We start from the raw sequence: 57,671 nt of genomic DNA, 5'->3' as shown, positions 1-57,671 counted from the left end.
CCGGAAATCTTCGAGTACGCCGACCCGTTCGCCGGGCTGGTGATCAACGTGATGCCGGACGGCACCGAGCAGCCCTGGCACTTCGATACCAACGAATTCATCGTCAGCATGATGACCCAGAAGCCCGAGGCCGGCGGCCTGTTCGAGTACGCGCCGATGATTCGCTCGCGCACCCAGGAGAACCTCGGCGCTGTCGGCAAGGTGGTGCGTGGCGAGGACCGTTCGCGGGTGCAGGAACTGGAGCTGAATCCCGGCGATTTGCAGATATTCAAAGGGCGTTTTTCGGTGCACCGGGTGACCCGCGTGGAAGGCGCCACCGAGCGCAACACGGCGATCTTCGCCTACTCCGAAAAGCCCGGAATCATTGGCCGTGCCCAGCGCACCAAGCAGCTTTACGGACGCCTGTCCGAAGCCCATCTGCAAGCCGAACGCAACCTGGTCCGCAGCGACCAGTTGCTCGACTGATTCATACCTAAAAAACCTTGAAACCGTATTTGCCCTGCGAGGAACACCCTATGAGTCTGTCCGGCCCCAACCGCAACCCCGCTGACTGCGAACCTACCCATGACGAGATCCAGCAGATCCAGTTGGACCGTCTGCAACGGGTACGCAACGAGCTGAAAAAACGCGACTACGCCGCCTGCGTACTGTTCGACCCTACCCACATGCGCTACGCCACCGGCTCACGCAACATGCAGGTGTACTCGGCGCGCAACCCGGCCCGCTATGCGTTTATCCCGGCAGAAGGCCCGGTGGTGGTGTTCGAGTTCGGCGGCTGCCTGCACCTGGCCGAAACCCTCAACACCGTCGATGAAGTGCGCCCGGCCAAAGCCATCTCCTATTACTTCTGCGAAAGTTTCCTGGGCAATGTCACCGCCGACTGGGCCGCGGAAATCGATGAGCTGGTGCGCAAATGCGGCGGCGGCAAACGCATCGCCATTGAAAGCGCCACCTCCGCTGCGGCCTTCGAACTGCAAAAGCTCGGCTATCAGATATTTGATGCCCAGGAACCGCTGGAACGTGCGCGCTGCATCAAGGTGCCGAACGAACTCAAGATGATCCGCGCCAGCCTGCGTGCCACTGAAGCCGGGGTGCGCCTGATGGAAAGCAAACTCACCCCCGGCATCAGCGAGAACGAGCTGTGGTCGCACCTGCACCAGCACGTGATCGCCACCGACGGTGATTACGTCGAGACCCGCCTGCTGTCCTCCGGCCCACGCACCAACCCGTGGTTCCAGGAGTGCAGCACCCGGCCCATCGAAGCCGGCGACCTGGTAGCGCTGGACACTGACGTGGTCGGGCGTTTCGGCTACTACGCCGACTTCTCGCGGACCTTCCTGTGCGGGGAACAAGCCGCCACCGCCAAGCAGCAGGAGCTGTACAAACTGGCCTACGAGCAAGTGCAGACCAACATGGAAATGCTCAAGGCCGGGCGCAGTTTCAAGGAGTACGCGGAACTGGCCTGGAAGATTCCCGAGCATTACAAAAACAACCGTTACTTCGCCCTGGTGCACGGGGTTGGCATGACCGGTGAATACCCCTACGTGGTGCACCGCGAAGACATTGATGCCCTGGGCTACGACGGCGTGTTCGAAGCCGGCATGACCATCTGCGTGGAAAGCTACATCGGCCACGACGACGGCGGCGAAGGGGTCAAGCTCGAAGAGCAGATCTACATCCACGAACACGGCATCGAGTTGCTCTCCGACTACCCGTTCGACCCGCGCTTGTTGAGGTACTGATCGTTCCCACGCTCTGCGTGGGAATGCATCCCGTGACGCTCTGCGTCACCGTTTCGCAGAGGGGACGCGGAACGTCCGGGGCGGCATTCCCACGCAGAGCGTGGGAACGATCGGTCGGTGGGGAGCGACATGTAACATGCGTTTATAGAACGTTCCAACGCAGAATTTGTCGTTTGTCGATCTTTGCGCAAATGACAAAACTGCGGGCATCTCTAATAAAAACAACATGAGAGCTGCCCTATGTCCTGTCCGATTGCCACCCTCCCGACTTCGTTGCGCCTTGTTCTTCTGCCGGCTTCACAGCGGTCACGGTCACGCCTTCGCGGCGCTTGCCATTGACCCTTGCGGTTCAACAAAAAAACGCATATTCGCAAGTACCGGAGAGGCTTATGAAAGAGTTGACTACCCTGGACGGCGCCGCGCCGCATCCAGCCGTAAATGATCTGTGTGCCCAAGTGCAAAGCGGCGAAATCAACCGTCGCCAATTCCTGCGCACAGCCGCGCTGCTGGGCATCACCGTCGCCAGTGCCAGCACCTTTCTCGGTTCCGCACTGCTGGGCAATGACGCCCAGGCCGCCGAGCCACGCCAGGGCGGCAGCCTGCGGTTTGCCTGCGCGATCCAGGAAATCCAGGACCCGATGCTGATCACCTGGATCGAAGCCTCGAACCTGCTGCGCAACTCGGTGGAATACCTGACCTGGGTCGACGCCGACAACATCACCCACCCTTACCTCGCCGAGAGCTGGAGCCCGTCGGAAGACCTCGCCACGTGGACCTTCAACCTGCGCCAGAACGTGAAGTGGAGCAACGGCGACACCTTCAACGTCGACGACGTGCAGCACAATATCGAACGCTGGATCGCCGCCGATTCCAAGTCGGTGAACCGCACCGCGTTCCAGGACATCAAGGCCTTCGAAAAAGTCAGCGAGTTCCAGTTCCGCCTGGTGCTCAAGCGGCCGATCCTGGCGATCCCGGAGATGCTCAACGCCTTCACCTGCGCCATCGTGCACCGCAGCTTCAAGGCCGGTGACGACTGGGCGAAAAACCCGCTGGGCACCGGGCCGTTCAAGCTGGTTTCATTCGCCGTGAACAAGCAGGCGACCTTCGCCAAGCGCGCCGATTACTGGGGCAAACCAGCCAACCTTGACGAGTTGCGCTACATCGACATGGGCACCGACGTGTCCACCCACCTCGCCGCCCTGCAAGCCGGGCAAGTCGACGTGCTGTACCGCGTGACGGTGGCTGAACTGGACCTGGCCAAGCGCTTGCCCGGGGCCCAGTTGCTGACCTGCAAGTCGGCGCAAACCGTGGTGATGCGCATGGCCTGCGACCAGAAGCCGTTCACCGACCTGCGCATCCGCAAGGCGGTGGTGCTGTGCGCCGATAATGCGCAAATGCTGAAGATCGCCTATCGCGGCATGGGCACCCTCGGCGAAGACCATCATGTGGCGCCTTCCCACCCCGAATATTTCCCGCTGCCCAAGCGCAACCGCGACGTGGCGGCGGCCAAGAAGCTGCTGGCCGAAGCCGGCTTCCCCAACGGCATCGACATTGACCTGATCGTCGGCAACACCCAGGGCCGCTATGAACAGGACTGCGCGCAGATACTGCAACAGAACTGCCTGGAAGCCGGGATCCGCATCAACCTCAAAGTGATCCCTGCTGCACAGTACTGGCCGATCTGGGACAAGGCCGCCTTCAGCCTGACCTACTGGGCCCACCGCCCGCTGGGCGTAATGTCCCTGGAACTGGCCTACCGTGGCGGTGGTGCCTGGAACGAAAGCCATTACAGCGACCCGGCGTTCGATGCCGCGCTGGACAAGGCCATGGGCATCATCGACCCGAAACAGCGCGCCGTGGCGATGGAAAATGTCGAACGCATCCTGCAGGACGCCTGCGTGATCGTGCAGCCGTTCTGGGGCGACAAGTTCACCGCCGTGAGCAAAAAGGTCCAGGGCTTCCAGGTGCACCCTTCCGACTTCTACCCGATGGACAGTGTGTGGATGAGCGCTTGATTTAGCGCACGCCCTCCTCCCTGCCCGCACACGGGCAGGCATCCCTTGAACAGTCGGAGCATGCACCCATGGCTCATTTTCTGATGCGCAAGTTATTGGCGCTGGTGGCGACCCTGCTGTCGGTGTCATTGATCGTGTTCCTGGCCCTGGAACTGAATATAGAAGACGTGGCGATCAACGTCCTCGGCCCCTACTCCGCGGCCGACCAGCGCGCCGCGTGGCTGGTGGAACATGGCTATAACCAACCCTTTGTGTGGCGCTACCTGGTGTGGCTCAAGGACTTTGTCAGCGGCGACTGGGGCACCTCGGTGTACTTTCGCGAATCAGTGATCAAGCTGCTGCTGCCGAACCTTGCGCAAACCCTGACCCTGGCCGGCCTGGCCTTGCTGGTGATGGTGCCGGTGGCGTTGACCCTCGGCATTCTGGCCGGGATTCGCCAGGGCTCGGCGCTAGACCGCCTGGTGTCGTTCCTGTCGATCGTCACCACCTCGATTCCCGACTTCGCCAGCGCGGTGTTCGTCTCCGCGATCTTTGTGTTCTGGCTTAACTGGCTGCCCGGTGTGAGCAGCATGAGCGAGGGCTTCAGCGTCGTGCAATTGGTGCTGCCACTGATGGTGCTGTGCCTGTTCGGCATCGGTTACCTGGCGCGCATCACCCGGGCCTCGATGGTGGAAGTGATGCAGGCGCCGTACATCCGCACGGCGCGACTCAAGGGCGCATCGACCTCACGCATTGTGCTGCGGCATGCCCTGCGCAATGTGCTGATCGCGCCGGTCACGGTGATCATGCTGTACATCCCGTGGCTGCTGTCGAACGTGATCGTGGTGGAGGTGTTCTTCGCCTACAAGGGCTTCGGCTCGCTGCTGTACACCGCCTCGCTGAACCATGACGTGTACCTGATCGAAGCCTGCGCGATGGTCAGTGCCGTGGTGGTGGGCATCACCAAGATTTTCTCGGACCTGGCCTACACCTGGCTCAACCCGCGCATCACCCTGCGCAGCCTCGGCGGAGGTGCCCAATGAACCTGCTGCACTCGTTCAAACATCCCTTGGCATTGCTCGGCCTGCTGCTGGTGGGCGGCTGGGTGGTGATCGCGCTGTTCGCACCGTGGATCGCGCCCCATGATCCGCTGGAAAGCTTCACGCCCTTGCTCACGCCAATGACCGTCGGCGACAACGGCCAGAGCTTCCTGCTGGGCACCGATATGATTGGCCGCGACATTCTCTCGCGGCTGATCTGGGGCACCCGTACCGTGCTGTTCTGGTCGATCCTCGCCACGCTCACCGCGTTTGCCGTGGGCATCGCCATGGGCCTGTGCGCCGGCTACTTCAACGGCTGGGTCGACAGCGTGCTGTCGTATGTGGCCGACACGGTGCTGTCGTTCCCGGTGCTGGTGTTGTACATCGTGATCATCATCGCCCTCGGTGCTTCGGCGCTGAATATCCTGATTGCGGTGACCTTCACCAGCGCACCGGCGATCTTCCGGATCATGCGCGCCCTGACCATCGATATTCGCTCGCGAGACTACGTGCTCAGTGCCATCACCCAGGGCGAAGGCTCGCTGCGGATCATGCTGGTGGAAATCCTGCCCAACTGCGGCGGGCCGCTGATTGTCGATTTCTGCCTGCGCATCGGCTACACCGCGATCATGATCGGCGCCCTCGGCTTCCTGGGCCTCGGGCTGCCGCCGCCCACACCGGACTGGGGCGGCATGATCAATGACGGCCGCGCCATGGCCATCGCCTTCCCGCACCTGGTGATCTTCCCGTGCATCGCCATCTCCACCCTGATGCTGGGCCTGAGCCTGTTGGCGGACGGCCTGGATGAACACGCCCAGAAAGGCGCAAGGAGTTGAGCATGAACCACACGCAAGTACTGCGGGTGCAGAACCTGTCCATCGAATTGCCCGCCGGCGCCGACCGCAGCCACGCGGTGCAAGGCATCAGCCTGGAGGTGCGCAAGGGCGAAATCCTCTGCGTGATCGGCGAGTCCGGCTCCGGCAAGTCCGTGCTGTCGGCGGCGATCATGGGCGACTACGCCAAGGGTTTGCGGCATACCGAAGGCGTGATCGACTTCCTCGGCGATGACATTTGCACCCTCGACGAGGAGCGTTTGCGCCAGCTGCGGGGCAACCGTATCGCGATGATTTTCCAGGAGCCCATGGCGGCGCTGAACCCGGCGATTCGCATTGGCAAGCAAGTGGAAGAGATCTTCGATATTCACGCACCGCAGATGCCTGGCGCTGAACGCCGCGAGCGCATGCTGGCGCTGCTGGAGTCGACGCAACTGCCGGACCCGCCACGCATCGCCAACAGCTTTCCCCATCAACTGTCTGGCGGGCAATGCCAGCGAGTGGTGATTGCCATGGCGCTGGCGATGAACCCGGACCTGCTGATCGCCGACGAGCCCACTACGGCGCTGGACGTGACCACCCAGGCGCAGGTGCTGAAGCTGGTGCGCGAACTGCGCGGCCGCGGGCAACACGGCATTCTGTTTATCACCCATGACTTCGGCGTGGTGGCGCAGATTGCCGACCGTATCGCGGTGATGGAAGGCGGCCGGCTGGTGGAAATCGGCGAGCGCGACCAGGTGCTGAATGCCCCGGCCCACGCCTACACCCGCAAGCTGATTGCGGCCGTGCCGGCGCTGCACCCGGAGCTGCACAAGCCGAGTGCCGACGGCGAGCTGGCATTGCGCATCGAGCACCTGACCAAGACCTACACCGTCGGCGGCAGCTCGGTGGCGGCCTTGCGCAATGTCTCGCTGCAACTGCCACGGGGCAAGACCCTGGCGATTGTCGGCGAGTCCGGTTCGGGCAAAAGCACGTTGGTGAAAGCCGCGATCCGCCTGGTGGACAGCGACAGCGGCCACGTATGGGTCGGTGACACCGACTTCCTGGCCCTGCGCGGCTCGGCGCTGGCGGCGAATCGTCGGCGCATCCAGATGATTTTCCAGGACCCGTATGGCTCGCTCAATCCTCGGCACCGGGTGGGCGACATCATCGCCCGCGCCGCGCAATTGCGCGGGTTGTCGGCCAAGGATGCGTGGGCTGAAGCCGGAGATTTGCTGGAACAGGTGGGCCTCAAGCGCGACGCCCTCAAGCGCAAGCCCCGGCAGTTCTCCGGCGGCCAGCGCCAGCGCATCGGCATCGCCCGCGCCCTGGCGATGCGCCCGGAAGTGTTGATCGCCGATGAGAGCGTGTCAGCCCTGGATGTCTCGGTGCAGAAACAGGTGCTGGAACTGCTGGCCGAACTGCAGCAGCGCCTGAACCTGAGCATCCTGTTCATCACCCACGACCTGCGGGTGGCGGCGCAGATCAGCGACTACATCGCGGTGATGCGCCAGGGCGAAGTCGTCGAGTACGGCACTGCCGAGCAAGTGTTGCTGCACCCCCAGAACACCTACACCCAGACCTTGCTGGCCGCCGCCCCCGGCGCCTCGGAGCTGCCCGCCGCCGGCCCGCCGTTGCGGCTGATTCGCCCGCAAGCGCACTGAGTCAACCCTTTACCCCGCGTCGCAGCGTTCGTTGCGGCAAGGGGCTGCTGTTGCCAAAAAATAACTAATAACGAGAGTAAAACCATGCGACCAACCTTCCGTTACATCGCTCTGGTCCCTGTGCTTGGCGCCCTTGCGGCACCGGCCATGGCCATTCAAGTCACCGACAACCTCGACCTCGGCGGCGCCGTGCGCGCCCGTTGGGACTACGACCCGGATCGCGACATCCAGAAGTTCGGCCTCGACACCGCGTACCTCAGCGCCAAGTACAACTCCGACACCTGGATCGGCGAAGCGCAGTACCGGTTCTACGGGCGCTCCTACCCGTACCAGTACACCAAGAACTACGGCGATATCCAGTTCGCCAAGTTCGCCTGGGTGGGCTACAAGTTCAACCCCGACCAGCAGGTGCAAGTGGGCCTGAACACCGTGCCGTTTGGCTTGCAGCCGTACTTCGGCAGCACCTTCTACGAAACCCTGGGCAACGTGATCGGCCTGGAAGATGTGCAGCAGGTGGGCGCCAAGTACATCCAGCAAAGCGGCGACTGGAACATCCAGGCCGGTTACTACCTGCGCCCGGCGTGGCAAGGCAAAGGCACGAGCAAGGGCGTGACCTACTCCAGCGTGATCTCCGAGGCCGACAGCTACGTGGGCGACGGCAGCAACAACCAGGAACGCAACACCGTGGTGGTGCGGGTAGCCAAGGCCATGGACCTGGGCGGGTGGAAATCGGAAGTCGGGCTGTCCGGCCTGACCTCCACCCTGGAGAACAAGGACACCAATGACGATGGCCGACGCAACGCGGTGGCGATCCACTACCTGGGCAAGAACGGCCCGTGGGGCGTGCAATTGCAGGCGGCACGCCAGCAGATGTCGCCGCGCAACCCGGGCACCGACAGCGTGGTGACCCTGGGCGGGTATGACGGCACGTTCAACGTGGCCAGCCGCGGCAATCTGTATGTGGCGGATTTGAGCTACGACGTGGGTGGCAAGTACCTGTTTGACCAGGTCAGCGGTGTGAAGCTGTATGCCAACTACAGCGCGTTTGACAAGTCCGAGGATCAGTTCAAGACCTCGCAGCGGGTGATCCTGGGCACGTCGTTTTCGGTGAGTAAACTGTGGGTGGCCACGGAGTGGTTGATCGGCAAGAACGATCCGTATATTGGTGGGAGCAGCTATACCGAGAGCTTGGGAGCTGGGGGGAGTAACCAGTGGGAGAATCAGTTGTATATGAACATTGGCTACTACTTCTAAAATAGGCGGCGTCTTCACTGACGCCTTCGCGAGCAAGCCCGCTCCCACATTTTGACCGCGGCGCCGATCAAATGTGGGAGCGGGCTTGCTCGCGAAGAGGCCGCCAAAAACACCCATAAAAACAACAGGTGTGGAATCCATTTCATGCGCCAACTGCCCTCCCTCAACATGCTCCGTGTCTTCGAAGAAGTCGCCCGCCACCGCAGCTTCAGCCAGGCCGCCGTGGGCCTCAACGTCACCCAGGGCGCCGTCAGCCGCCAGATCAAACAACTGGAAGACTACCTCGGCGTCGCCCTCTTCATCCGTACGCCCCAGGGCCTGTCCCTGACCGAAGCCGGCTTCGCCCTCTCCCCGCACCTGAGCGACGCCTTCGACCATATCGAGCGCGCCCTGCACGCCGTGCGCGTGCCCAACCTGCGCCAGCGCCTGCGCATCGTCGCGCCACCCACTTGGGCCACCCGCTGGCTGTCCGCCCACCTGCGCCGGTTTTGCGAGCGTTACCCGGACATCAACCTCAGCGTCACCCACCAGAACACCCACGCGAGCCTGGCGGAAATCGACTGCCAGGTCCGCTTCGGCCTGGAAGCGGCCACGCAGTGCAGCAGTGAACTGCTGGTGATGGAACGCCACATCGCCGTCGCCAGCCCGGAACTGTTCAGCGACGGTCAGCCGCCCGACCTGCGGCGTTTTCCGCTGCTGCACATCCTGCACGATGGTAAGCGCTTGCAGGTCTGGGAGAACTGGCTGGCGGCCATGGGCCGGGAAGATATCGATGCAGGCCAGGGCCTGGAATTCAGCACCCTGGACCAGGTGATCCACACCGCCCTGGCCGGCGGTGGGCTGGCGGTGATCGACCGGCAGATGATCGAGCGTGAACTGGCGAATGGCAGCCTGCTGCCGATCACCCCGGTGGAGGTGATCGGCCCGTATGGCTATTGGCTGGATGTGGCAAGTGACAAGCAGGGTTTATCCAAGGTTCGGTTGTTTACGCAGTGGTTGAACCGGGTGAGCAATCCCTGACACCGCAGGCTCGGCCTTGCACGCCTGGCTCAAGGTCAACGCCTTGGTTTCCGGCGCCCAGGCCCAGGAGATGATCGCGCCCAGCACCAGGATAGCGGCGAGGATGCCCATGGTCGGGCTCAGGCCGATCCCCGCTACGCTCACCGGCAACAGGAAGGTACTCACCGCCGAACCCAGGCGGCTGACGGCTGTGGCAAGGCCGATGCCGCTGGCCCGCACTTCGGTCGGGAAGCTCTCCGCCGGGAATACGCCCACCAGGTTGCTCACCGCCGACAGCACCAGGGTGAAGACGCCGAACGTCAGCACCATCAACCACGCCATGCTGCCCGGCAATACCGCCAGCAGGAACAGCGCCGCCGCCAGGATGATGAACGAGTTGATCAGGAAGCCCCGCCGGGAGAATTTCACGGTGCACCAGATGCCGATCAAGGCGCCGATGATCAGCAGCAGGTTGAGCATCAGCTCGGTGCCAAAACCTTCGGCCAGGCCCATCTTCTGCAGGATCGACGGCAGGAAGGTGTAGATGGCGAAGTACGGCATCACGATGCACACGAAGAACAGGCAGTTGAACGCGGTGCGCTTGCGGTATTCACGGCTGAACAGCACGCCGTAGCCAGAACGGGTTTGCGTCGACGGTTCTTCATCGAGGACCACGTGTTCGCCGAGGTGTTTCTTGACGATGGCTCGGGCCTCGGCAATCCGGCCCTGGTTGATCAGCCAGCGCGGCGATTCGGGCGTGCCGATGCGCGCGATCAGGATCAGCCCGGCAGGAATTGCCGACGATGCGAGCATCCAGCGCCAGGCATCATCGCCGAGGCTGAGCATGGCGGTGCCGACAAAGGTCGCGGCCACGTAACCAACCGTCCACACCACGCTGAAGGAGCCCAGCAGTACCCCGCGATGTTTCCTGGGCGAGAACTCGGCAAGCATCGCGTGGCCGACGCTGAAGTCGCCGCCCAGGCCGATACCGATCAACACCCGACAGAGGAACAGCGCCATGGCGGTTTCGGCGTAAAACTGCATCACCGAGGCAACGGTGATCAGGACGAAGCTGACCAGGAAGATTTTCTGCCGGCCGAGGGTGTCGGAGATCCAGCCAAAGAACAGGCTGCCCATAAACAGGCCGATCAGGGCCGAGGCGCCGATCAGGCCTTGCCAGAAGGCGTCCAGTTGCATCTGTGGGCTGAGCAAGGTGAAGGCAATGCCGATCAGGCCGAGGATGTAGCCGTCGGTGAAGTGGGCGCCGAAGGTCAGGCCGGCGATTTTAAGGTGGAAGCGACCGATGGGCAGGTCGTCGATTTTGATGGGTTGAGTGGACATGGTGTTCTCCATATTTTTGTTTTTGACGGAGTAACAGCGGGCAAGCCCATTTCCCTGTGGGAGCGGGCTTGCTCGCGAAGGCGGTGTGTCAGTCAATGCATGTGGTGGCAGGCCCACCGCTTTCGCGAGCAAGCCCGCTCCCACATTGGATCGGTGTTGTTTGGGTAAATGGGGTCAGAGACCGCCCATCAACAGGTATTTGATCTCCAGGTAATCCTCCAGGCCGTACCTGGAACCTTCACGGCCCAGGCCCGACTCCTTGATCCCGCCAAACGGTGCGACTTCGGTGGAGATGATCCCTTCGTTGATCCCGACCATGCCCGCTTCCAGGCCTTCGGCCATGCGCCATACGCGGCCGATGTCGCGGCTGTAGAAGTAGGCCGACAAGCCAAACGGCGTGTCATTCGCCCGTTGCAGCACTTCGGCTTCGTCCTTGAAGCGGAAACAGGCTGCCACCGGGCCGAAGGTTTCTTCCTGGGCAATCAGCATCTCGCCGTGGGCTTCGGTGAGGATGGTCGGCTCGAAGAACGTCCCGCCCAAGGCATGGCGACGGCCGCCGCACAGCAGCTTGGCGCCTTTCTCCAGGGCGTCGCCGACATGGGCTTCAACCTTGGCCAACGCGGCCGCATTGATCAGCGGGCCTTGTTCGGTTTCGCCGTCCAGGGCGCTGCCGACGCGCATCGCAGAGACCGCTTCGGCCAGCTTGCGGGTGAACGCATCGTACACACCGTCCTGGATGAAGAAGCGGTTGACGCAGACGCAGGTCTGCCCGGTATTGCGAAACTTGGAAGCCATGGCGCCTTTGACGGCAGCGTCCAGGTCGGCATCGTCAAACACGATAAAGGGTGCGTTGCCGCCCAGTTCCAGGGAGACCTTTTTCAGGGTGTCGGCGGCCTGGCGCATCAGCAGCTTGCCGGTGCGGGTGGAGCCGGTGAAGGACAGCTTGCGCACAATGCTGGAGGCTTGCAGTGCGCCACCGATGGCCACGGCATCGCCGGACACGATGTTGAACACGCCCGCCGGAATCCCGGCCTGTTCTGCCAACACCGCCAGGGCGAAGGCCGACAGCGGGGTTTCTTCCGACGGTTTGAGAATCATCGTGCACCCCGCCGCCAGCGCCGGGCCAACCTTGCGGGTGACCATGGCCAGAGGGAAATTCCATGGGGTGATCGCTGCGACCACGCCGATGGCTTCCTTGGTCACGATGATGCGGGCGTCGGCCTTGTGGCTCGGGATCACGTCGCCATAGGCACGCTTGGCTTCTTCGGCAAACCATTCGAGGAAGCTCGCCGCGTAGACCACTTCGCCCATGGCTTCGGCCAGCGGCTTGCCCTGTTCCAGGCTGAGCAGGTGGGCCAGGTCCTTCTGGTTGCTCAGCATCAACTCGCTCCAGCGCTTGAGGCGCTGGCTGCGTTCCTTGGCGGTGAGCTTGCGCCAGGCTGGCAACGCGCGGTTGGCGGCGGCAATGGCCAGGTCGGTTTCTTCAGCCCCGGCGCGTTGTACTTCGGCGATCTGCGCACCATTGGCCGGGTTGAGCACCGGGTAGACCGGCCCACCTCTGGACCATTGGCCATCAATGAAATTGCCTGTGCGAATCAGCGGGTTCATGCCACGGCCTCTATCAGGTTAAAGCGGTCCAGGCCCGGACGGGCGCTGCGCAAGATGCGTTTGCCGGCGGTGTAGTCGTTGATCACATCGCACGGCGTGTAGTTGCGCTCCAGCTCGTGCAGTTCTTCCGCATCCAGTTGGGTGTCGAGGGCTGCAAGCGCACTATCAAATTGTGCGGTGGTGTCGGCGCCCACCAGCATCACGTCCACACCCGGATGATTGGCCACCCAGGCCTGGGCAATCTGTGCGTTGGACACGCCACGGGCACGGGCCACACGTTGCACCGAGTGGGCGATGTCGAACGACGCCTGGTCGCTGTACATCTGCTGGGTGAAGAAGTCGGTCTGGTTGCGGGTCGACTGCACTTCGCCGGTGAGCAAGCCACGGGCCAGCGGGCTGAACACCGACACGCCCAGGCCCTGGTCGCGGCAGAACGGGATCATCTCGCGCTCTTCCTCGCGGTAGGCGCAGTTCAGTTGCAGCTGCATGTTGATCGGCTTGACCCAGCCGTTGCGCTCGCAGGCCATGAGGATTTTTGCCAGTTGCCCGGTGAGCATGGTCGACACGCCGATGTAGCGCGCCTTGCCGGAACGCACGATGTCGTTGAGGGCGCCCATGGTTTCTTCCACCGGGGTGTTCACGTCGAAGTAATGCAGCATGAACACGTCGACGTAATCCATGCCAAGGCGGCTCAGGGAGGCGTCGATGCTGTCCATGATGTGCTTGCGCGAATGGCCGCTGGCATTGATGCCGCTGCGGGTGCCGTAGCCGACCTTGGTGGTGACCACGATGTCTTCACGGCGCGCAACGCGCTTGAGGATGCGCCCGACCACTTCCTCGCCGACGCCTGCGGAGTAGAAGTCCGCCAGGTCGATGAAGTTGACACCGTTGGCCAGGGCATGGGCAACGATGGGTTCGCTTTGTTTCTCGTCGAAAATCCACGGCTTCCAGTCCGGGGTGCCCATGTTCATGGTGCCCAGGCACAGGCGCGAGACTTGCAGGCCGGAGTTGCCCAAACGGATGTATTGCATGGGAATGTCCTCAGGCTTTTGGCGTGTAGAAAGGGTTGCTGATGTGGTTGACCACATCCGCCAGTTGCGCGGTGTGCGGCAAGCCTGTGAGGGCGGCGCGGATCGCAGTGCGGCAGGCGTTGTAGTTGTTGAGGTAGACCGCATCCAGGTCGTCGCAGGCCGGGTTGACCCAGTTGGCGGTGACAATCGCCCACTCGTCCTCGGCTTCCGGCGGCAGGGTGCCGTCGAGCAGGGCTTCGAGCACCGCCTTGGCGATCCCGGCCTGGGACGCGCCCCAGGTGGCATTGCCGTGCAGGTCGCTGCCGATGGCGGCCTTGTTGACGTAGAGGGTCATGGGTTTGACCGGGATGTTCGGCTGGGCAATCACCATGAACGGGCAATGGCCCTGGCTTGGCGACGCCAAACTGTTGGCAAACGCCTGGCCGGCCGGACCGTTGCGCGGGCCGATGAGGATGTTGATGTGGGCAGCATTGACGCCTGGGCCTTCGAAGCCTTCGCCGATGTACAGATCAAGTGCTTTCATTTCGCAAACGCTCTTTTTTGTTATGGGGAGCTGGTTGGCGAATTTTTAGCACTGGCCCGGGTAGCGGCCGTAACCATTAAAAGTCATGGGGCTGTGAGTTTTAGTCATGGCCCTGCGACCATCGGCCAGGTCTTGTGCGTTGACCATCGTTGCTACACCCCATATAGTGTGCCCACAAACACAGATAACCACTACATAGTGTGCAAGAACGCTGAACATCGACCACACTATGCGCCGTATTTCAATGCCTTGAAGCCTGCAAAACGCACATTTTTGAACACGCTGGGTGAATCGAAGCCCACGCCGTCAGACGGACCACGAAGGAGCAATTCAATGCTGAGTTGGGATGAAGCAGATCAACCAGACACCGGTGACGTAGTCATCCGGGGCGCCAACGCCGGCCACGCCACCGAAGCCAACATGGACCGCCTCGACGGTGCCGGCGCTGCCGCCGCCCTTGAAGCCCGCAACGTGACCGCCAGCGACTCCGCCGCGATCATCCGCGCCAAGGCCGCCCTCGACAAACTCGACGTCGCCGAAGGCCTCGCCGAACTCGAAGGCTCCGCCGCCCGCGTCGCCGTTGACGAAAAGCGCATGATCAACTGCCGCGCCGACCTCAACCAACTCGTACCCTTCAAGTACGACTGGGCCTGGCAGAAGTACCTCGACGGCTGCGCCAACCACTGGATGCCGCAGGAGGTCAACATGACCGCCGACATAGCCCTGTGGAAAAACCCCGAAGGCCTGACCGACGACGAACGTCGCATCGTCATGCGCAACCTCGGCTTCTTCTCCACTGCGGATTCGTTGGTCGCCAACAACCTGGTATTGGCCGTGTACCGCCTGATCACCAACCCGGAGTGCCGCCAGTACATCCTGCGCCAGGCCTTCGAAGAAGCGATCCACACCCACGCCTACCAGTACTGCATCGAATCGTTGGCCATGGATGAAGGCGAGATCTTCAACATGTACCACGAGATTCCATCGGTCGCCAAAAAGGCTGCCTGGGGCTTGAAGTACACCCGTTCGATCTCCGATCCGAAGTTCGAAACCGGCACCGTTGAGACTGATAAAGAGCTGCTGCGCAACCTGGTGGCGTACTACTGCGTACTGGAAGGTATCTTCTTCTACTGCGGCTTCACCCAGATCCTGTCCATGGGCCGTCGCAACAAAATGACCGGCGTGGCGGAACAGTTCCAGTACATCCTGCGGGATGAGTCGATGCACCTGAACTTCGGCATCGATGTGATCAACCAGATCAAAATCGAAAACCCGCACTTGTGGGATGCCGAGATGAAGGAAGAAGCGACCCAGATGATCCTGCAAGGGACTCAGCTGGAGATTGAATATGCGCGTGACACCATGCCGCGTGGGGTGCTGGGGATGAATGCGGCGATGATGGAGGATTACCTCAAGTTCATCGCTAACCGTCGTCTGTCGCAGATTGGGTTGAAGGAAGAGTATCCAGGGACGACTAACCCGTTCCCTTGGATGAGCGAAATCATGGACTTGAAGAAAGAGAAGAACTTCTTCGAGACCCGTGTGATCGAGTACCAGACTGGCGGCGCGCTGAGCTGGGATTGATTTAAAGCGGCCCCTTCGGGGGCCGTGTTGTTTCACCTGTCGATGTTTTTTTATGCCCAATCAAACCATCAAGACACCCTGCGTCGGCCTGTGCTCCACCGTTTACGGAGACCTGGTATGCCGGGGCTGCAAGCGCTATCACCATGAGGTGATTCAGTGGAACGGCTACAACGCCGAGGAGAAACAGGCGGTGTGGCTGCGCCTGGAACAACTGCTGGTGCAGGTGATGACCAGCAAGCTGCAGGTGCTGGACCCGCAGCGCCTGCGCCAGCAACTGGAAGACCGCAAGATTCGCTTTGTGCCACACCAGTCGCCGTATTGCTGGGCGTACCAGTTGATTGCCCGGGGCGCGCGGGTGATTTCGAAGTTGGATGCGTATGGGTTGGCGCTGTTGCCGGAGTTTCGCGAGCGCAATCTGGCAGATTTGCGGGATGCGATTGACCGGGAGTTTTTCCTGTTGTCCGAGGCGCATTACGAGCGGTATATCGCGCCGGGGTTTCTGCGGGAATCGTTTGGGGCGCCGTTGATAGCCAGTATTTAGACAAACACACAGAACCAGTGTGGGAGCGGGCTTGCTCGCGAAAGCGGTGTATCAGTTGCCGGATATATTGACTGACACACCGCATTCGCGAGCAAGCCCGCTCCCACATTTAGATCTTTGTCGCTCAGGAGGTCCAGGACGGCTCGCGATCGGTCTGCACCCCATAACGCTCTATCGCCTGCTGGCAAACCTGCCTGTCCAGACTCCCCTGCTCCACCAACGCCGTCAGCGCCGCCAGCACAATGTGATACCGGTCCACCTCAAAGAAATCCCGCAACGCCGCCCGGGTATCGCTGCGACCAAAGCCATCCGTCCCCAGCACGGTGTAAGCCGAATCCACGTATGACCCAATCATCTGCGGCACCGCCCTTACATAGTCAGATACGGCCACCACCGGCGCGCCCTTGGGCAAACACTCCGCCAGGTGGCTGCGCCACGCCGGCTGTTGCGGATGCAGGCGGTTCCAGCGCTCCACGTCACGGGCGTCCCGGGCCAGTTCGCTGAAGCTGGTGACACTGAACACTTCAGCGTCAACCTGCCAATCCTCCGCCAACAATTGCGCCGCTGCCTGGGCTTCGCGCACCAGCGTGCCGGAGCCGAGCAACCGGACCTTGCCGCCAGGCTGCCCGCTCAGCCGGTACATGCCGTTGATGATCGCCGCTTCGACGCCTTCCGGCAGGCTCGGCTGCGGGTAGTTTTCGTTCATCAGCGTCACGTAGTAGAACTCGTCCACATCGTGCTCCAGCATCTGGCGCATGCCATGGTCGAGGATCACCGCAAACTCGCCGGCAAACGCCGGGTCGTAGGCACGGCAATTGGGCACGGTGGCGGCCATCAGGTGGCTGCTGCCGTCCTGGTGCTGCAAGCCTTCGCCACCCAGGGTGGTGCGCCCGGCAGTGGCGCCCAGCAGGAAACCTCGGGCACGCTGGTCGGCGGCGGCCCAGATGAGGTCACCCACGCGCTGGAAACCGAACATCGAGTAGTAGATGTAAAACGGCAGCATCCGCAGGCCATGCACCGAATAACTGGTGGCCGCCGCGACCCAGGAACTGATGGCGCTGGCTTCGCTGATGCCTTCTTCAAGGATCTGCCCGTCGGTGGCTTCGCGGTAGCTGAGGATCGAGCCGATGTCTTCGGGCTCGTAGCGCTGGCCGACGCTGGAATAGATGCCGATCTGCTTGAATAGGTTGGCCATGCCGAAGGTGCGCGCCTCATCGGCGACGATGGGCACGATGCGCGGGCCGAGGGCCTTGTCCTTGAGCAGATTGGTGAGCATGCGCACAAAGGCCATGGTGGTGGACATTTCCTTGCCCTCCGCCTGGGTGGCAAACGCGCCGTAGCCCGACACCGGCGGGACACTCACGGTGGGCGCCTGCTGGCCACGGCTCGGCACATACCCGCCGAGGGTGGCGCGGCGCTGGTGCAAGTAGCGCATTTCGAGGCTGTCTTCAGCCGGTTTGTAGAAGCTCAGGGATTCGGCCTGTTCATCCGACAGCGGCAACTGGAAGCGATTGCGGAAGGCGATCAAGGCCTCGCGGTCGAGCTTCTTCTGCTGGTGGGTGGTCATCTTGCCCTGCCCGGCCTCGCCCATGCCAAAGCCCTTTTTGGTCTGGGCCAGGATCACCGTGGGTTTGCCGGCGACCCGGCGCGCCGCGTGATAGGCCGCGTGGATCTTGACCATGTCATGGCCGCCACGCTTGAGCCGGTCGATCTGCTCGTCGCTCAGGCCCTCGACCAGTTTGGACAGCGCCTCGCTCTGGCCGAAGAAATGTTCGCGGTTGTAGGCGCCGTCCTTGGCGGCGAAAGTCTGGAATTGCCCGTCCACCGTCTGCGACAGGGTGCGCGCCAGCTCGCCGTCGGTGTCCTTGGCCAGCAAGGCGTCCCAGTCCGAGCCCCAGACCAGCTTGATCACGTTCCAGCCGGCACCGGCGAACAACGCCTCCATCTCGTCGATAATTCGCCCGTTGCCACGCACCGGGCCGTCGAGCCGTTGCAGGTTGCAGTTGACCACCCAGGTCAGGTTGTCCAGGCCTTCACGGGCGGCCAGGGTGAGGGCCGACATGCTTTCCGGTTCGTCCATCTCGCCGTCGCCGAATACGCCCCATACGTGGCGGTCGGTGGTGTCCTGCAAGCCGCGGTGTTGCAGGTAGCGCATGAACCGCGCCTGGAAAATCGAGCTGATGGGGCCAATGCCCATGGACCCGGTGGGAAATTGCCAGAAGTCCGGCATCAACCACGGATGGGGATAGCTGGACAAACCTCGGGCACCCGCCTTGCCTGCACCGATTTCCTGGCGATAGTGGGCCAGGTCGGCCTCGGTCAGGCGCCCTTCAAGGAAGGCGCGAGCATAGATGCCGGGGGCGGAATGCGGCTGGTAGAACACCAGGTCGCCGCCAAAACTGTCGCTTCGGGCCCGGAAAAAGTGGTTGAAGCCCACCTCGAACAAATCCGCCGCGCTGGCGTAGCTGGCGATATGCCCGCCCAGTTCGCCATAGGCCTGGTTGGCGCGCACTACCATGGCCAGGGCGTTCCAGCGCACCACTGAGGCCAGGCGTTCTTCAGTGGCCAGGTCGCCGGGAAACGGCGGTTGCTGCTCCACGGCGATGCTATTGATGTAGGGCGTGCCATGCCGGGGTTTCCAGGCGATGTGCGGCGCGCCGCCGGCATCCGCCAGCATGTCGAGGATCTCCCGTGCGCGCGCCGCGCCGGCGTTGGCCACCAGGGAGGCCAGGGCATCGCGCCATTCGGCCAGTTCTTCCTGGTCCATCGCTGTCTGACTCACTGCACTCGCGAAACCGTTCATGGGCACCTCCGGGCTTTTTTTCCAGTTTATGTCGGTGCCAAGGGATTTTTTGACTGTTGTGCGCCGCCTCTCGGGGACTTTTGAGCATAAATCACTGCCAATCAGCAAATTCAAAGCACGTTGTGCTTCAACTCCCGAACACACCGCAATTGTGTTTAAAATGCCGCCCGCTCAATGACCGACGTTGCCCGATGAACCCAGACGCACTCGCCACCCTGCACACCCATTTGCTGACCGCCCTGCAAACCGTCCCCGCCGAGACCCGGCGCCTGTTTCACGGGCGTGGCCGCTGCTGGCCGGGCCTGGAGCAACTGACGGTGGACTGGCTGCAAGGCGTGGTGCTGGTCTCGCTGTTCAAGGAGTCTGAAGCCGCGGAGCTTGAGGCCTTGAAGCAGATGCTGGTGCAGATCGACTGGCGGTCATTCGGCGCCCATACCGTGGCGCTGCAACACCGCTACCTGCCGCAAAGCACCACCGAATGGCTGCTGGGCGAGGTGGTCGACGAACTGACCATCACCGAAGGCGGCCTGCGCTACCTGATCGACCTGGGCAAAAAGCAGAACAGTGGGCTGTTCCTCGACATGCGTTACGGCCGCAACTGGGTACGCGAACAGGCTCATGGCCTGCGGGTGCTGAACCTGTTCGCCTACACCTGTGGTTTCTCCGTGGCGGCCATCGAAGGCGGCGCCGAGCATGTGGTGAACCTGGACATGGCCCGTGGCGCCCTGAGCCGGGGTCGCGACAATCACCGCCTGAACGGCCACGACCTGAGCAAGGTGACGTTCCTCGGCCACGACCTGTTCAAGTCGTGGGCCAAGGTCACCAACAGCGGCCCGTACGACCTGGTGATCATCGACCCGCCCTCGTTCCAGAAAGGCAGTTTCCTTTTGACCAAGGACTACCAGCGGGTGCTGCGTCGCCTGCCGGACTTGCTCACGGCCCAGGGTACGGTGCTGGCGTGCATGAACGACCCGGCGTTCGGCGAAGACTTCCTGATCGACGGCGTAACCCGCGAAGCGCCTGGCCTGCGCTTTGACCAGCGGCTGGAAAACCCGCCGGAATTCCCCGATATCGACCCGCAAAGCGGATTAAAGGCACTGGTGTTTCGCCAAGGCTGATGCCGAAACGTCCTGCGCTTGCTACGCTTAACCTACGCCGGGTGGTGAACCTTATCCCACCCTTCCCGGTCGATACCTGCACACTCTGGCCAGATTCGACGGTGCTACCCCGTCGGCTGCCCTGTTTCACCTTTTGGAGAACGCCCCTGTGATATCGACCCTGCATGTAGCCCGTCTCAAGGCCTGGGGCGCCCATGGTTTTACCGCCACCGGCGTGGTGCTGGCCTTCCTGGCCACCCTGGCACTGCTCGACAACCAGCCCAAGGCTTGCCTGCTGTGGCTGGGCCTGGCCTTGATCGTCGATGGGGTCGACGGCTCTCTCGCGCGACGGGTGAATGTGCAAACAGTGCTGCCAAGCTTCGATGGCTCGGTATTGGACCTGGTGATTGATTACCTGACGTACGTGTTTATTCCGGCGCTGTTTATCTATCGCTATATCGCCCTGCCGGACTTCACCCCGTTGTTTACGGTGTCGGTGATTCTGGTGTCGTCGCTGTTCTGCTTCTGCAACGTCAACATGAAGAGCAAGGACAACTACTTCGTCGGCTTCCCCGCCGCATGGAACGTGGTGGCGCTGTGCGTCTATATCATCCAGCCGGAAGCCTGGGTCACCTTGCTCACCGTGATCGGCCTGGCGTTGCTGACCGTGACGCCGATGAAGTTCCTGCACCCGTTCCGGGTCAAGCGCTTCATGCCGATCAATATTGCCGTGACCACCATCTGGTTGCTGTGCAGCCTGCTGCTGGTGATCGACTTCCCGTACACCAATCGCCTGACCCTGGGCCTGTGGTTGCTGATGTCGGCGTACTTCCTGGGGATCTGCATCTGGCGGACCGCACTGGAGTGGGTCGAAACACATAAATAGCCAAGCGGGCAAGGTTGAAATGTGGGAGCGGGTTTGCTCGCGAATGCGGTGGATCAGCCACTCTATCCGGTGACTGACACTGCGCATTCGCGAGCAAGCCCGCTCCCACATTTGGATCGCCTCGACCCAGGGTTATGGGTAAGATACCGGCCTTTCGCGCAGCCCTTGCTGCGCCCTGCCGACTAAGTCTTGCCCATGCCTTTCGAACTCAGCGTTGACCTCACCACCCTGGCGATCCTCGCCGTGGTTGCCTTTATCGCCGGTTTCATCGACGCCATCGCCGGCGGTGGCGGCCTGCTCACCACGCCCGCCCTGCTGACCGCCGGCATGCAGCCCCACCTGGTGCTGGGCACCAACAAACTCAGTTCCACCTTCGGCTCGGCCACTGCCAGCTTTACCTTCTACCGGCGCAAGCTGTTTCATCCGCGCCAGTGGGTGCATGCCATCGTCGGCACCCTGGTCGGTGCACTCACCGGTGCGGTCGTGGCCCATTACCTGCCGGCAGAAACCCTGAACAAGATGCTCCCGGTGATTGTGTTCGGCTGCGGTTTGTATTTGCTGTTCGGCGGCACGCCCAAGGCGGCGCTGGACAACGACGCACCGATCAAGAAGAAATGGCAGTCCACCCAGGGCTTCGGCCTGGGTTTCTACGACGGCGTCGCCGGCCCGGGCACCGGGGCGTTCTGGACCGTGAGTACCATGCTGTTGCACCCCATCGACCTGGTAAAGGCCAGCGGCGTGGCGCGCAGCATGAACTTCGTCAGCAACGCGGCGGCGCTGACGGTGTTCATTTTCAATGGCTCGGTAGACTGGATTGTCGGCCTGTGCATGGGCGTGTCGGTGATGTGCGGCGCGTTTTTTGGCGCACGCAGCGCCATCAGCGGCGGCGCCAAGTTCATTCGCCCGGTGTTCATCACCGTGGTGCTCGGCCTGACGGTGCGCCTAGCCTGGCAGCACTGGTTCAGCGCGGCCTAGGCGACGGGCCAGGTAGAGGTCGATCAGGTAGCGCGCAATCGAGCGCGACGCCGGCAACGGCGGCAGTTCATGGATGTTGAACCACTGCGCGTCTTCGATCTCGTCAGCCTGGGGCACAATGTCGCCGCCGGCGTACTCGGCGTGAAAGCCCAGCATCATCGAGTGCGGGAACGGCCAGCACTGGCTGCCCATGTACTGGATGTTCTTGACCTCCACCTGCACTTCTTCACGCACCTCGCGAATCAGGCAGTCCTCGGCCGACTCACCCGGCTCGGCAAACCCCGCCAGGGTACTGTAGACCCCCGTGACAAAGCGCGGCGAGCGGGCCAGCAGGATCTCGTCGCCACGGGTCACCAGCACGATCATGCTCGGCGAGATACGCGGGTAGCTGCGCAGGTCACAGGCCTGGCAGAACATCGCCCGCTCCCGCGGCACCTGCACCATCGCCTGGCCGCAACTGCCGCAAAAACGATGCTCCCGGGCCCAGGTGCCGATTTGCGCGGCGTAGCCCAGGACTTTGTACAGCGTGTGATCGCCCTGCAGCATGAATGCCCGCAGGCCCTGCCAGCCGCAGCCCGGCACGTCGGCGGGGCTGTTGAGTTCCAGCAGGTACACCGGCTCGCCGTCCAGGTGACCGATGCCATGCTCGGCGAACACCGAGAGGTCCTGGCGCTTGAGCCACTCCCGGGGAAACAGCGGGCCGTTCTGGTCGTGTAAAAAGCCTTCACGGCTGCGGGCCACGGCCCAGCCGCCCGGGGCGTCGTTGTCCAGCAGCGTTGTGGTAATCCAGCCTGGGGTCATGTTCAGTCAATCCACGAAGTCGGGTTTCTGCTTGCTCATATGGGCCGCGATGGCCACGCGCAGGTCGTTGGATTGCAACATAGCTGAGTTCCAGGTGGCAACGTATTCCAAACCGTCATTGATCGTGTGGTCACGCATGTAGCTGATCATCGCCTTGGTGCCGGTGACCGCGATCGGCGATTTGGCGGCGATTTCCCGGGCGATTTCCAGCACGCCGGCCAGCAGGCTCTGGTGATCGCTGTACACCCGATTCACCAGGCCGATGCTGCGGGCCTCTTCGGCACCGAACTGGCGGCCGGTGTAGGCCAGCTCGCGCAGCATGCCGTCGCCGACGATGCTCGGCAGGCGTTGCAGGGTGCCGACGTCGGCGGCCATGCCGATGTCGATTTCCTTGATGGAGAATTGCGCATCTTCGGCGGCGTAACGCATGTCACAGGCGCTGATCAGGTCGATGGCGCCGCCGATGCAGTAGCCATGGATCGCCGCGAGTACCGGCTTGCGGCAGTTGTCGACGGCGTTGAAGGAGGCTTGCAGTTCGAGGATCTTGCGCCGCAGCAGGCGCGCGTTGCGGCCCACGTCCTTACCGAACTCGTTGGCGACCGAGGCCAGCAGCATCAGGTCGATGCCGGAGGAGAAATGCTTGCCGGCGCCGCTGATGACCACGGCTCGCACCGCGTCGGTGTCTTCGACCCATTGGAAGATGTCGATGATCTCGGTCCAGAACGCCGCGTTCATCGCGTTGATCTTTTCCGGGCGATTGAGCTGCACATGGGCGACGTTGCCGCTGAGTTCGACGACAAAGGCTTGGTATTCGGACATGGCAGTGATCCTTGACTGGCGGCTGGAATAGGGGCCGAACTATAACAAGGCACCGCGTGAGGTGGTAAGGCTGTGCAAACGCCAAATTCGGGACTGAAGAACGATGAAGATCAAATGTGGGAGCTGGCTCGCCTGCTCCCACAATGGTTTTGTGGTGTTCTTTAACTCGGCAGCCAGAGCCGGAAGCGTGCACCACCCAATGGTGAAGCCTGGGCCGTCAATGTTCCGCCCTGCGCCTCCAGCGCCCGCCGGCTGATGGCCAATCCCAGGCCAAAACCGCCAGTGGCTCGATCCCGGCTGCGATCCAGCCGGTAGAACGGCTCGAAAATCCGCTCCCGCTGATCAACCGGAATGCCAATACCGTCATCATCCACGCAAATCTCGCACCCCCTGGGACACACCTTCACCCCCACCTGAATTCGCCGCTCGCAATACCGCATGGCGTTGCGCAGCAGGTTTTGCAGGGCCCGGGCGGTCAGGCGCGGGTCCAGGGTGAAGCGTTCCACGGCGCAGTCCAGCACCACGTCCATCACGATATCGGGGTTTTCCAGTTCGTCGTCGACGCTGCCCAGGATGCTGTCGATGAACTCATCCAGCACCACTTCCACCCGCTCGGGTGTTTGCGCCGGGTTTTGCAAACGGCTGTAGGAGAGCAGCTCCAGCACCAGCTCATCCAGCTCGCGAATGTGCGCCACCAACCCTTGCAGCCGCTCACGGCTGGCCGCCGGGAGGTCGTCGGACAGCGCCAGGGCCAGGCCGAAGTCCAGGCGCGTCAGCGGCGTACGCAGTTCATGGGAGACGGCATTGAGCAAGTCGCGTTGCTGGTTGAGCAGCTGTTCGATGTCGTTGGCCATGGTGTCGAACACCGCCGCCAGGCTGCCGATGTTGGAGCTGGGAGGGATTTTTGTGCGGGCCGCAAGGTTGCCCTGGCCGAGTTGCGCGGCGGTGCTTTTCAGGCGCTCCAGGTCGCGCCAGTGGGGCCGCAGCCAGAACAGCAGGCATGCCAGCAGCGCCGCGCCGATCAGCACGTTCATGCTCCAGTACAGCAGGTTCATGTCCAGCGGGTCCGGCGGTACCGAGACCTTGACCACCAACTGGTCGTCCAGGGCCGAGCTGACGTCGTCCGCCCAGCCCCACTCGCCCAGGCGAATCACCATCTGGTCTTTTTCCAGCAGGCGCTGTTCTTCAGGGGTGTAGCTGGCGTCCTGGATACGCAGCAGTTGCACCTTCAGCGGCGCGAAATCCGCCGACAGGCGCACGGTGACATTGGCCCACTGCTCCATCGGCACCCGTCGATACTCCTTGACGATCAGGCTCTGCATGCCTCGGGACTGCTCGATGTTGTAGTTCATGTAACGGTGTTCAAACAGCTGGATCACCGCCCGGGGCACCAGGTAAATCGCGGCGGCGAAGGTGACGATGGTGATCAGGTACAGCCGAATCAGGACGCGAAACATGGCTCAGCATTCCCACTCGGAACGGCTGAACAGGTAGCCCTTGCCCCACACCGTCTTGATCTTGCGCGCCTCGCCCGCGTGGTCGTCGAACTTGCGCCGCAGCTTGGAAATCGCCACGTCCACCGAACGGTCGGTGCCGTTGAACTCGATGCCGCGCAGGCGTTGCAGGATCTGGTCGCGGCTGAGCACTTCGCCGGCGTGCCGGGCCAGCACCACCAGCAGGTTGTATTCACCGCTGGACAGCTCAACCGGCTGGCCGCGCCAGGTCACGGTGCGTTCCGACAGGTCGATGCACAGGTTGCCCATCAGGATCTGGTCGTTGGCCACCTGGGGTTCGGTGAGGCTGCTGCGGCGCAGCAAGGTTCGCACCCGCGCCAGCAATACCCGCGGCTCGCAGGGTTTGGTGACGTAGTCGTCGGCGCCCATTTCCAGGCCCAACACCTGGTCGTGGCTGTCGTCGCGGGCGGTGAGCATCAGGATCGGCAGCGTGGCCGAGTCGGCCCGCAGCAACCGGCAGACCTGCAGGCCGTCGAGGCCCGGCAGCATCAGGTCGAGAATCACCAGGTCCGGTGGGTTGAGCCGCGCACGCTCACGCACGTGGTCGCCACGGCTGAGCACACTGACGTGATAGCCGTTGCGTTCCAGGTAACTGGCGATCAATTCGGAGAGCGCGGCGTCGTCTTCCACCAGAAGAATGTTGGGCATGGTATTTCCAAATAATACAATTTCTGAGTAGTACGCAAATCCAATGTGGGAGCGGGCTTGCTCGCGAAGGCGGTGTGTCAGCCGCCGTATGCGTTGACTGAAACACCGCTTTCGCGAGCAAGCCCGCTCCCACATTTGATCTTCGGTGTCAGGAAGATCGTGTAAGGTTCGGCGGTTATGAAGGATATACGCCCGCGTGCATCTGTGGGTCGCACCTTACATTTCTTCACACACCACCTACAGAGCTTCACAGCACTGTGGCGGGGGCGCCCGTAGGATGCGCCAGTCAATATTGGGATATGAGCATGTCGAAGAATCTGTTTGCGCCGTTTTGCCTGTTGGCCCTGACACTGGCGTTGAGCGCGTGTGGCAAGTCGGCGGACGACGCCGCCGAGGCGCCGCTGGCCAAGGTGCGGATCGAAACCCTGGAAGCCAAGCCCCTGTCCATCACCAGCGAGTTGAGCGGACGGATTGCCGCGCCACGCATCGCCGAAGTGCGCGCCCGGGTGGCCGGCGTGGTGTTGCAACGGGTGTTCAAGGAAGGCCATGACGTCAAACAGGGCGATGTGCTGTTCCGGATTGACCCGGCGCCGTTCAAGGCCGACCTCGACAGCGCCCAGGCCAGCCTGCGCAAGGCCGAGGCCAATGCATTCCAGGCGCGCTTGCAAGAGCAGCGCTACAGCCAACTGGTGGAAGGCAACGCCATCAGCGGCCAGGAATACGACAACGCCCGCGCCGCCGCCCGGCAAACCGCCGCCGATGTGGCCGCCAACCAGGCCGCCGTGCAGCGCGCCAAATTGAACCTGGGTTATGCCACCGTGACTGCGCCGATTTCCGGTCGGATTGGCCGTGCGCTGGTGACCGAAGGTGCGCTGGTGGGCCAGAACGAAGCCACACCGATGGCGCTGATCCAGCAACTGGACCCGATCCACGCCGACCTGACCCAATCCACCCGAGAGCTGAACGACCTGCGCCGGGCCTTTCGCGCCGGGCACTTGAAGCAAGTCGGCCAGGACCAGGCCAAGGCCACGCTGATCCAGGATGACGGCAGCCTGTATCCGCTGCCGGGCAAGTTGCTGTTCGCCGAGATCAGCGTCGACCCGGGCACCGGGCAGATCATCTTGCGCAGCGAGTTCCCCAACCCGGACCTCGACCTGCTGCCCGGCAGCTTTATCCGCGTGCGCCTGGAGCAAGCCGTGGACCAGCAAGGGATCAGCGTGCCGCAACGGGCGATCACCCGCGACAGCGCCGGGATCCCGATGGTGTTACTGCTGGACGCCGAGCAAACCGTGAGCCAGCAGCCGGTAGAACTGGGTTCGGTGGTCAATGACCGCTGGGTGGTGACCCGCGGCATGAAGGCCGGTGACCGCATCGTCGTCGAAGGCCTGCAACACGCCCGCCCTGGCGAGAAAGTCCAGGTCGACGACAGCCCCGCGCCAATCGCCCAGGCATCCGGCCAATAAGGATCGTTAAACATGCCGCAGTTCTTTATTGACCGCCCGATCTTCGCTTGGGTGGTCGCCCTGTTTATCCTGCTGGCCGGCGCCCTCGCCATCCCGCAGTTGCCAGTCGCGCAGTACCCCAACGTCGCGCCGCCAAAAGTCGAGATCTATGCGGTGTACCCGGGTGCCTCCGCGCAAACCCTGGACGAAAGCGTGGTCAGCCTGATCGAGCAAGAGCTTAACGGCGCCGATCACCTGCTGTATTTCGAATCCCAGAGCAGCCTCGGTTCGGCCACCATCACCGCCACCTTTCAGCCGGGCACCGACCCGGAGATGGCCCAGGTTGACGTGCAAAACCGTCTCAAGGCGGTGGAGCCGCGCCTGCCCCAAGCCGTGACGCAGCAAGGCTTGCAAGTGGAGAAAGTCTCCGCCGGCTTCCTGCTGCTGGTGACCCTGACCTCCAGCGACGGCAAGCTCGATGACGTAGCGCTCAGCGATTACCTGGCGCGCAACGTGATGAACGAACTCAAGCGCCTCGACGGTGTGGGCAAGGCCCAGCTGTACGGCGCCGAACGCGCAATGCGCATCTGGATCGACCCGCAGAAGCTGATCGGCTTCAACCTGACCCCGGCCGACGTCAACGCGGCGATTGCGGCGCAGAACGCCCAGGTGTCGGCCGGCAGCATCGGCGATTTGCCGGGCACCAAGACCCAGGAAATCACCGCGTCGATCCTGGTGAAGGGCCAGCTGTCGACCCCGGCCGAATTTGCCGACATCGTGCTCAAGGCCAACCCGGACGGTTCCACCGTGCGCGTCGGTGACGTGGCGCGGGTGGAAATCGGCAGCCAGGAATACCAGTTCTCCACCCGCCTGAACGGCAAGCCGTCCACCGCCGTCAGCGTGCAGCTGTCACCGGGCGCCAACGCCTTGAGCACCGCGACCCTGGTGCGGGCGAAGATGGACGAACTGGCGCGCTACTTCCCGGCCAACGTCGAATACAAAATTCCGTACGACACCTCGCCGTTCGTGAAGGTCTCGATCACCAAGGTGGTGTACACCCTGGGCGAAGCGATGTTGCTGGTGTTTGCGGTGATGTTCCTGTTCCTGCAAAACATCCGCTACACATTGATCCCGACGCTGGTAGTGCCCATCGCGCTGATGGGCACCTTTGCGACGATGCTGTTGCTGGGTTTCTCGATCAACGTGCTGACCATGTTCGGCATGGTATTGGCCATCGGCATTTTGGTGGACGATGCGATTGTGGTGGTAGAGAACGTCGAGCGGATCATGGTCACCGAGGGCCTGTCGCCCAAGGAGGCCACCCGCAAGGCCATGGGCCAGATTACCGGGGCGATTGTCGGTATCACCCTGGTGCTGGTGGCGGTGTTCCTGCCGATGGCGTTCATGCCGGGTTCGGTGGGCGTGATCTATCAGCAGTTCTCGTTGTCGATGGCCACCTCGATCCTGTTTTCGGCATTCCTCGCCCTGACCTTGACCCCGGCCCTGTGCGCGACCTTGCTCAAGCCGATTGCCAAGGGCGAGCACCATGAGAAAGGCGGGTTCTTCGGCTGGTTCAACCGGCGCTTCGAGCAGTTCACCGACCGCTATGAAGGCTGGGTGGCCTACGCCCTCAAGCGCAGCGGGCGTTACCTGTTGATCTATCTGGTGCTGGTGGTGGGGCTTGGGGTGCTGTTCGCCCGCCTGCCCTCCTCCTTCCTGCCGGTGGAAGACCAGGGCTACACCATCACCGATATCCAGCTGCCGCCGGGTGCCAGCAAAAACCGCACGGTGCAGGTGGCCGAGCAGATCGAGGCACACAACGCCGGCGAGCCAGGCGTGGGCGATACCACGATGATCATGGGTTTCAGCTTCTCCGGTTCGGGGCAGAACGCCGCGCTGGCGTTTACCACGCTCAAGGACTGGTCGGAGCGCAGCAGCAAGGATTCCGCCGCGGCCATTGCGGACCGTGCCAACGCGGCTTTCAGTGAGCTGAAGGACGCGATTGCCTATGCAATCCTGCCACCGCCGGTGGATGGCCTGGGCACCTCCAGTGGTTTCGAGTTCCGCCTGCAGGACCGTGGTGGCGTCGGCCATGCCGCGTTGATGGAGGCCCGCACCGAACTGCTGGCCGCCGCCGAGAAAAGCCCGATCCTGGCCAACGTGCGTGAAAGCGCCCTGGCCGAGGCACCTCAGGTACAGCTGGAAGTTGACCGCAAGCAAGCCAATGCCCTGGGCATTTCCTTTGCCGATATCGGCAATGTGCTGTCCTCGGCCATCGGTTCGGCCTATATCAACGACTTCCCCAACCAGGGCCGCATGCAGCGGGTGGTGGTGCAGGCCGAAGGTGATCAGCGCAGCCAGGTGGCCGACCTGATGAAGATCCATGTGCGCAACAATGCCGGGAAGATGGTGCCGCTGTCGGCCTTCGTCGAGGCGCGCTGGATTCAGGGCCCCGCCCAGTTGACCCGCTACAACGGCTACCCGGCCATCGCGATTTCCGGTGAATCGGCACCGGGCCACAGTACCGGCGAGGCGATGGAGGAAATCCAGCGCCTGGTCAGCCAACTGCCCGCCGGCCTGGGCCAGGAATGGACTGGCCTGTCGTTGCAGGAACGCTTGTCCGGCTCCCAGGCACCGCTGCTGCTCGGTTTGTCGCTGCTGATCGTGTTCCTGTGCCTGGCGGCGCTGTATGAGAGCTGGTCGATTCCGACCTCGGTGCTGCTGGTGGTGCCCCTCGGCGTGCTCGGCGCGGTATTGGCCGTAAGCTTGCGCGGGATGCCCAACGATGTGTTCTTCAAGGTCGGCCTGATTACCATCATTGGGCTGTCGGCGAAGAACGCGATCCTGATCATCGAGTTTGCCAAGGACCTGTATGACCAGGGTGAAGACCTGATCGACGCCACGTTGAAAGCCGCACGCCTGCGCCTGCGGCCGATCATCATGACGTCCCTGGCGTTCATCCTCGGCGTGGTGCCGTTGGCGATTGCCACGGGCGCCAGCTCGGCCAGCCAGCAGGCCATCGGTACCGGGGTGATCGGCGGCATGATTACCGCGACGCTGGCGGTGGTGTTTGTGCCGGTGTTCTTCGTCGTGGTCATGAAGCTGGTGCGCAAGCGCCACACGTAATAAATGCGCTATGGTGCTTACACATCCCTGATTTGTGAGCGCCATGCCCTTCCTAGCACGCACCCACCCTCGCCTGTCCTCCGCCGCCGTCCTGGGCCTGGCGGTGGGGCTCCTGGCTCCCGCCGACACGATCATCAGCAAAATCCTCATCGGCTGGAACGCCGGGGTCTGGACCTACCTGGTGCTGATGCTGTGGCTCACCAGCCATTCCCGCGCCGACGACGTAAAACGCATCGCCGAGATCGAGGACGAGAACGCCGGCCTGGTGTTGTTCATGGTGTGCATCGCGGCGATTGCCAGCCTGGCGACCATCACCCTGAACCTGGTGGGCACCAAGGACCTGAGCGATAGCCAGCGCCTGTTGCACTACGGTTTTACCGGCCTGACGGTGGTTGGCTCATGGCTGCTGATCGGGGTGATTTTCAGCGTGCACTATGCGCGCCTGTATTACACCTGGGACGGCCCCGAGCCGGCACTGCGCTTTGCCGAGGATTTACGCACGCCCAATTACTGGGACTTCCTGTACTTCTCGTTCACCATCGGCGTGGCGGTGCAAACGGCGGATGTCGGGGTTGCCACGCGTACCATGCGCAAGGTGGTGCTGGGGCAATCGTTGATCGGGTTTCTGTTCAACACGGCGATACTGGGGTTCTCGATCAATATTGCCGCCGGATTGTTTGGATGAAGCTGCACAAATCTTCTAGACGCTAAGCCCCTGCAGGAGCGAGCTTGTTCGCTCTTGCAGTGTTCCATTCCATAGGTATTTTATGGCCGCCCACAACTGGATCGACCTGGCTCAGGACGCCGACACCGGCATCGAGACCCTGCGCGCGCATTTCGAGGGCCACGCCTACGACCCGCACTGGCACGACAGCTACCTGGTGGGCGTCACGGAGCAAGGTGTGCAGCAGTTCAACTGCCGGCGCACCCGCCATAACAGCGTGCCCGGCCAGGTGTTCCTGGTGGAGCCCGGCGAGCTGCACGACGGCGACGCGCCCACGGCGGACGGTTTTACCTACCACATGCTTTACCTCGACCCGCAGTGGTTGGCGCGGGAAGTCAGCGCAGTGTTCGAAGAAGCGCCGCTCGACAGCCAGCTGGGGTTTGCCAGCACCCTGGCCAGCGACCCGCGCCTGGCCCTGGCCACCAGCCGGGCCTTCCAGACCTTGCACGGAGGTGAGCTGCGCATCGTGCGGCAGCAGGCGATGGACCAACTGCTCGAACGCCTCACTGCGCAACTGCACTGGCGCACCCGCTACCATGAAGACCCTCGCCTGCCACGGGTGGCGCACAAGGCCCGGGAATACCTGCATGCGCACCTGCAGCAAGATGTGGGCATGGATGAACTGGCGCGGGCCTGCGGCGTCGATCGCTTTCGCCTTACCCGCGCCTTCAAGAGCGCCTTCGGCCTGCCACCCCATGCCTACCTGGTGCAACTGCGCCTGGCCCGCGCCCGGCATTGGCTGGCCAACGGCAAGCAACCCGCCGACGTAGCGATTGCCCTGGGCTTTGCCGACCAGAGTCACCTGGGGCGCTGGTTCGTGAGGGCGTATGGCCTGACGCCGGCGGCGTATCGCAAGCGGTGTTCAAGCGTTTTGCAGCGCTAGCTGCGCCACCACCACTCGTCGGCACTGTCAATTCTCACAGGTTCGCCACGCCCCCCGATAGGTGTTTGATCTCCTTGTCAGCAGTCGGCCACTCAGGGCCGCGCCTCATTCAAGGAAGCCTGTCCATGCCCAATTTTCCCATAGCCCCGGATAATGCGCCGCTGGGCGACAACAACCCGCCCGGCAACGCCCTCGTGCTGCATAACCCATCGTCAGGCCTGGCGTCGCGCCGCGTCGAAGACCTCGACCCACCCAAGTCAGCCTATCCGTCGGTCCCGCTGGATGCCACGCTGTATCCTGAAAGAGGGGTCTACGGCCTGGGCATCCGCCACGTGCGCCCCTTTGCCCAGTGGACCTTCGAACGCTGGTTCAACTTCAATTACGACTTCTACGCCCTCTACCTCAACGACCTGGTCAATGCAGTCGCCGCCGATATTGCGCTTGAAGACCGGGACCGTTACGACTTGTTCGTCCCCGAAGAATTCATCCCCGAAGGCGACGTCCAGATATACGGCCGCGTAGTGCGGGCCGGCAGCGGCCAGGAGAGTACGTCGCCGCTGCAAACCATCCTGATCAAGACCACCCGCCCCGGTGGCCGCGATAACGACCCCGGCAGCAAATGGCACCCGGGCCTGGTGATGACGGTGGAAGGCCTGCCTGAGGGCTCCACCGTTAATATAGATAATGCCAACAGCGGGGTCTGGTGCCTGATCCAGCGCTATGAAAACCTGCGCCAGAATGACCAGATCGAGCTGTCGTGGGATGGGGTTTTAGTCACGCATATCGTCAGCCCGGCCGAAGTCGCGGGTTCAGGGCCGATTCGCGTCTTTGTCTCCAGGGACATCATTTTGCAGGGGGGGCATTTCGGCAAGCTGACCCTGCGGTTCCGGGTCTCGGACGTGGTGCAAAACTTCTCCGGGGATAAATACCAGTACTCCAAACCCTACTTCCTGGACAGCGAGCTGGATCCGAACCTGCTTTTTGCACCGATCTTCCTGGTGGATTACGAAGAGGCGACCCAGATCGACTTCGATACCCAGAGCGAGGCAACCTTCGAAGTGCTGGTGACGGTGCCTCGGCAAACCCCGGCGCCCCTGCCGCGGCACCAATTGGCGGTGACCTTGTTCGGTACCCTGGCCGACGGTTCGACCCAGGTGTTCCCCTTGGCCCCGGTGGTGGACAGAAACCTCAGCGTTGAATTTGTCACCGTCGACCGGGAGATTATCGAACAACTGGTGGGCGGGTCCTTTCGGGTCTCGTTCCAGTGGCTGAAAAACGACGGCCGCGTGGAGCAATCCGGCAGTACCTCCGTCAGCGTGGTGGGCACGCCGGTGGCGATGCCGGCAGTGACGGTCGCACCGATCGAGGTGGGGCTGATCGAGCCCGATCAGGACATCACCGTGCAGATCCCCTTCTACGAACCCCACAACCCGGACTGGCTGGAAACCCTGGTGATTGAACATATCCGCCCGGGCGGCGGCGGCGAAGACTACGAGGAAGAACAACTGGCGGGCGCCCAGGGCGGCACGCGCTACGTCAGCAAAGAGCACCTGAAACAGTTTGAAGGCGTGGGCGACATCGCATTTTATTACCTGGTCAACGATGGTGCCGGCCACGTCCTGGACGGCAACGCATTGACCACTCGCAAGTCCCGCGAGCTGTTCGCCCACGTGGGTGAACGCATCGGCAACATGCCGACTGCACACCTGGAAGGCGCCCTGGGCAACAACATCGACCCCAGCCATGTGACCACGCCCACCTTGCTGCTGACCCTGCCCCTGACCTTGCCCGCCCCGCACGGGCAGACCGAAGAAGGTGACCTGATCCACTGGAACGCCATCGGCTCCGGCCTTGACGGCTCGGCCAGTGGCGTTGTGCGCATCAACGGCGGCACGGCAGGCAAGCCCCTGGTTTTCCCGGTGAGCCGGGCGATCCTCGACAACAACAATAATGGCAGCCTGCGCATTACCTATAGCCTCGAACGCAGCGGCCCGCCACGCCTGGTATTGCGCTCCGAGGTGCTCAACCTGACCGTGGGCCGCGGCGTGCAACTGGAGCGTCCGGTTATCGACGGCGCCACCCTGTTCCCCGACGCACTCAACCCCCTGGCCGCATTGAGCGGCGCCAAGGTCATCGTGAGATACCGGCCGATGCAGGCCACCGACCAGATCAAGGTCGACTGGTTGAGCCGCGACGGGCTGGGCAGTGCCACCGAGTACACCCTGGGCAACCCGTCCACCAACGAAGTATTCGTGACCATCCCGGCGCGCACCATCGCCAGGGGTATTCGCCCCGGTGGCAACCAGATCAGCGTGCAATACCACTTCAACCGTGGCGCCTTTCCGTACCCTTCGGACACTGTCGACCTGCACCTGCTTCCCCTCACCGGGCTGCCCACACCGACGATCGACGGCATTGGCGACAGCACCCTGCTCGACCTGTCGAAACTCAATGACCAGGCCCGCGCCCGTGTATCCGTCTGGCCGTTTATCGATGCCGGGCAGTTTATGTGGATGAGTTGGGAGGGCACGTTTGCCGACGGCAGCCCGTACCGCGAGGACACCTACACCGCCAACCTGGTCACCGAAAACGGTGCCGCCAACGGTATCTCGCCACCCGCGCCAGTGGACAAACTGCAGCGCTTGATGGATGGCTCGCACCTGACCATCCGCTTCTGGGTCAGCCTGGCAGAAAGCCCCGACAAAAACACCGCCGTGCTGTTTGGCGTGCGTGAACACCGTGTGCAAACCCTGCCCGCCGTGCTACCGCACCCACGGTTCAACGACCAGCCCGGGGCAACGCTGACCATTCAGCCGCTGGACCACGTAGACAACGCCAGTGTCACGGTGGCGTATGGCGGCATGAATCCAAGCCATTCCATCCAGTTGCAATGGATTTTCCCGGATGGTGGTGTTGCGGATATTGGCGCCAAGGACGGCCTGGACGGCGGTCGTGTGGATTTCGTCATTACCAATGAAGTGCTGGCAGACAGCGTCGGCAAAACCATTGAGTTGCGCTATGTCGCCACCATCAATGGCAGCCCGGTGCCTTCAGAGGTTCAAGTGCTGAGGGTTGAAAGCATCGCACCAAATAACTTGCCGCGACCGTTGATCAATAGCATCGCCAATGGCGGTTCGTTGAATATGGATGCCATTGCCGGCAACCCGCTGGCCTCTGTGGCTAAATGGGATTTGAGTAAACAAGGGCAAAAAGTCTGGTTGACATGCACTGCTGACAGGGTAGAACCGTTGTACATCCTCGACGGCTATAGCATTACCTCGGCGGAAGCCAGGAACGGCTTGGCGAGCAAAGCCGTCGAGCGCAGCTGGTTCCTCTACCTGGCAAACGGCGGGATATTTACCCTGACGTGCAAGGTGACGTTTGATGGCAGTGACGATGAATCAAGCGCGGTGGTGTTTCAGCAGACGACGTATAGCGTTGTAAGACGGGTGGGAATTATTGGCGCTATTGACGTGGCACGCCTTCCTCTCTCGACAATTGCAAGCCCGGACAGTAGACGAGTATATACAACCTCGCAATACGGGATATCGGTTATCGATACCGCCAGCAATAGCGTAATTCGCACAATCCTAGAAGTAACTTCAAACAACTGCGCAATTTCGCCAGACGGCTCAATTCTATACATAATCGGAGTTGGACGTGAAGTCAGAGCAATAAACACCACAAACTTCAATATTATCAGGAGATTTTCTATCCCCTCCTCAGCATTTGAGCTGGTACTCAACTCGAGTGGTACGCAACTTTATACCAAAAGTCCACTCAGCATTGACATCTACGATGCCAATAGTGGGCGCCACTTGGCTTCGATACCTGTGTCCGCAAACGGCGTAGGGAGCACAGCCTACGCAATGGCCTTTAGCGCCGACGGGAGCAGTTTTTATACCCACGGGGCGATCAGGACCGGTGTAAACGCACTATTTGTAATTGACACCACCACTTACAAGATAACTACAACAATCGAGCTACCAGGATTTGCTTACTCACTCGCGGCCGACCCTCATAATACATCGCTCATGTATTGCACGACGTTACGTGAAATACTCATCTTCAATACTGACAGCCACACACTTCACAAAACCATTTTGCTCCCTAGCGGCAGTCGGAGCACTGACATATCCGTCAATCAACAAATTGCACGCGCGTATGTGGTAACCACTAGTAATCCAGGAACACTTCTAACCTTTGATACGCGCACAGAGGAGATAATAGGCAGCATTGATATCCCGCGCCGCGCCTACGATGCTTGCGTATTACCCGACGGTTCAAGACTTTATACAGCCGACTTTATCGACGACAAAGTGACAGTCATCGCTTTATAAGTCACAGCCAACACCGGGACAAATCCATCTTAGTCATGGATTTGTCCCGTCTTTTTATCCCCCACTCCCCCTGCCTCATATACCGATGCGCTTGCCCTGCTCAAACCTTCCAGACACGCCACCACGCCCCTGCAACCATCGACTCCATCGTCCCACCTACGGAGTCGCCCCACCATGTTCCCTACCCTGTTGCCCTTCCTTTTATTCGCTTTTGTAGCCTCCATCACCCCTGGCCCCACCAATATCCTGGTGCTGAGTAACAGCGCACGGTATGGCTTCAAAGCCGCACTGCCTATCGTGCTGGGCGCATGCGCGGGGGCGGCGGGGATTGTGCTGCTGGTAGGCTCCGGCGTTGGCCAGTCGCTGGCGCACTGGCCCCGGGTGCAGGCAGCGATGCAATGGCTGGGGGTCGCCTGGCTCAGCTACCTTTCCTGGCAGATTTTCAGCGCCCCCGCCGAGTCAATCGACCCGGCTGCCGTGCAAAAAACCCTGGGCCTGGCCGGCGCCGCCAGCCTGCAACTGGTCAACCCCAAGACCTGGATGATGGCCCTGGCGGTGGTGAGCGTGTTTGCCGGCAATGGCGATGAACGCCAGAGCCATGTGCTGTACCTGTCGCTGGCGTTCTTTGTGATCGCCTTGCCGTGCCTCGGCGCGTGGGCATTGCTGGGGGTTGGAAGCAGCCGGGTGTTTCGCTCGCCCAAGGCCATGCAACGGTTCAACCGCTGCATGGCGGTGTTGTTGCTGGTCTCAAGCTGGCTGAGCGTCTGGGTGTAGACACAACCGTTCGTCGGCACTGTCAGTTTTCACAGCTATCCGCTATCGGGGCTGCGGGTGTTTGATTTCCCTTGCCTATATGCACAGCCAGCGCTGTGCGTGACTTCCAGCAAGGAGTGGTCAGCATGCCCAACCAACCGATCGACCCCGATGACAATGCCTCGGTCATTGAAGACCCAGGTGTACCTGTTTCCGACAGCCCCCTGGCCCTCCTTGAGCCCGCGCCCCTGCCGGTGATCACGGCTGAAGACCTGGCCCCGCCCTATTCGGCGTTCCCGCCGGTCTCGCTTGACCAGTATCCCGATGAACCTTACGCCTATGGCCTGGGCATTCGGCATGTTCAGCCCTATGCGTATTTCGTCCTGGAAAAATGGCACACCTGGGCCATCTTCGACGCCTTTGAGTTGTACCTCAATAACGATCTTCTGGCGTCTGGTGTCGTCGAGATGGACCAGGATCGTTATGGCATGTACGTCATCGCCGAACGCATGCCTGAAGGTGAAGTGCAAGTGCGCGCGCGGGTACTGCGCGCAGGCAGCGGCCAGGAAAGCAGCTCGCCAATGCAAAGCATATTGATCAAGACCACCCGTCCCGGCGGGATAGAGAACAATGGTGACGACAAATGGCACAGTAAACTCAGCCTGAGTGTCGACGGCTTGCCCGAAAGCAGCACGATCAACATGGAGACGATCAGTCGCGGGTTATACGCCGTGATTGCGCCCTATCCGAACGTGCGCAAGAACGACACCATTGAGTTCTATTGGGACGGAGTTGAGATCAGGCACCTGGTCACGGCCGCCGAGGCCGCCGGTATCCAGCCGATCAGGGTATTTATCAGCAAGGAAAATATTCTCAAGGGCGGCCTCAACGGCGCACTCACCCTGCGCTTCAGGGTGTTCGATGTGGTTCAGAATTACTCAGGGGAAAAATACCAGTACTCCAAGCCGTATGGACTGGTCGCCGAACTGGATCCCAGCTTGATGAGCGCGCCGTTTTTCCTGGTGGATGACGCGGAAAGCCGGCAAATCGATTACGACACGCAAAGTAATTCACTGTTCGAAATCCTGTTGCAGACCCCACGGGTGACACCGGCCCCGCTGCCCCCTAACCAGGTCACGATTACCCTGACGGCCACACTGGCGGACGGCACGATCGAAGAACTGGTGCTTGATCCTGTCGAAGTCAGGAACGGTCGGGAAGAGATCTTCCCGGTGGACCGCGATTTGATCGAGCGCGTCATCGGCGGCTCGTTCAGGGCTTCATTCGTCTGGCACACGGCCACCGGTGGCCACCTCGGGCAGTCTGGCAGTGTCACCGTGACGGTGGTGGGTACACCGACCTCGATGCCGGCAGTGACCGTGACCCCGAGCGAGCTGGGCCTGATCAACCCCGACGATGATGCGTTTATCAGCATCCCGTCGTACCAGCCACACGCCTACGATTCGATGGAAACCCTGGTCATCGAGCAGATTGTTCCAGGGGGTGGTGGAATGCGCTATTCCGACCCGCAACTGGCCGGGGACCAGGGTGGCACGCGCCGGGTTCCAAGCGAAATACTGCAACAGTTCAAGGGGCTCGGTGATGTCGCGGTGTATTACCTGGTCGATGACGGCGCAGACAGCCAGTTGCATGCCTACGGTGCGCTGATTGAACGCAAATCCCGGGTGCTGACAGTACGCATCGACGAACGCCTCGAAACCATGCCTGCTCCCACCCTGCAGGGGGCGATTGACGACAACGTTGACCCGGTTGACGTAGTGGGCGACAGCGTGCTGCTGACGCTACCCTATACGGCAACCAGGAGCCGCGACCATATCCAATGGAACATTGTGGGCACGGGCACAGGCGGTTCCGCCAGCGGTTCGGTGACGATCAACGGTGCGACACAGGGCCAGCCACTGGTACTGCCGGTGAGCCGTGCGGTGCTGGATAACAACTTCGATGGCCAACTGCGCATCACCTACAGCCTGGAACGCGAAACCCCGCTGCCGAAACTCACCTTGCGCTCGTTTACAACCCTCCTGACCGTGGGCCGTGGCGTGGAACTGGATGCGCCTGAAGTCGTGGAAGCCGAGCAGTACCCTGACCGGCTTGACCCGCTGGCAGCTCAATCGGGTGCAACGGTGCTGGTGAAATACCGGCGCATGCGCGAGAGCGAATCGTTTTCAGTGAAATGGGTGACGGCCGATCTGCTGGGCAGCACCGTCGAAACGGGTTGGGGCAACCCCGACACCAATGAAGTGGGTGTACCGATAGAGGCTCGTACCATTGCCAAGGGCATTCGCAACGAGCGTAACCGCATCAGTGTGCAATACAGTTTTACCCGCAGCGGGTTTCTCCATGAGTCGGATACTCTGAACCTGGACCTGCTGCCGTTGAGTGGCTTACCCACACCAACCATCGACGGGGTCGGCAACAGCGTGATCCTGCCGACGAACGAGCTCGTCGCTCAAGCCCGCACCCGTGTGGCGGCCTGGCCTTTGGCCTTTGAAGAGCAGTTCATGTGGCTGCAATACACGGGTACCAACACCGACGGCAGTGCGTTCAACCTGGACACTTTTATCGCCGCCCCTGTTGGAGAAAGCGCCACCCTGGGTGTCTCGCAACCCATACCGTTGGCGGAGCTGCAAGGCCTCAGGAACGAGTCGCACCTGACCATTCGCTTCTGGGTCAGCCTGGCCGAAAGCACTGATAAAAACACCGCAGTATTGTTTGGTGTACGCGAGCATATTATCCAGTCGATCCCCGCCACATTGCCGCGCCCGGCCTTTGCCAACCTGCAAGGCGCCACCTTGACCATCGACCCACAGGACTGGCAGAACAACGCCTATGTGGCGGTGGCCTATAACGAAATGACCGCGGCCCACCGCATCGCCCTCGAGTGGATTTACCCGAACGGCACCATGGCGACCATCCCGGCGCAGAACGGTAACACCAATAAGCGCGTCGACTTTCAGATCAGCCGGGACATCCTCGCCAACAGCGCGGGCAAATTGATCGAGCTCCGTTATATGGCGACGATAGGGACGAATATTGTCCCGTCAGAGCCCCAGAAGCTGAGCGTTAACCGCGTTCCGTCGTCGGCCCTGCCTCGGCCGTCTATTAACGGGATTGCCAATGGCGGCGTTCTGAACCTGAACAATTTCAGCGGTAATGCCACGCTCAGCGTTGCACCATGGCCGTTGGCTGTTGCAGGGCAGAAGGTTTGGGTACAACTCTCCAGGTCCGGTAGCGCGCCTTTGAACGTGCTGACAAACTACAGCCTGCAGGCGGGAGAAGTATCTACCGGCTTGGTGAATAAGCCTGTGCTGCGCTCATGGCTGGATGGGCTACCCAACAACAGCACCATTACCGTAACCTGCAAAGTGGCTTTTGATGGCAGTAGTGTTGAGTCAGCCGCAATTACCTTCCCCATTGCAAGTTACAGCATTATCTCTTCACTGACGATCGATCAAAGCCAGCTTAATTTGAATGGTATTAAGGTGGTCACTAACTGGCCAGCAACCGGGCTGGACTGGCCAGGCAATACAGCAACCCGCACAGCAAGCGGCGGCGTGAGTAACTATAGCTACGCTTCCAGCAACCCTAATGTTGCTTTTGTGGACGCCAACACAGGCAAAGTAACCGGCCTCCGTAACGGTCAAGCGACTATTACTGTGAGAGACAGGAACAACGTCTCGCGAGCGTATGCAGTGGTTGTTTCCAATATTTTTCAACTACGCATTAACGAAACACAGCAATCTCCACAAGCTCAAATAAATTGGATGAGATCAATTGGAGGCAGCATAGTTTCCAGTTGGACGCTACTGCAAACACGCTACACCCCTCCGGCTCGCTCAATTCCGTACGGATTGTGTTATTTCGATGCTAGCGGCAGGTGGTATTACTTTGTTCAGGCGTCAAACAGCGGAACACCAATTTACTCCATTAACGGACTGCCGAATTGGCCGGCATGGTGCATCACTCCGTTTTAGCAAATAACCGGGACAGATTTATTCAACTCCCAAAAACCCACCCACAAAAAAAGGAAGCCTCGGCTTCCTTTTTTCTTTACCCCTGTTTCCTAGAAATCGTAACGCACTCCCACATTAACCCCCCACGGCTGATCCACCTTCTTGCCTTGGGCATGTTCAATATCAGCGTGCAGCTTGACGTTCTTCGACACCGACATCGCCACGCCCGCTGCCACTTCAATACGCGAACCGAACACATCGTTGTTGAAGCGCTGGTCGTTCACCTTGACCTTGTTGCTGTGGTTGAACTCATGGGCCAACGCTGTACGCAGGTAGGGCTGCAGCACCCCGCCGCTCTCCAGCTGGATATTCTTGCCACCTGTCACGCCGAGCTTGCCCACCACGGAGGCGCTGCGATCACCCTTGGCCTGCAGGCCATTGTCCAGCTCGTAACTTTGCGCCTGGATAATCGCTGTGCTCAGTTGCGAGTACGGTTCTACAAAGTAACCATCGTCGAGCTTGATATGCCGGCCGACTTCCGCCGATGCGCTCACGGCATTCTGCGTGTAGTTGCCCTTGGCACGCTTGCCGTCGCTCATGGTCACGTTGACCTCGTTGTGCAAGCGGTTGAGCTTGACCACGCCGTCGAAGTACAGCCCGCTCTCGTCGTCGATCCAGGTGGCATACCCCCCCAGGTAGTAGCTGTTGACCTTGCCGCTGCCGGAAGTGTTGGCGCTGATGTCGGACGTGCTGTGACCCGCCATGACACCGGCCATCCACTGGCCATCTCCGCCCGACAATGGCGCATCGGCCCCCAGGCTCAGGCCACGCTGGTTTTGCGTGTAGCCACCACCGTCCTTGTTCCCGGCTACCTCGTATTTGTTGCCGTAGCCACGCATCCAGAACCCGTTGCTCTGGCCGTCGCTGAAACGCAGTTCACCCATGCGGGTACGCAGCAGGGACATCTCGCCGTACAGCACGGTGGGGGCCGTGTTGAACAACGCCATCACGGTTTTGGTGCTGTTGCTGGTGCCACGACGGTTAGGGTCGAGGTACCAGTCGGTGTCTTCCTTCTTCAGCCCGTAGGAATAGGCGCCCACATCCACGGTGTCGCCGTCCAGCGAGAAGTGCGCATCGCCACCTTCGGTGTGCACCACACGAATCGGCAAGGCACTCGCCAACTCGGAGCCGGTCGCCGCCAACAGCAGGCTGTGGTTGCCCGTGGCAACCCCGTTGACGTTGAGCAAGTCGGTCTGGCCGGTGCTGAAGTCGGTGTGCATCACATAGCTGCCGTCACCCGACAGGCTGTTGACGTCCAACTGGAAGAACTCATCGGCGCCGCCAAAGTGCACGGTGCCGCCGCCCATGATCAGGTCGCCGACTGAACTGTCATCCACCAGCATCCAGTGGGACGCTGAATTGACGCTCAACTCGGCGACGTTCTGCAGTTTGCCGGTGAGCCAGGAGCCATTGTTGAGCTGCAACCTGGCGGTGCTGCCGTCTTCGACCACCACGTCACCGACCAGGAAGCTGCGGTCGACGTTCATGTTGGCGGTGGCGCCATTCATGACTTCCAGCAGCACACCGTTTGCGCCGGTCAGCGTGGAGCCATTGAGTACATGAATATCAGCAAGGGTGGATTCCCCGGGCCGGAACGAGCCGACCTGAATCGCCGAACCGGTCTTGCCCTCGACGCTCGAGCGGTCGAGGATCAGGCTGCTGGCCAAAGTCGGGTCGTTATCCACGCCCATCTTCACGCCAATGTCTCCACCAACGATGCTGGTATTGAACGCACGGGCCTGGCCATTGAACAGTTCGATACCCACGCCATCATCTGCGGTCGCCTCGACACGCGAATCGGTCAGGTCCAGCACACTGTGGGCACTGGCCGAGGCACCGCGGGTGCTGCCGGTGATGTGACTGTTGACGACCGTGACGCTGGAACCATTGGTGGCGCCCAGGGAACGGGCCGCTGCCAGCCCGGTTCCGTTGTTGTGGGTAACGTTGCTGTTGGTGATCAGCACGTTGCTGCCCGTGACATGAACCCCGGCCCTTCCCGAATCCCGCGCAATGACGTCCGAACCATCGATGCGGATGTCGGAGTTGATTGCGGCAATGTCCCGGGTGCTGCTGCCGGCATTGACAATCAGGGTTGCGGAATTGGCAGTGATTTGCAGGGTGGGCACTCCATGAACCGTCAGGCGGGAACCTGCACGCAATTCAAAAGTGTCAGGGCGCGGGCCAGGCCCCACCGTTTCATCCGGGCCGGTCACGACACGCGCTTCGGACAGCTGCGCCATGAGCATCAGCAGTGTGACGGCCTTGGCCTTGAAGGCAAGGCTTAAGGGAGTTGGTTTGAAATTGAATGGAGCTGACATCTTTACGGACCTCTGGGTTGGCGTTCCTTTACGGAAAAAAACTGGCCGGTTCCGAAAAGCGTGTGGACCCTGCCAATCAAGCGGCGCCCAAGGTACCCAGAGCTGTTCCCAACATCTGTAGGACTAATCCCAAGGTGCTGTGCTGAAAGTGAATGCAGTTTGTAGTCGACCCAACGGCAAAAATGCCAAAGAGGAGCAAGGCTCCTCTTTGGCATTAGGGCTCAAACAAGTATCAAGGAAGCGGGACGGCAGTACCGTCGCAGAAAAAGCCATTCGTTCCACCTATCCGAACCCCGCGAACAAGAGGATGCGCTTCATCGGAAGGTAATGGTCCTTCAGGCAGGTTGATGGTGTACCAGATCCGCGCGGAGCCGGCCAGCCTTGCACCCGAGTGGGGCTGGATGGGTTTGTAGATGGTCTCATAGGGCCCCAGGAGCAACTCGAACCCAGAATTGATCATGGCTTGCGTGAGCGGTATGGAGTCCACACGACCCACTGCTGCCGGGACCGCTACCATTCCTGCATTGTCGCTGTAGCCCTGCCAGTGCAGCGTAACCACCATCCTCAGTTCAAAGTGCTCCGAAGGCGGGATAAACACCACAACGTTTCCGGGAGGATTTTCAGGCCTGAACGTAGTGCAGTTGATCGCGCCTGCGTCCGACAGATGTCGTACCACCGGCGGGGCAAGCTCTTTGAAGTTGGCATTCACCGTCACCGTGGTGTCAGGGGAAAACTGGCGGTTGGTGCTGGCCCCTTGGGCAATGGTGTAGAACACCGTCTTGCGGCCATTGCCATGACGCTCAATGAAGCTCCACGGGATTGAGAGCGGAATCACCTGGCCAGCCGAGGCGCCGGTCACCGGTTGGGTAGCAACGAGTTCGCCCGAATAGTAAAGGCGGATCGTAAAGTCGCTGGCATCCGGTGTGGGTGCCGTACTCCATAACGTTACCCGAGCAATTGCAGGCCGGTTGGCGTGGTCGCGCTCCAGTTCGTCGTCGGGGCCCTCGGTACCGGTTGCGTCCACCCCGTTCACGACTACGGGCAGCAGGTCATCGTTGATCGGGTCCGGGCCAATGGGAGTGGGGCCGACAACAAACAGGTCCAGGTTGACGGTGGTGGTCGGTGTCGCCGGGTTGTTGACAGACCGCCGCCGCACCACATAGGAAACCGTCAACGGCAATAGCCCTCGAGTGGCCCCATACAGGATTTCCAGCACCCTGTACGGAACGTAAACCTCCGCCGGGAAACGGCTGTTGCCCAGTGGCTGGGCCTCCAAGTTAACGGTGGTGATGCTTGTCCTCAATGTGACGAGGAATTCATCTCCATCGACGCCGCGCAGAAAGTTCGTATATTCAGGAATACGCACGATCATGCCGCCGTCCAGCGCAACGTCCGCCCGATCAATCAATACATCGCCGGGGGGTGAGGTTCGGTCAACCAGGGGGGCCAGCAGGTTCTCGGGCGCTGGAAACAGGCCCACGTCCATCTCGTAGGCAGTCGAAAGCCGCGCCCAATTCCCTGCCGCGTCGAACAACTCATACCGCAAATTGCGCAGGCCATCCGGATTGGCGTCAACCACGGATAATGGCAATGGAAAGCTCAGGTCCGCAGGCAGATTCCAGCGTGGCGAAGGATCGGGCGGGTTGGGTGCATAGGGCGTATCGGAGCCATTATAGTAAAGATACGCCCAATCGCCGTCTGCCCGACCATGCGCCACATAATCCGGGATCGTAAACACTGCAGACTCATTGGGCTTGCTTTCAAAGTAGTCGCGGTCGGCAGGTGTCGGCAGGTCGGCAGGCGGAATCGGCGCCGGCGGTGCATCGGGGGAAATGGCATACGGTGGTGTCAGGTCAACGACAATGGTCTGCGGATCTGATTCGGAATAGTTGTCAACGCCACGTACGTTAATTCCGTACTTGATTTGGTACCGCCCCGCGGGCCGCCGACCTTGAGCAATGTTCACCACTGTCTCAGGCCCTGGGGCAACAACGGTGAAATTATAAATGGGCGTGCCCCACTCGGTGTCATCGAAATTTTTCCACCAAACACTGACTTGATCGTCAAGAAACGGATGGGTATCGGCGTCAGGCCATAGTGGAATAGAGAAATTCAAATTCTCACGCAGGTTGTACTCCCGTGAAAGCAATCCAGGGTAGCCAGGCACCTCACCTTCAAGAATACCATCAGCCAAGGCGTCATCACTCGTATTGGCACTTCGATTCTTTGCATAGTTACGGATAAAGTCGAGCGTGTCCTTTTTCATTACGTGTCTCCAGATATTAAGACGAATTACATCTCACCCACACTTCCCTACCATTGACGTAGCCGTTCGCGTCGCGAGACAAAGCGCTTGCACGCCTATCACACGCCGACTATTCCCTGCACAACAACAAATACATCCAGTCCTTTAATCTTTGACCAACGTTGCCTTTCCATCACTGGTGCAACTAATGACATCCCCGGGTTTACAAAACCCACCCGTTGGAAAGGTCAGGTCGACACGGATATGTCCGCTCCCCTTGACGTCTGGCCGGGAGTCACCCACCTTGCCCAGGTTGCGCCACACTTCGAAACTGGCGACAGCTGAACCGTATTCGCGCATAGGCTCCAGGGTCCGGTCGAACGGTTCCACCACAACTTTAATACCGTTATCAATATGGGGTTGCAGCACCTGGATGGTTTCTTCGTATTCAGTGCCAGCAATAGGATCAACCCAGTTATTACGCGCATAGCCTTGCCAGTGAAAACGCACCTCGTCGTTAAGTTGCAGGCCGATATTGCCCGGAATCAACCAATGCACGCCATATAAAGGCGAAGGCGAAGAACAACAGGTCACATACTCGCTAGTGAGGGTGTGCTGAACTTGCGGAGGAGTAAAATCAATCAGCGCCGTCACATCGACATTCACAAAAGTTGGCGGCGACTGTTGTTCGTTGACCCCATTACTGGTGAGGTAATGGACCGGCAGACGTGGATTGACCGTCCCCTCGATCAGATTCCAGGGAATATCGGTAAACCACACCAACTGCCCTCCTACCTCCCCCAACTGCACGGGATGGCTGGCCACCGGGCCAACACCGTTCCAGAACAGACTGAGCAATTGACCCGCAACCGGATCTGCAAACAAAGGAACATATGCCTGGGCAGCCAGCCCACGATCCAGATGATTGAGCTGATTGGGAGTCTTGGAGCCGCGCCCTATCACCGTGACGCTGGCCAGGGTCGGGTTAAGCAATGCGGGCGCATTGGGATGGTCCTGGCCGGCAATCGTCAGGTCGACATTGAACCGTTCCGATAAGGAACGAAATGGAGGCAGGGCTCCGCGAATGATTTCGTAGCGCACCACCGCCGCTTCGGGAACCAGTACAGGCGCAGGCCCCCTGAGGGTCAGCCATGGAATTTCCACATCACAAGGGAAGCTCAGTACCGGCTGCGGGACTGTCGGACGGGCATTCCAATAGGCGATTACCTGGTCCCCCGGCGCCCAATCGTCGTAGGCGGGGTCAATGCGCATGAACACGCCACGACGTGCATCATCGCGCTTGATCAGGCTGTCGTCGTATGCCGGTGGCCGAATTTGCGGACGCGGCAAGTTGCTCGGCAACGGCGTCAGTGCCAGCTGAAACAGCAGTCCGGCACTCTGGCTGCTGAAATTGCCTGCCTCGTCAAAAATGCGGTAGAAAATATAGGCGTCACCGTTGTTCAACCTGCGAAAAATATCGGGGTCCACGTAAGCAACCAGCGGGTCTGAGGCTAACGCGATCACGTACTCGGCGTCCGCCGCGCTTAGCGGCGGGTTATCCCGGTTGGACAGGTAGAATTCAATCCGGTCCCTGTCCGCGCGCACGGTGTAGAACGGAATATTGAACGCCACCGGCACGTTATCGAGCAGGTATTGCTCATCGACGTTCGGGGTCGGGGCAACTACAAAATCCACAGTATCCAGAGGGTTCAGTAACTCAGGCGAGTCCAGATCGATGGTGAGTGTTCTCCTGGGATTCAGCACACTGACGCCGCCAAAGGAGTCCTGAACCGTGTAGTAGAGTTGCGCGGTGCCGGAGCCCTCATCAGTCAATCGTGACAGGGGCACCTCCAGTGAGATCACCGCTGGCAAAGGGGGTGGCGGGCCAAACACCTGCCGCGAATCAACCACCTCATCGACACCCGCCCACACCCAGCGGAGGCGCACGATGTGCGGCTCATCCAGCAGCGGCTCGGGTCGCGGGTTCCACATCGGAATGTTGACCTGCAGCGGGCCCTGCAGGCGCGAGCGCGGGATCACGCCCCGGGGGTCACCACTGTCGACGCCGGGTATGTCCATCGGGTCCAGCAACACAGTGCCCCCGTCGTCCGCGCCCAAGGGTTTGATCAGGTAAGTGGATTCAGAGACGTCAGACATGGGTTTAATCCTCAACACGGTGGACAGTGGCCTGCCGGCAGGCGGCGTGTGTATACCAAGTGGCGTTGAGAGAATTAAGCGCCCGATTCCTCCGGCCGGATACTGTCAGAATTAACAGGTAGCCCCCTCCATTCGTCGCTTTTTGCTCGGCCTTGCTGCCAGGGCGGTTACTGAGCAGCGCTTGACGAAATTTCCTACTTGGTGTTTCCTGAAACCGGTTTCAGCAATTGGTTTCGCCTTGGAACCCAGATAAATCCAATAAGAAAGGCCGCCGCCGTGACTACTTTTTCCGCCGCCCAACGCAGCCGCGTGACCATGCTGGACGTCGCCGAGCGCGCCGGTGTATCCAAGGCCAGCGTGTCGCGCTTTATCGGCGACGACCGTGCCCTGCTCTCCGATGCCATCGCCCTGCGCATCGAGCAGGCCATCGATGAGCTGGGCTATCGCCCCAACCAGATGGCCCGCGGCCTGAAACGCGGGCGCACCCGCCTGATCGGCATGCTGGTAGCCGATATCCGCAACCCCTATTCGATTGCCGTGATGTATGGCGTGGAAACCGCCTGCCGCCAGCACGGCTACAGCCTGGTGGTGTGCAACACCGACCGCGATGACGAGCAGGAGCGCCAGCACCTGGCGGCCCTGCGTGCCTACAATATCGAAGGGCTGATCGTGAATACCCTCGGCCATCACCTGGACCAATTGCTGGAACTGCAACGGGAAATGCCCCTGGTGCTGGTGGACCGCAAGGTCGAACCGCTGCACAGCGACCTGGTAGGGCTGGACAACCCGGTGGCGGTGCGCATGGCCGTGGAGCATCTGGAACAGCAAGGCTATCGCGACCTGCTGTTGGTGACTGAAGCCACCGACGGCACCAGCTCGCGGCTTGAGCGCCTGGACAGTTTCAAGGCGGAGATGACCAACCGTCCGACGTTGACCGGCGCCGTACTCGAGTTGGACGGCGAACTGGAACAGCGTCTGCAAAAGTTTCTAGGCAAATCCGGCCCCAAGGCGTTGTTCTGCGCCAACGGAATCGCGGCACTGGCGTGTACCCGTGCGTTGAAAAATCTAGGCTGCGACCTGTTTGATGACGTGGGCCTGATCGCCCTGGATGACCTCGACTGGTACCCGCTGGTGGGCAACGGCATCACCGCCCTCGCCCAGCCCACCGAGGCCATCGGCGCCAGTGCGTTTGACTGTTTACTCAAGCGTTTGCGCGGCGATACCGAGCCGACGCGCACCCTGGACTTCTTGCCACAACTGATTATCCGGGGCTCGACCCAATCCCTTGTGGGAGCTGGCTTGCCTGCGATAACGGTTTCTCCGGCGAAGCAGTAGGCGGCTGACCGCCGCCATCGCAGGCAAGCCAGCTCCCACACGTTTATTTTGCGAATAAAAATGAAACCGGTTTCAGAGGTCCACAACAATGCATAAATACCCCGTCTCCATCAGCCTTTCCAGTTACGGCGCCGACCTGGTCCGCCAGCAAGGCCAGTTGAGTTTCGTCGAGGTGCTGGCTGCCGCCGGCGCGCAACGCATCGAATGGCGCGAAGAGCTGCTGACCACCGAACAACCCCATGAGCTGGCGCAAGCTGCAGCCGATCAAGGCCTGGAGTGCGTGTTCTCATCGCCCCTGGAACTCTGGGTGGCCGGTCGCTCGCAGCCCAATGCCGAACTGGCCGCCACCCTCGACCGCGCCCAGGCATTCGGCGCCCGCTGGCTGAAAGTCTCCCTGGGCTATTTCACCGACACCAACGACCTCGACAGTTTGAGCGCCCTGCTCAACCGGCATCCGGTCAAGCTGCTGGTGGAAAACGACCAGACCCTGCACGGCGGGCGCATTGAGCCGATGCAGCGCTTTTTCAACGAAGTCGAGCGGTTGGCGGTGCCGGTGAAAATGACCTTCGATATCGGCAACTGGCAATGGCAGGACCAATCCGCGACCACCGCCGCGCGCCTGCTGGGCCGGCATGTGGACTACCTGCACTGCAAGGCCGTGGCCCGCCGCGCCGACGGCAAGCTGGTGGCCCTGCCGCCGGGCGCCGCCGACCTGCATCTGTGGGAACAACTGCTCAAGCACATGACTCAAGGTATTACCCGGGCCGTGGAATTTCCGCTGCAAGGCAATGACCTGGTGCAGGTCACCGCCCAGCAGGTCGCCGCCCTCGCCGTCCTCGGCCAGCCACGCGTGGAGAACGCACATGTCTGAGATCGATATCCTGTCGTTTGGTGAAACCATGGCGATGTTTGTCGCCGAACAGACCGGCGACCTGGCCCAGGTTGCCCAGTTTCACAAGCGCATTGCCGGCGCCGACAGCAACGTCGCCATCGGCCTGTCACGCCTGGGCTTCAACGTCGCATGGCTGAGCCGCGTGGGTGCCGATTCCCTCGGGCGCTTCGTGGTGGACACCTTGCAGAACGAAGGCCTGGACTGCACCCATGTGGCGGTGGACCCGCTGCACCCCACGGGCTTTCAACTCAAGTCCCGCGAGGAAGCCGGCGATGATCCGCAGGTGGAGTACTTCCGCCGTGGCTCGGCCGCCAGCCATCTGTCGGTCGAGGCGATCAAGCCTGAGCTGTTGCAAGCCCGGCACCTGCACGCCACCGGCATTCCGCCGGCGCTGTCGGACGCCACCCGCGACCTGTCGCGCCAGTTGATGACGCAAATGCGCGAGGCCGGGCGCAGCGTGTCCTTCGACCCGAACCTGCGCCCGTCCCTGTGGGCGAACGAGCAACGCATGATCAGCGAAATCAACGCCCTCGCCTGCCTGGCGGACTGGGTGTTGCCGGGCTTGAGCGAAGGCCGCTTGCTCACCGGTTTTGAAGACCCGGCCGACATCGCCGCGTTTTACCTCGACCAGGGCGTGGAAGCCGTGGCCATCAAGCTCGGGCCCCACGGCGCGTATTACCGCACCCAGCTGGACCAGGGGTTTGTCGCCGCCGTGCCAGTGGCCAAGGTGGTCGACACGGTCGGCGCCGGCGATGGGTTTGCCGTGGGCATGATCAGCGCGCTCCTGGAAAACCTGAGCTTCAGCGAAGCCGTGCAGCGCGGCAACTGGATCGGCAGCCGCGCGGTGCAGAGCCGTGGCGACATGGAAGGCTTGCCGTTCAGGACCGATCTGCCCCACACCCAGAAAGCCGGTTAATCAGCATCACCGAGTTACCTGTTGCCACAACTACAACAAGCTCAGGAGCAACCTTATGGAACCGTTGAAACTCGCCACCCGCCGTTGGTGGTACATCATGCCCATCGTGTTTATCACCTACAGCCTGGCGTACCTGGACCGCGCCAACTACGGCTTTGCCGCCGCCTCCGGGATGGCCGAAGACCTGATGATCACCCCGGGCATGTCGTCATTGCTCGGCGCGCTGTTCTTCCTCGGCTACTTTTTCTTCCAGGTGCCCGGTGCGATCTACGCGCAGAAACGCAGCGTGAAGAAGCTGATTTTCGTCAGCCTGATCCTGTGGGGCGGCCTGGCCACCCTGACCGGCATGGTGTCCAACGCCTACATGCTGATCGTGATCCGCTTCATGCTCGGGGTGGTCGAAGCCGCCGTGATGCCGGCGATGCTGGTGTACCTGTGTCACTGGTTCACCCGCGCGGAACGCTCGCGGGCCAACACCTTCCTGATCCTCGGCAACCCGGTGACCATGATGTGGATGTCGGTGGTCTCGGGCTACCTGGTGCAGCATTTCAGCTGGCGCTGGATGTTTATCATCGAAGGTTTGCCGGCGGTGCTGTGGGCGTTTATCTGGTGGAAGCTGGCGGATGAAAAACCCGCCGACGCCAAATGGCTGAGCGCCCAGCATAAAAAAGACCTGGAAACCGCCCTCGCCGAAGAACAAGTGGGCATCAAGGCGGTAAAGAACTACGCCGAGGCCTTTCGCTCACCCAAGGTGATCATCCTGGCGCTGCAGTTTTTCTGCTGGAGCATTGGCGTGTATGGCTTCGTGCTGTGGCTGCCGTCGATCCTCAAGGCCGGCCTGAAAATGGACATGGTCGAGGCCGGCTGGCTGTCGGCGCTGCCGTACCTGGCGGCGGTGATCGGCATGCTGGCGGTGTCCTGGGGCTCGGACAAACTGCAAAAACGTAAACGTTTTGTGTGGCCACCGTTGCTGATCGCCTCCATCGCGTTTTATGCGTCCTACGTGCTCGGCGCCGAACACTTCTGGTGGTCGTACACCCTGCTGGTGATCGCCGGGGCCTGTATGTATGCGCCTTACGGGCCGTTTTTTGCGATCGTCCCGGAAATCCTCCCGGCCAACGTCGCCGGCGGTGCCATGGCGCTGATCAACAGCATGGGCGCCCTCGGTTCGTTCGGCGGTTCGTATCTGGTGGGCTACCTCAACAGCAGCACCGGATCGCCCGGCGCCTCGTACTTGCTGATGAGCGGTGCGCTGCTGGTGTCGGTGGTGTTGACGATCTTTCTCAAGCCCGGCGCCAGCGACCGCGAACGCGCCCCGCTGCAATCCCTTGAATTGAAGGTAAAGACCTGATGAAAAAGTCTGTCGTGCTCTACAAGAAACTCTCTGCACCGCTGATGGCCCGCCTGCATGAACAGGCCGAGGTCACGCTTATTGAATCGCTGGATGAAAGCGGCCTGGCCAAACTGCGTGAAGCCTTGCCGACCGCTCAGGGCTTGCTCGGTGCCAGCCTGCGCCTGGATGCCAAACTGCTGGATCTGGCGCCAAACCTTGAGGCGGTGGCCAGCGTGTCGGTTGGTGTCGACAACTACGATATCGACTACCTGACCGAGCGCGGCATCCTGCTCAGCAATACCCCCGACGTACTGACCGAAACCACCGCCGATACCGGCTTCGCCCTGATCCTGGCGACCGCCCGGCGAGTGGTGGAGCTGGCCAATATGGTGCGTGCCGGCAACTGGAACCAGAACATCGGCCCGCTGCATTTCGGCAGCGATGTACACGGCAAGACGCTTGGCATTATCGGCATGGGCCGAATTGGCGAAGCCTTGGCCCAGCGTGGGCACTTCGGGTTCGGCATGCCGGTGATCTACCACAGCCACTCGCCAAAACCTGCAGTGGAGCAACGTTTTGACGCGCAATACCGCAGCCTGCCGGACCTGCTCCGGGAAGCCGACTTTGTGTGCCTGACCTTGCCGCTGACGGCTGAAACCGAAGGTTTGATCGGTGCTGAAGAGTTCGCGTTGATGGGCCCGGAGACGATCTTTATCAACATCTCCCGAGGCAAGGTGGTGGACGAGGCGGCGCTGATCGAGGCGTTGCAACAGCGCACGATTCGTGCGGCGGGGCTGGATGTGTTTGTGCGCGAGCCGCTGCAGCATGATTCGCCGTTGTTGCGCTTGAGCAATGTGGTGGCGACGCCGCACATTGGTTCAGCGACTCATGAGACGCGGGAGGCGATGGCCAAGTGCGCGGTGGACAATCTGCTGGCGGCGCTGGCGGGTGAGAAGCCGAAGAACCTGGTGAACCCTGCCGCCTGGAAAAACTGATTCCTGAAGCACCACAGAAGCCAATGTGGGAGCGGGCTTGCTCGCGAAGGCGGTGTGTCAGCCACCGAATGCATCAACTGATACACCGCTTTCGCGAGCAAGCCCGCTCCCACATTTTTGATCGCATTTCAGATTAAATGACGAACCTGGCCACCATCCCGTTCAAATCCACTGCCAGGCGCGACAGTTCGTGACTGGCGGCTGAGGTCTGGTTGGCGCCCGCCGCCGACTGCGTCGCCAGGTCGCGGATGTTCACCAGGTTGCGATCCACTTCGCGGGACACCTGAGCCTGTTCTTCCGAGGCACTGGCGATCACCAGGTTGCGCTCGTTGATCAGGCTGATGGACTGGGTGATCTGCTCCAGGGCCACACCGGCAGCCCGCGCCATTTCCAGGGTGCTTTGGGTGCGCTGGTTGCTCTGCTGCATGGACTGCACCGCTTCACCCGTACCGCTCTGGATGCCGGCGACCATTTTCTCGATTTCCTGGGTCGACTGCGCCGTGCGATGGGCCAGGGCCCGCACTTCGTCCGCCACCACCGCAAAACCACGCCCGGCTTCACCGGCACGCGCCGCTTCAATCGCCGCGTTGAGGGCCAGCAGGTTGGTCTGCTCGGCAATCGCGCGAATCACATCCAGTACCTTGCCAATGTCACGGCCCTGGGTGGCCAGGCCTTCGATCAGCACCGAGGTGTTTTGCACGTCCTGGGTCATGGTCTGGATCGCGCCGACGGTTTCCACCACTCGGTCGCGCCCTTCCCGCGCAGCCTGGTTGGACTGGCTGGACGCCTCGGAGGTGGACACCGCGTTGCGCGCCACTTCTTCCACGGCGGCCGTCATTTCGTTGACCGCGGTGGCGGCCTGGTCGATTTCGTTGTTTTGCTGTTGCAGGCCTTTGGAGGCTTCTTCGGTGACGGCGCTGAGCTCTTCAGCGGCGGAGGCCAACTGCGTGGCCGAGCCGGCGATGTGCTGGATGGTCTGGCGCAGGTTGTTCTGCATCGCGGCCAAGGCGCCGATCAGGCGGGCCGGTTCGTCCTTGCCGTCGACTTCGATGGGTTTGCTCAGGTTGCCGCCGGCGATGGTTTCAGCAACCTCCAGCGCTTTGCGCAAGGGCGTCACGATACTGCGCGTCAGCAGCCAGGCCAGCAGTACGGTCATCAACGCAGCAATCACGGAGACTGCGATGATGCCAGTGATTGCATCCTGATAACTTTGCCCGGCCTCGGTGTCGGCCTGCTTCGCGTCAGCAGCGTTGATGGCGATCAGTTTATTCAACTGCTCGCCCATCTGGTCTGTGCCATCCTTGATACGGCTATTGATCAAGGCACGCATCTCTTCGACCTTGTTCTGCTGTGAAAGGGCAACCATCTCGGCCTGGGCCTTCAGATAATTGTCGAGCGTGAGGGAGAACGTTTTGTAAAGCGCCGCCTCTTCGTTCCCGGCTGGCATGCCTGCATAAGCGGCCTGTGCCGTCTTGACCTTGTCCACCAGCACACCCATGCGGGTTTGAGCCTCATCCAGAGCCGCCGGCTCACGGTTTACCAGCACACGAAAAGAGAGAATCCGCAGGCGCAGGACGTTTTCGGTCATGGTCGCCAGATACCCGACGCTGGGCAGTTGGTTGGAGCCCATGTCGACCGATGCCTGACGAATCAGGGTCATGCGGTTCGCCGCAAACACCCCAAGAATAACGACAAGCAACGCGATGAAGGCGAAACCGAGAAAAGCTCGAGGTGCGATATTCAGGTTACGAAGGGACATAGGGGGCGCTCTTAGAAGTAGTGGCTGCGAGCATCCCTGCCGCGACACGGTCAGTGGGCGTCAACGCGCCGCTCTGACCGGCTGGCGCCACTGTTGTAATAGGTATGTGGGCCTATAAACGGTATCGGCCGGCTTGAGGATTTAATGGGGGATGTTTCGAAATATTTTTTCACACTTCTGACAACTGGCACTTTCTGGCATCCTGCGCCTCCTTTTTCCTACCCGGGCCCGTATTTTGTCTGACACTCAAACCCCTCGCCCCCGTTATAAATCCGACCTGATCTACGGCCTCGACGACCGTCCGCACTTCAGCGCGGCGATATTTGCCGCCCTGCAGCACGTGCTGGCCAGCTTTGTCGGGATCATCACCCCGACGCTGATCGTCGGCGGCGTGCTGGGCCTGGAAAGCGAAGTGCCGTACCTGGTCAGCATGGCGTTGTTTGTGTCCGGGCTCGGCACCTTTGTGCAGGCCCGCAAGTTCGGCCCGGTGGGTTCGGGCCTGCTGTGCCTGCAAGGCACCAGTTTTTCGTTTATCAGCGTGATCCTCAGTGCCGGCTTCATGGTCAAGGCCCGGGGCGGCGGCACCGATGAGATCCTGTCGACGATCTTCGGCATCTGCTTCTTCGCGGCGTTTATCGAAGTGGTGCTCAGCCAGTTCATCGGCAAGCTGCGCAAGCTGATCACCCCGGTGGTCACCGGCACCATCATTACCTTGATGGGTTTGTCGCTGATCAAGGTGGCCGTCACCGACATGGCCGGGGGTTATGGCGCCAGCGACCTGGGCGCCGCCGGCAACATGGGCCTGGCGGCCCTGGTGCTGCTGACCATCGTGGTGCTCAACCGCTTCAACAACGCGTTCCTGCGCCTGGGTTCGATCGTGATCGGCCTGACCCTGGGTTTTGTGGTGGCCTGGTGGATGGGCCGCGTCGACCTGGGCGCCCTGCCCCAGTTGCCACTGATCAGCGTACCGGTGCCGTTCAAGTACGGTTTTTCGTTCGACTGGGTGGCGTTTATCCCGGTGGCGGTGATCTTCCTGATTTCGCCCCTGGAAGCCGCCGGTGACCTGACCGCCAACTCGATGATCTCGCAACAGCCGGTCAAGGGCCCGCTGTACATCAAGCGCATCAAGTCCGGCCTGCTGGCCGACGGCCTCAACTCGGTGATGGCGGCCACCTTCAACAGCTTGCCGATGGTGACCTTCGCCCAGAACAACGGGGTGATCCAGTTGACCGGCGTGGCCAGCCGTTATGTGGCGTACTTCATTGCCGGACTGCTGGTGCTGCTGGGGCTGTTCCCGATGATCGGCGCGGTGTTGCAACTGATGCCCAAGCCGGTACTCGGTGGCGCCACGCTGATCATGTTCGGCACCGTGGCCGTGGCCGGGATCAAGATCCTCGCCGAAGCCGGGCTGCACCGGCGCAATGTGCTGATCGTGGCGATCTCCCTGGGCATGGGCCTGGGTGTGGCAGCAGTGCCGGAAGTACTGCGCGAGCTGCCCAAGGCACTGCACAACATCTTCGAGTCGCCAATCACCGTGGGGGCGTTCTGCGCTATCGTGCTGAACATCTTCCTGCCTGAGGAGTTCATAGAGTTGGAAGAAGATGAATTTGATCCGGAAGCCTCCACCCTCAAAGTGATGCAGGACCCGGACGTCACGAAATAGGAGAACCCGTTTTATGCGCAAGCTCATGGTTTTGTCACTGCTGCTGCTCACCCTGAGCGCGTGCGCGCTGTTCCCCAACCGCGACCCGGTGAACATCAACGTGGTGGGCATCGAGCCGCTGCAGAGCCAGGACCTGGAAGTGCGGTTCGCGGTGAAACTGCGCATACAGAACCCCAATGAAACCGCGATCGACTACAGCGGCGTGGCCCTGGACCTGGAGGTCAATGGCCGGCCGCTGGCGTCCGGGGTGAGTGACCAGGGTGGCTCGATCCCACGCTTTTCGGAGACGGTGCTGACGGTGCCGGTGAGCGTTTCGGCGTTTTCCGTTTTGCGCCAGACCCTTGGCTTGAGCCAGACCCAGAGTTTGAATAACCTGCCGTACGTGTTGCGCGGGAAACTCGCGGGTGGCCTGTTCGGCACCATGCGTTTTGTGGATCGCGGGACCCTGGACTTTCCCAACACTGCCACTTGGTAACGACATGGATGCGCAACCTACGCTGTATACCGAACGGCTGATCCTGCGGCCGTTGACGCTGGAGGATGCCGAGGGTGTCCAGCAGCATTTTCCGCACTGGGAAGTGGTGCGTTACCTGAATGCCCTGGTGCCCTGGCCGTACCCGGCGGATGGTGCGCGCAGCTATCTGGAGCAGGTTGCATTGCCGGCGATGGCCCGGGGTGAGGAGTGGCATTGGTCGATCCGCCTGAAAAGCGCGCCTGGGGTGTTGATTGGTAATGTCAGCCTGATGGATGAGGTGGACAACAACCGCGGCTTTTGGCTGGCGCCGCAGTGGCAGGGCCAGGGGTTGATGGCCGAGGCCAGTGCGGCGGTGACTGAGTATTGGTTTGAGGTGCTGGAGCGGCCCGTGATGCGCGTGCCCAAGGCGGCGCCGAACGTGGCGTCTCGGAGGATTTCCGAGCGGACGGGGATGCGGTTGGTCAGGACCGATGAGGGGCAGTTTGTCGCTGGGAGTTTGCCCAAGGATATCTGGGAGATTACCCGGGAGGAATGGCTGGGGAGTCGGCGGGGCTGAGGTGGGTTTTGGGTGTATATCCGTTATTTGGGTAACGGCTGATATGGGT

The 57,671-nt window shown here is 61.3% G+C and carries 41 protein-coding genes (1 of these 41 running past the window's edge); 28 read left to right on the top strand and 13 right to left on the bottom strand.

Going from position 1 to position 57,671, the window contains the following annotated elements:
- The 8 genes from HX869_RS23110 to HX869_RS23075 all read left to right on the top strand — a co-directional run.
- On the top strand, nucleotides 1–465 hold the 3' portion of the coding sequence (locus HX869_RS23110) for a hypothetical protein (protein WP_008432881.1). The gene continues 417 nt to the left of window position 1, outside the view; only the last 465 of its 882 coding nucleotides appear in the window; its start codon lies off the left edge, out of view; the stop codon is at nucleotides 463–465.
- Between the two features lie 50 nt (nucleotides 466–515).
- Complete coding sequence (locus HX869_RS23105) at nucleotides 516–1,742, top strand: Xaa-Pro peptidase family protein (protein WP_003218567.1); 1,227 nt, start codon at nucleotides 516–518, stop codon at nucleotides 1,740–1,742.
- 389 nt (nucleotides 1,743–2,131) lie between these two features.
- Complete coding sequence (locus tag HX869_RS23100; RefSeq protein WP_134326765.1) at nucleotides 2,132–3,757, top strand: ABC transporter substrate-binding protein; 1,626 nt, start codon at nucleotides 2,132–2,134, stop codon at nucleotides 3,755–3,757.
- A 68-nt stretch (nucleotides 3,758–3,825) separates the two neighbouring features.
- Nucleotides 3,826–4,779 carry an ABC transporter permease gene (locus HX869_RS23095; RefSeq protein WP_003218572.1) on the top strand — a complete coding sequence of 318 codons (954 nt, stop codon included), beginning with the start codon at nucleotides 3,826–3,828 and terminating at the stop codon, nucleotides 4,777–4,779.
- Nucleotides 4,776–5,612: an ABC transporter permease gene (locus HX869_RS23090; protein WP_003218574.1), complete on the top strand. Its 837-nt coding sequence runs from the start codon at nucleotides 4,776–4,778 to the stop codon at nucleotides 5,610–5,612. The genes HX869_RS23095 and HX869_RS23090 overlap by 4 nt, the downstream gene beginning before the upstream one ends.
- 2 nt (nucleotides 5,613–5,614) lie before the next feature.
- Nucleotides 5,615–7,252, top strand: coding sequence for an ABC transporter ATP-binding protein (locus HX869_RS23085; protein WP_178903693.1), 1,638 nt, complete (start codon nucleotides 5,615–5,617; stop codon nucleotides 7,250–7,252).
- A gap of 84 nt (nucleotides 7,253–7,336) precedes the next feature.
- The gene (locus HX869_RS23080) at nucleotides 7,337–8,506 is read left to right on the top strand and encodes a hypothetical protein (protein WP_003218578.1); all 1,170 of its coding nucleotides are present in this window, start codon (nucleotides 7,337–7,339) and stop codon (nucleotides 8,504–8,506) included.
- A gap of 144 nt (nucleotides 8,507–8,650) precedes the next feature.
- Nucleotides 8,651–9,526: a LysR substrate-binding domain-containing protein gene (locus tag HX869_RS23075; RefSeq protein WP_177021275.1), complete on the top strand. Its 876-nt coding sequence runs from the start codon at nucleotides 8,651–8,653 to the stop codon at nucleotides 9,524–9,526.
- Here the strand turns inward: HX869_RS23075 and HX869_RS23070 are convergent.
- From HX869_RS23070 to fae, 4 genes are all read right to left on the bottom strand, one after another.
- The gene (locus tag HX869_RS23070; RefSeq protein ID WP_178903692.1) at nucleotides 9,473–10,846 is read right to left on the bottom strand and encodes an MFS transporter; all 1,374 of its coding nucleotides are present in this window, start codon (nucleotides 10,844–10,846) and stop codon (nucleotides 9,473–9,475) included. The two genes, HX869_RS23075 and HX869_RS23070, sit on opposite strands and share 54 nt — an antisense overlap.
- 174 nt (nucleotides 10,847–11,020) lie before the next feature.
- Nucleotides 11,021–12,454, bottom strand: coding sequence for an NAD-dependent succinate-semialdehyde dehydrogenase (locus tag HX869_RS23065; protein WP_178903691.1), 1,434 nt, complete (start codon nucleotides 12,452–12,454; stop codon nucleotides 11,021–11,023).
- Nucleotides 12,451–13,485, bottom strand: a complete 1,035-nt coding sequence (locus HX869_RS23060) for an aldo/keto reductase (RefSeq protein WP_102606526.1) — start codon at nucleotides 13,483–13,485, stop codon at nucleotides 12,451–12,453. The genes HX869_RS23065 and HX869_RS23060 overlap by 4 nt, the downstream gene beginning before the upstream one ends.
- Before the next feature lie 10 nt (nucleotides 13,486–13,495).
- Entirely contained in the window at nucleotides 13,496–14,008 is a 513-nt protein-coding gene (gene fae, locus HX869_RS23055) for a formaldehyde-activating enzyme (RefSeq protein ID WP_003212394.1), read from the bottom strand.
- Nucleotides 14,009–14,341: 333 nt separating this feature from the next.
- Between fae and HX869_RS23050 the strand changes: the two genes are divergently transcribed.
- Nucleotides 14,342–15,592 carry a ribonucleotide-diphosphate reductase subunit beta gene (locus tag HX869_RS23050; protein ID WP_008432895.1) on the top strand — a complete coding sequence of 417 codons (1,251 nt, stop codon included), beginning with the start codon at nucleotides 14,342–14,344 and terminating at the stop codon, nucleotides 15,590–15,592.
- A 52-nt stretch (nucleotides 15,593–15,644) separates the two neighbouring features.
- The gene (locus HX869_RS23045; protein ID WP_003208512.1) at nucleotides 15,645–16,133 is read left to right on the top strand and encodes a DUF1289 domain-containing protein; all 489 of its coding nucleotides are present in this window, start codon (nucleotides 15,645–15,647) and stop codon (nucleotides 16,131–16,133) included.
- A 124-nt stretch (nucleotides 16,134–16,257) separates the two neighbouring features.
- On the opposite strand, the gene mdeB is transcribed toward HX869_RS23045, so the two are convergent.
- A complete protein-coding gene (mdeB, locus tag HX869_RS23040) occupies nucleotides 16,258–18,936 on the bottom strand; it encodes an alpha-ketoglutarate dehydrogenase (RefSeq protein ID WP_178903690.1) in 2,679 nt (892 codons plus the stop codon).
- 191 nt (nucleotides 18,937–19,127) lie between these two features.
- On the opposite strand from mdeB, the gene HX869_RS23035 reads away from it, so the two are divergent.
- The 3 genes from HX869_RS23035 to HX869_RS23025 all read left to right on the top strand — a co-directional run bounded on the left by HX869_RS23035 (nucleotide 19,128) and on the right by HX869_RS23025 (nucleotide 21,894).
- Nucleotides 19,128–20,054, top strand: coding sequence for a class I SAM-dependent methyltransferase (locus HX869_RS23035; RefSeq protein ID WP_178903689.1), 927 nt, complete (start codon nucleotides 19,128–19,130; stop codon nucleotides 20,052–20,054).
- A gap of 148 nt (nucleotides 20,055–20,202) precedes the next feature.
- Nucleotides 20,203–20,919 carry a phosphatidylcholine synthase gene (gene pcsA / locus HX869_RS23030; protein WP_003208507.1) on the top strand — a complete coding sequence of 239 codons (717 nt, stop codon included), beginning with the start codon at nucleotides 20,203–20,205 and terminating at the stop codon, nucleotides 20,917–20,919.
- 195 nt (nucleotides 20,920–21,114) lie between these two features.
- Complete coding sequence (locus HX869_RS23025) at nucleotides 21,115–21,894, top strand: TSUP family transporter (protein WP_178903688.1); 780 nt, start codon at nucleotides 21,115–21,117, stop codon at nucleotides 21,892–21,894.
- Here the strand turns inward: HX869_RS23025 and nudC are convergent.
- From nudC to HX869_RS23005, 4 genes are all read right to left on the bottom strand, one after another.
- A complete protein-coding gene (gene nudC, locus HX869_RS23020; RefSeq protein ID WP_134326772.1) occupies nucleotides 21,862–22,695 on the bottom strand; it encodes an NAD(+) diphosphatase in 834 nt (277 codons plus the stop codon). The genes HX869_RS23025 and nudC overlap by 33 nt on opposite strands.
- A 6-nt stretch (nucleotides 22,696–22,701) precedes the next feature.
- On the bottom strand, nucleotides 22,702–23,514 hold the full coding sequence (locus HX869_RS23015; RefSeq protein ID WP_178903687.1) for a crotonase/enoyl-CoA hydratase family protein: 813 nt from the start codon (nucleotides 23,512–23,514) through the stop codon (nucleotides 22,702–22,704).
- 161 nt (nucleotides 23,515–23,675) lie between these two features.
- Nucleotides 23,676–24,971: an ATP-binding protein gene (locus tag HX869_RS23010; RefSeq protein WP_003214046.1), complete on the bottom strand. Its 1,296-nt coding sequence runs from the start codon at nucleotides 24,969–24,971 to the stop codon at nucleotides 23,676–23,678.
- 3 nt (nucleotides 24,972–24,974) lie between these two features.
- On the bottom strand, nucleotides 24,975–25,676 hold the full coding sequence (locus HX869_RS23005; protein ID WP_008430287.1) for a response regulator transcription factor: 702 nt from the start codon (nucleotides 25,674–25,676) through the stop codon (nucleotides 24,975–24,977).
- A 305-nt stretch (nucleotides 25,677–25,981) separates the two neighbouring features.
- On the opposite strand from HX869_RS23005, the gene HX869_RS23000 reads away from it, so the two are divergent.
- The 7 genes from HX869_RS23000 to HX869_RS22970 all read left to right on the top strand — a co-directional run bounded on the left by HX869_RS23000 (nucleotide 25,982) and on the right by HX869_RS22970 (nucleotide 40,939).
- Nucleotides 25,982–27,139: an efflux RND transporter periplasmic adaptor subunit gene (locus tag HX869_RS23000; RefSeq protein ID WP_178903686.1), complete on the top strand. Its 1,158-nt coding sequence runs from the start codon at nucleotides 25,982–25,984 to the stop codon at nucleotides 27,137–27,139.
- Nucleotides 27,140–27,151: 12 nt separating this feature from the next.
- A complete protein-coding gene (locus HX869_RS22995; protein ID WP_003214052.1) occupies nucleotides 27,152–30,244 on the top strand; it encodes an efflux RND transporter permease subunit in 3,093 nt (1,030 codons plus the stop codon).
- A 43-nt stretch (nucleotides 30,245–30,287) separates the two neighbouring features.
- Complete coding sequence (locus HX869_RS22990; protein WP_003214055.1) at nucleotides 30,288–30,929, top strand: DUF1345 domain-containing protein; 642 nt, start codon at nucleotides 30,288–30,290, stop codon at nucleotides 30,927–30,929.
- 82 nt (nucleotides 30,930–31,011) lie between these two features.
- A complete protein-coding gene (locus tag HX869_RS22985) occupies nucleotides 31,012–31,851 on the top strand; it encodes an AraC family transcriptional regulator (RefSeq protein ID WP_102369235.1) in 840 nt (279 codons plus the stop codon).
- Between the two features lie 125 nt (nucleotides 31,852–31,976).
- Nucleotides 31,977–36,191, top strand: coding sequence for a YncE family protein (locus HX869_RS22980; RefSeq protein WP_178903685.1), 4,215 nt, complete (start codon nucleotides 31,977–31,979; stop codon nucleotides 36,189–36,191).
- 174 nt (nucleotides 36,192–36,365) lie between these two features.
- Nucleotides 36,366–36,965 (top strand): LysE family translocator, encoded by a 600-nt coding sequence (locus tag HX869_RS22975; protein WP_178903684.1) that lies wholly within the window; start codon nucleotides 36,366–36,368, stop codon nucleotides 36,963–36,965.
- 125 nt (nucleotides 36,966–37,090) lie between these two features.
- Complete coding sequence (locus HX869_RS22970) at nucleotides 37,091–40,939, top strand: Ig-like domain-containing protein (protein ID WP_178903683.1); 3,849 nt, start codon at nucleotides 37,091–37,093, stop codon at nucleotides 40,937–40,939.
- Between the two features lie 89 nt (nucleotides 40,940–41,028).
- Here the strand turns inward: HX869_RS22970 and HX869_RS22965 are convergent, their stop codons facing one another.
- From HX869_RS22965 to HX869_RS22955, 3 genes are all read right to left on the bottom strand, one after another.
- The gene (locus tag HX869_RS22965) at nucleotides 41,029–43,296 is read right to left on the bottom strand and encodes an autotransporter outer membrane beta-barrel domain-containing protein (protein ID WP_178903682.1); all 2,268 of its coding nucleotides are present in this window, start codon (nucleotides 43,294–43,296) and stop codon (nucleotides 41,029–41,031) included.
- A gap of 232 nt (nucleotides 43,297–43,528) precedes the next feature.
- Nucleotides 43,529–45,562, bottom strand: coding sequence for a hypothetical protein (locus HX869_RS22960; protein ID WP_177039749.1), 2,034 nt, complete (start codon nucleotides 45,560–45,562; stop codon nucleotides 43,529–43,531).
- 144 nt (nucleotides 45,563–45,706) lie between these two features.
- Nucleotides 45,707–47,698, bottom strand: coding sequence for a hypothetical protein (locus tag HX869_RS22955; RefSeq protein ID WP_177029109.1), 1,992 nt, complete (start codon nucleotides 47,696–47,698; stop codon nucleotides 45,707–45,709).
- Nucleotides 47,699–47,974: 276 nt separating this feature from the next.
- On the opposite strand from HX869_RS22955, the gene HX869_RS22950 reads away from it, so the two are divergent.
- From HX869_RS22950 to HX869_RS22930, 5 genes are all read left to right on the top strand, one after another.
- Nucleotides 47,975–49,033: a LacI family DNA-binding transcriptional regulator gene (locus HX869_RS22950; protein ID WP_178903681.1), complete on the top strand. Its 1,059-nt coding sequence runs from the start codon at nucleotides 47,975–47,977 to the stop codon at nucleotides 49,031–49,033.
- Nucleotides 49,034–49,121: 88 nt separating this feature from the next.
- Complete coding sequence (locus HX869_RS22945) at nucleotides 49,122–49,904, top strand: sugar phosphate isomerase/epimerase (RefSeq protein WP_177023334.1); 783 nt, start codon at nucleotides 49,122–49,124, stop codon at nucleotides 49,902–49,904.
- Nucleotides 49,897–50,841 carry a sugar kinase gene (locus HX869_RS22940; protein ID WP_087694383.1) on the top strand — a complete coding sequence of 315 codons (945 nt, stop codon included), beginning with the start codon at nucleotides 49,897–49,899 and terminating at the stop codon, nucleotides 50,839–50,841. Before HX869_RS22945 ends, HX869_RS22940 begins: the two co-directional genes overlap by 8 nt.
- Before the next feature lie 55 nt (nucleotides 50,842–50,896).
- Entirely contained in the window at nucleotides 50,897–52,192 is a 1,296-nt protein-coding gene (locus tag HX869_RS22935; RefSeq protein ID WP_003214078.1) for an MFS transporter, read from the top strand.
- Complete coding sequence (locus tag HX869_RS22930; protein WP_178903680.1) at nucleotides 52,192–53,169, top strand: D-glycerate dehydrogenase; 978 nt, start codon at nucleotides 52,192–52,194, stop codon at nucleotides 53,167–53,169. The genes HX869_RS22935 and HX869_RS22930 overlap by 1 nt, the downstream gene beginning before the upstream one ends.
- 133 nt (nucleotides 53,170–53,302) lie before the next feature.
- On the opposite strand, the gene HX869_RS22925 is transcribed toward HX869_RS22930, so the two are convergent.
- Nucleotides 53,303–54,928 carry a methyl-accepting chemotaxis protein gene (locus HX869_RS22925; RefSeq protein WP_178903679.1) on the bottom strand — a complete coding sequence of 542 codons (1,626 nt, stop codon included), beginning with the start codon at nucleotides 54,926–54,928 and terminating at the stop codon, nucleotides 53,303–53,305.
- A gap of 235 nt (nucleotides 54,929–55,163) precedes the next feature.
- On the opposite strand from HX869_RS22925, the gene HX869_RS22920 reads away from it, so the two are divergent.
- The 3 genes from HX869_RS22920 to HX869_RS22910 are packed head-to-tail and all read left to right on the top strand — an operon-like array spanning nucleotide 55,164 to nucleotide 57,622.
- Nucleotides 55,164–56,591, top strand: a complete 1,428-nt coding sequence (locus tag HX869_RS22920; RefSeq protein ID WP_003214084.1) for a nucleobase:cation symporter-2 family protein — start codon at nucleotides 55,164–55,166, stop codon at nucleotides 56,589–56,591.
- Nucleotides 56,592–56,604: 13 nt separating this feature from the next.
- Complete coding sequence (locus HX869_RS22915; protein ID WP_003214086.1) at nucleotides 56,605–57,066, top strand: LEA type 2 family protein; 462 nt, start codon at nucleotides 56,605–56,607, stop codon at nucleotides 57,064–57,066.
- A gap of 4 nt (nucleotides 57,067–57,070) precedes the next feature.
- Nucleotides 57,071–57,622, top strand: a complete 552-nt coding sequence (locus tag HX869_RS22910; protein ID WP_177081621.1) for a GNAT family N-acetyltransferase — start codon at nucleotides 57,071–57,073, stop codon at nucleotides 57,620–57,622.
- Nucleotides 57,623–57,671 lie beyond the last annotated feature (49 nt).

The organism is Pseudomonas sp. P7779, from assembly GCF_013386315.1.
Taxonomy (GTDB): Bacteria; Pseudomonadota; Gammaproteobacteria; order Pseudomonadales; family Pseudomonadaceae; genus Aquipseudomonas.
The sequence above is the reverse complement of the archived record's forward strand: the minus strand, read 5'-3'. Positions and strand labels throughout refer to the sequence as shown.

What these genes read in the sequence shown, in the direction of transcription:
- HX869_RS23105 (WP_003218567.1), top strand. Translation starts at nt 516, where the DNA reads ATGAGTCTGTCCGGCCCCAACCGCAACCCCGCTGACTGCGAACCTACC.
- HX869_RS23100 (WP_134326765.1), top strand. Translation starts at nt 2,132, where the DNA reads ATGAAAGAGTTGACTACCCTGGACGGCGCCGCGCCGCATCCAGCCGTA.
- HX869_RS23095 (WP_003218572.1), top strand. Translation starts at nt 3,826, where the DNA reads ATGGCTCATTTTCTGATGCGCAAGTTATTGGCGCTGGTGGCGACCCTG.
- HX869_RS23090 (WP_003218574.1), top strand. Translation starts at nt 4,776, where the DNA reads ATGAACCTGCTGCACTCGTTCAAACATCCCTTGGCATTGCTCGGCCTG.
- HX869_RS23085 (WP_178903693.1), top strand. Translation starts at nt 5,615, where the DNA reads ATGAACCACACGCAAGTACTGCGGGTGCAGAACCTGTCCATCGAATTG.
- HX869_RS23080 (WP_003218578.1), top strand. Translation starts at nt 7,337, where the DNA reads ATGCGACCAACCTTCCGTTACATCGCTCTGGTCCCTGTGCTTGGCGCC.
- HX869_RS23075 (WP_177021275.1), top strand. Translation starts at nt 8,651, where the DNA reads ATGCGCCAACTGCCCTCCCTCAACATGCTCCGTGTCTTCGAAGAAGTC.
- HX869_RS23070 (WP_178903692.1), bottom strand. Translation starts at nt 10,846, where the DNA reads ATGTCCACTCAACCCATCAAAATCGACGACCTGCCCATCGGTCGCTTC.
- HX869_RS23065 (WP_178903691.1), bottom strand. Translation starts at nt 12,454, where the DNA reads ATGAACCCGCTGATTCGCACAGGCAATTTCATTGATGGCCAATGGTCC.
- HX869_RS23060 (WP_102606526.1), bottom strand. Translation starts at nt 13,485, where the DNA reads ATGCAATACATCCGTTTGGGCAACTCCGGCCTGCAAGTCTCGCGCCTG.
- fae (WP_003212394.1), bottom strand. Translation starts at nt 14,008, where the DNA reads ATGAAAGCACTTGATCTGTACATCGGCGAAGGCTTCGAAGGCCCAGGC.
- HX869_RS23050 (WP_008432895.1), top strand. Translation starts at nt 14,342, where the DNA reads ATGCTGAGTTGGGATGAAGCAGATCAACCAGACACCGGTGACGTAGTC.
- HX869_RS23045 (WP_003208512.1), top strand. Translation starts at nt 15,645, where the DNA reads ATGCCCAATCAAACCATCAAGACACCCTGCGTCGGCCTGTGCTCCACC.
- mdeB (WP_178903690.1), bottom strand. Translation starts at nt 18,936, where the DNA reads ATGAACGGTTTCGCGAGTGCAGTGAGTCAGACAGCGATGGACCAGGAA.
- HX869_RS23035 (WP_178903689.1), top strand. Translation starts at nt 19,128, where the DNA reads ATGAACCCAGACGCACTCGCCACCCTGCACACCCATTTGCTGACCGCC.
- HX869_RS23025 (WP_178903688.1), top strand. Translation starts at nt 21,115, where the DNA reads ATGCCTTTCGAACTCAGCGTTGACCTCACCACCCTGGCGATCCTCGCC.
- nudC (WP_134326772.1), bottom strand. Translation starts at nt 22,695, where the DNA reads ATGACCCCAGGCTGGATTACCACAACGCTGCTGGACAACGACGCCCCG.
- HX869_RS23015 (WP_178903687.1), bottom strand. Translation starts at nt 23,514, where the DNA reads ATGTCCGAATACCAAGCCTTTGTCGTCGAACTCAGCGGCAACGTCGCC.
- HX869_RS23010 (WP_003214046.1), bottom strand. Translation starts at nt 24,971, where the DNA reads ATGTTTCGCGTCCTGATTCGGCTGTACCTGATCACCATCGTCACCTTC.
- HX869_RS23005 (WP_008430287.1), bottom strand. Translation starts at nt 25,676, where the DNA reads ATGCCCAACATTCTTCTGGTGGAAGACGACGCCGCGCTCTCCGAATTG.
- HX869_RS23000 (WP_178903686.1), top strand. Translation starts at nt 25,982, where the DNA reads ATGTCGAAGAATCTGTTTGCGCCGTTTTGCCTGTTGGCCCTGACACTG.
- HX869_RS22995 (WP_003214052.1), top strand. Translation starts at nt 27,152, where the DNA reads ATGCCGCAGTTCTTTATTGACCGCCCGATCTTCGCTTGGGTGGTCGCC.
- HX869_RS22990 (WP_003214055.1), top strand. Translation starts at nt 30,288, where the DNA reads ATGCCCTTCCTAGCACGCACCCACCCTCGCCTGTCCTCCGCCGCCGTC.
- HX869_RS22985 (WP_102369235.1), top strand. Translation starts at nt 31,012, where the DNA reads ATGGCCGCCCACAACTGGATCGACCTGGCTCAGGACGCCGACACCGGC.
- HX869_RS22980 (WP_178903685.1), top strand. Translation starts at nt 31,977, where the DNA reads ATGCCCAATTTTCCCATAGCCCCGGATAATGCGCCGCTGGGCGACAAC.
- HX869_RS22975 (WP_178903684.1), top strand. Translation starts at nt 36,366, where the DNA reads ATGTTCCCTACCCTGTTGCCCTTCCTTTTATTCGCTTTTGTAGCCTCC.
- HX869_RS22970 (WP_178903683.1), top strand. Translation starts at nt 37,091, where the DNA reads ATGCCCAACCAACCGATCGACCCCGATGACAATGCCTCGGTCATTGAA.
- HX869_RS22965 (WP_178903682.1), bottom strand. Translation starts at nt 43,296, where the DNA reads ATGTCAGCTCCATTCAATTTCAAACCAACTCCCTTAAGCCTTGCCTTC.
- HX869_RS22960 (WP_177039749.1), bottom strand. Translation starts at nt 45,562, where the DNA reads ATGAAAAAGGACACGCTCGACTTTATCCGTAACTATGCAAAGAATCGA.
- HX869_RS22955 (WP_177029109.1), bottom strand. Translation starts at nt 47,698, where the DNA reads ATGTCTGACGTCTCTGAATCCACTTACCTGATCAAACCCTTGGGCGCG.
- HX869_RS22945 (WP_177023334.1), top strand. Translation starts at nt 49,122, where the DNA reads ATGCATAAATACCCCGTCTCCATCAGCCTTTCCAGTTACGGCGCCGAC.
- HX869_RS22940 (WP_087694383.1), top strand. Translation starts at nt 49,897, where the DNA reads ATGTCTGAGATCGATATCCTGTCGTTTGGTGAAACCATGGCGATGTTT.
- HX869_RS22935 (WP_003214078.1), top strand. Translation starts at nt 50,897, where the DNA reads ATGGAACCGTTGAAACTCGCCACCCGCCGTTGGTGGTACATCATGCCC.
- HX869_RS22930 (WP_178903680.1), top strand. Translation starts at nt 52,192, where the DNA reads ATGAAAAAGTCTGTCGTGCTCTACAAGAAACTCTCTGCACCGCTGATG.
- HX869_RS22925 (WP_178903679.1), bottom strand. Translation starts at nt 54,928, where the DNA reads ATGTCCCTTCGTAACCTGAATATCGCACCTCGAGCTTTTCTCGGTTTC.
- HX869_RS22915 (WP_003214086.1), top strand. Translation starts at nt 56,605, where the DNA reads ATGCGCAAGCTCATGGTTTTGTCACTGCTGCTGCTCACCCTGAGCGCG.
- HX869_RS22910 (WP_177081621.1), top strand. Translation starts at nt 57,071, where the DNA reads ATGGATGCGCAACCTACGCTGTATACCGAACGGCTGATCCTGCGGCCG.